The sequence below is a fragment of the Haloarchaeobius pelagicus genome (assembly GCF_051207375.1).
In the GTDB taxonomy this organism is placed as follows: domain Archaea; phylum Halobacteriota; class Halobacteria; order Halobacteriales; family Natrialbaceae; genus Haloarchaeobius.
The window spans coordinates 115,343-173,013 of sequence record NZ_JBPJZD010000004.1; the positions used below are offsets into that span (position 1 = coordinate 115,343).

Genomic DNA, 57,671 nt, shown 5'->3' on the forward strand with positions numbered 1-57,671 from the left:
AGTGGTGGCCCGATGGCCTGCCTGTTGATGCACAGTACGTGCGTCGTCTGGTTGCTCACCATGACGTGCGGGGACCAGCTCGAATAGCAAATCGACAGTGGTGGAGACCCTCGCAGGCCAGTAAATAAATCAGTACTCGGTTTAGTATAGTGAATTTTTACAATTAAACTCTGTTTTCGGACCCATTTGGAGCTATCTATTAGAATTACTTAGCATATAAAATTAGTACTCTATTTATTTTCTCGCAGAAACCGTTCCGCAACGGGGAAGTGATTTATTTACTCGAGAACCAAATAATTTATTACACTCGGTTTTGACTGTGACGACTAGGCAGTCACGTGGTAGCATGACCCATCAGTAGTCACAGCGCAGAGAGCGCAGGTAGCGAGATGACGCGGCGTGACTGGCACCCCCTGTACGGGGTCGGACACAGACACAGCCATGACCGAGCACCACCGGCAATCGGACGACAGTACAGACGGCACACTACCACTGGACCGGCGAGAGTTCGCCAAATCGATCGGCGTTCTCTGCGGGCTTTCGGGCGGCCTCTTCGGCGCAACTGGCACAGCTGCTGCAGCCACTAACGTCAGCGTCGGGAACGGCAGCTACACAACCACCCTCCCGACAGGAGAAGGCTCTCTCCCGGACAGCGCCTACACAACGTCGAGCGTCACCACTCCCATACCGACCAACGAGTGGTGGAGTTCCCTCCTCTGGAAACAGCACTCCCAGCCGATCTTCGCGCACCCGGTGTCGATGCAGTTCACCGACGCCGGGCTCGACGTCTGGCACCCCACGGATTGGACCTTCAGCGACGGGTACCATCCCGACAGCATCGCCATGATGGACCAGACGACCGACTTCACCATCGGACACACCGCCACGTCCTCGTTCGGGGACAGCCGCTGTGACGGCTTCGGTGACTGGCACACCGTCGGGAAGTTCGGCGACGGGACGTCGACGACCCTCAGAACGACGGTCGCCCAGGGGTCACCGTACGTCTTCTGCGAGTACGAAGGCGGGGACGCCAAACTGAGTTTCTCCTCGGCCCCGACGGTCTTCGCTGATAACGGCAACGTTCTCGGCATCGAGATCAACGGCCACGCGTACGGGCTGTACGCGCCGGCGAACGCGACATGGTCCGGCAAGGGGACGACCGAGCTGACGAGCGCGCTCGATGGGCAGGGCTACCTGACCGTCGGCGTTCTTCCGGAGGCAACGTCCACGGCTCTGGCCGACCTCGAAGCCTACGCGTACAACTTCATCGACGACACCACCGTCTCCTGGACGTACGACGAAGCCAGCGGCGACGTCACGACCACCTTCGACTACACGCTCACCCAGCAGTCCGAGAGTGCCACGACCGGCACCTTCTGCGGGCTCTTCCCGCACCAGCACAAGTACAGCAGTGCCACGTTCACGGGCTACACCTACACGAGCGCCCGCGGCACGATGAAGACCATCGAGGGAGCCGCCTCGTTCCAGACCACCTACACCTTCCCCGGCGTCCTGCCGTTCCTCCCCGACGAGGGGACCTACGACAAGGCCGAACTCGCGAGCTACGTCGACGAGGAGGAGGCGAACGACACCCTCATCGAGACCGGGCCGGAACGGCCGGGCGACGGCACGTACTGGACCGGGAAGAACTACGGTCGACTCTCCGAACTCATCCCCATCGCCGAGCAGGTGGGCGATTCGGCGGCAGTCGACTACTTCCTCAACGGAGACAACAACACCGTCGGGATGCGCGACGACATCGAGACCTGGCTCGACGCCAGCCAGTCCGGGTCGACCCGTTCCGAGGACGTGTTCTACTTCGACGACACCTGGGGAACGCTCGTCGGGTACAACGACTCGTTCGGCTCTGGCGAGTCCCTGAACGACCACCACTTCCACTACGGCTACTACGTGCGTGGAGCTGCCGAGGTCGCTCGCCACGATTCGACCTGGGCCAGTGACTCGAACTGGGGCGGGATGGTCCGGCTCCTCATCACCGACTACGCGAACTGGAAACGCCCGGACCGGACGAACTCCGTCGACCCGGTCAACAACCCACACGACTCCTTCCCGTTCCTCCGGAACTTCAGTCCGTTCGAGGGACACTCCTGGGCGTCCGGCAGCGGCGACTACGACCAGGGCAACAACCAGGAGTCCTCCTCGGAGGCCATCAACGCCTACACGTCGATGCTGCTCTGGGCGGAGTACACCGGTGACACCGCGATGCGCGATGCCGCCGTCTACCTCTACACCACGGAGGTCCACGCCATCAAGGAGTACTGGTACGACGAGGACGGCACGAACCTCCCGTCCAACTGGCCGTACGATTACGCGGGGATGGTCTGGAGTAACGGCGTGAAGTACGACACCTGGTGGACCGGCGACGTCGAGGCCATCCACGGCATCAACCAGCTCCCCGTCACCGCAGCGAGATCGTATCTCGGCTGGGACACGGACGCCGCCGCGGCGAACTACAACGAACTGGTGGCGAACGATGCCGACGGTGACGCCTTCCAGTACTGGCCGGACGTCATGTGGATGTACCGCGCCCTCTCGGACGTGTCCGACGCGAAGTCGATGTGGACGGCGAACAAGGACAGCTACCCCGTCGAGTTCGGCGAGAGCCGCGCCCACACCTACCACTGGATCTACAACATCGACGGGATGGGGACCGCCGACCCGTCGATTACAGCCGACCACGCTCTCGCGTCGGTCTACAACGACGGGAGTGCCAAGACCCACGTCGCATACAACCCCACGGGCAGCACCATCACGGTGAACTTCTCGGATGGGGTCTCGCTGGACGTGCCCGCCAACTCCATGGCGACCGACTCGTCCAGTTCGAGCGATTCCGCGCCGACGGTCGACAGCCTCTCCGCAAGCGAGGTCGAGACCAGTTCCTCGGACGCCGCCTTCGACGTGTCGTGGGCCGTGAGCGACACCGACGGCAACCTCACCGCTGTCGACCTCACCCTCGTCGACGACAGCGACGGCGCCACCGAGGACACGGCCTCCATCAGCGTCAGCGGCAGCGACGCAAGCGGCACCACTCGCTTGATCGCAGCTGGCGACGACGGCTCCGGCAACTCCTACACCGTCGAGTGCACCGTCACGGACGGCGGGAGCAACACCGATTCGGCGACCACCAGCGTCAGTGAAAGCGAGAGCTCGAGCGGCGGGAGCGCCCCGACGGTCGACAGCCTGACCCTGGACGAACGCCTCAACAACAGGCCGCACGCCGACTTCGACGTGTCCTGGGCGGTCTCGGACAGTGACGGAGACCTCTCGCAGGTCGACCTCACGCTAACCGACACGGACGACGGGCAGGTCGAGGACACCGCGACCATTTCGGTCAGCGGGGGCTCCGCCTCGAACACGACCTCGATGTCCGCAAAGAAATCAGACGGCGACGGCCACACCTACGAAGTGGCAGCCGTCGTCACCGACGCGAGCGGGAACACGAACTCCGCGACGGCGACCGAAGTCGAAAACGGGAGCTGATTCCGGAGACAGCACCTGTCGCAGCCACTCACTGCCCCGCAGCCGAATTTTTTGGTCGATGCCCCCGTCCTCGGGAGATAAGATTCGAACGCAATCGTGACCTCCTGAGACGTGAGTACGGCAACGTAACCGCGGTCACCGTGAGCCACAGCGCGCTCGCTGCGTGCTCGACGGGCGAAATATTCCGAGTATCACGGCCACTCCGGTGTCAGATGTGAGTCCGTACACGGCCCCATAACCTATCATAAAATGCGATAGTTCACTCGTCACAACATTGTTTTGTACCGCTCCAAAAAGAGTTTCTGGGGTAGATGACTCGATTGCTGTCCTGTGGTTTCCTCGGAATATATTTTCCATCAGCTATTACCGAATACTCGATGGGTCTGTGGTGTTCTCATCGTGGATGTGCGGTACAGAGAGCGGTATTCGTGTGCTCACAAGGAAGGAACGAGACTGTCCGGGGTCGCCGCGGTTCGGCGAAAGACGACGTTCACACGCAGTCGGACTCGACGGCCCAGTTCTGGTGTATTACAGATATATTTTTGTAACAGCGCGACTCTCGCGCTGTCTGACCCACCGTGATGGCGCATCGAGATCGAGACGAATCGTCGAATCGCCGGGAGGGATTACTGCAAAGTCCGCAGTAGCAGGCATTAACCAACATCGAATCAGAGTGTGTAATCTGTTGGTTAAATACGCGTAGATTCCGTGAATAAACAAGTGTACTATTCCAGCACAAATTCGCGTCACGCTCTGCCCACGCAGACGCAACAACCGATTCTACTGGTACATACCGTTCGATACTGCTTCGCAATAGGACTCAGCGTGCTCGATGGAGCCTGTAATCTAATTACGGATATTTGAGAAGAACGGTCGTGATGTTTCGATGACCGAGTCGGCAGAACCGATGGAAGCTCGACCGGTCTCCTCACTCTCTCACTGTCGAATCGAAACGGACAACGACGGCTCGAAACAGAAAACGGAAAACGGCGTGCCTATATCTGGCTGATTCGCGGGTGAGACTCCTCGACTGCGTCGGCGTCCTCGGGGAGGAGTGCGGCGACGAGGAAGTCCGGGTAGTCCTTGAAGTACTCGACGAGCCGGCCGATACGGTCGGAGTCGATCGCTTCGAGGGAGTCCAGGAGCATGAACGGCACCTCTTCGTACACCTCGTGGACGAGGTAGCCCGCGAGGGCGAACACCAGCCCGGTCACCTCGCGTTCGCTCTCGGAGAGGTGGGAGATGGTGTCCTCGTAGGCCGTCCCAGACTCGGATTCGCGGATGATGTGGAGGGTGAAGTCCTTCTTCGTCACCTTCCGGCGACCTTCCCGCTCCTGGTGTTCGCTGCGTTCGATCCAGATGCGCGCGATGTTCTCGTACTCGAGCGCGTCGAGGACGGTCTCCATGTGGTGGTTGAACGACTCGACGGCGTCCTCTTCGATCTGGTCGATGCGAGTCCGCAGGTCCTCGAGTTCGGCGTTGATCTCCTCACGCTCGGCTTCGAGTTCGTCCCGGGAGTCGACCTCCTCGTCGATGTCCTCGATCTTCTGGTCCAGCTGGTTGCGCTGGCGCTTGAGCTGGTTCAGTTCGACTTCGAGCTGGCTCGCCTCCTTGTGGAGGCTGAGGATGGTGTCGTCCTTCTGGGTCTGCAGGGACTCGACCTCGTCCTCGATATCCCCGAGCTCGGACTCGAGTTCCTCTTGCTGGCTCTCGAGACGCTCGATGTTGTCCTCACGGGAGTCGATCTGGTCTTCCGTCCGTTCGAGGCGCTGGTGGACCTGCTTTCGCTGGCGTTCTTTCTCCTGGTAGGTGATTCGCTCGTCCTCGAGTTCGTCGATCTCATCATCGATAGAGCGCGTCGCGCTCATCTTCTCCTTGCGGAGCTCCTTGAGCCGGTCGATGGTCGCCTCGATGTCCTCACGGTCGACCTCGTGGCCGCAGGTCCAGCAGACAACCTGCTCGGAATCGTCGAGCAGTTTGTCGGTGACAGGGCCGTCGCTCCCCTGACTCTCGGTGAGTGCGTTCAGGATGTCCGAGCTGGCCCCATCGAGGTTGTCCTCGTTGAACTGGATGATCTGCTGGAGCGTGCTCACTTCGGACTGGATGTTCTGTTTCTGCTTGCGCAGCTGGTCGATTTCAGAGTCGATTTCGCTTATCTTCCCGGTCGGCTTGTCCGGGAGCTCCTCGACGTCGCCTTCGAGTTCTTCGCGCTCTTCGTAGAGTGCTTCGAGGCTCTGGCGCTGGACGTCGAGCTCCTGGCGACAATCGTTGAGCTCGGAACGAACGTCACTGAGTTCGTCCATCTTCGCTTCCAGCGCTTCTTTCTCCTCTTTGGACTCGTCGACGTCCGCGTCGGCGTCCTCTATCTCTTCGCGCTTCGCTTCCAGCTCTTCGCGCTTCTCCTCGATGTCGTCCTCGAGGTCCGCACGCTGCTGTTCGAGTTCTGGGAGGCGCTGTTTGAGCTGGGAGAGTTCCTCGAGGCGCTGGTCGATCTGGACCTTCTCGTCTTCGAGCGTCGAGATCTCGTTCTGGATCGCGTCCGTGTCGACCGGCCGCATGATGAGGTCGTAGAGGTTCTGCTCGGTCAGGACGGCCTGTCGGGTCTCGTTGGTTGCGAGCAGGAACGCGAAGAGGTCCGCGAGTTCGGCGTCGTCGAGGTACGGGTCACCCTCGCTCCGTACCGTGCCGTTCTCACGGGTGAACTTACGGGTGTACGTTTCGTCACCGATGACGAGTTCGACGAAGCCCTCTTCGGCGTCCGACTTCAGCGAGACGTCATCGCTCCCGAGGACGGCCATTATCGACCGGAGAAGCGAAGTCCGGTTCGTGGCATTTCGCCCGGAGAGGATGTTGACACCGTCGTTGAAGTCGACGCTCGTCTCGGTGATACCACCGATATTCCGTACGTTGAGACGGACTGTCTGCGTGGACTGTGAGACTTGTTCCATATCAGTGTCGTACTTACCACGCACATTTATAACCTTTGGCCGTCTGCCCCTCGTTGTTACGTAGATATGTATGTAACAGGATGGCGCACAGACATTGGGTCATTCGCGATGGCTCGTGGTTCTGGTGGGGAGTGTGGCTATCGAGGAGATATTCCCTGGAGGCACGCTAGGGGCATCGCGAACTCGGTCGGCAGTGATGGCTGTCTCATCTCTCTGTGGCGAACGAGTCCCACCACGCAACGAGATTGAATCGGATGTGGAGCGTTCTGCACGCTCTCGACCGACGTGCCCCGAGCTCTCACCCTCGCCACGGCGGTCTTTCTCTTGGTTCTGCAGGTACGGCCGGCCGTCTCGTCGAGCAGTGTCGACAGCGCTCGGTCAGTATCGACTAGCTCGTCGTGTTCTTGCAAGCCCGCCTTCGACGGCTCTCCCCCGGGGAAAGCGGCTTCTCGAGGCTGTTGTCGCTTCCGTGCGTCCCCGACAGCGTCGGGGTGGCCAAATGTGGTCATGATTATTCGGTTAATCACGACCACCCACTATTTCGACTGTTTCGCCCGAATTCCAGTGTTTCAGCCCCTGAGGACAACATCCTCGATGTTGTAAACCTCATAATGCTATATCAAATTCCGAAGGGCCGGAAGTTGAGACTACGGTCTTGGGAAGCTATAATCCGAGGAAGTGTGGGTACTCGAAAGTGGCTACCGTAGTTCTTCAACGAGAGCAGTAGTCGCGGTATCGACGATCTCATCCGCCAGACGACCCTGCCAGAAATCGATGTCTTCGTAACCGATGGATTGCACACCCCAGGGGACGATCCGACTCTCGTCTGGCGTTCCGCCACGAAGCCAACTCCCTTCGGGGATTTCGATGAGCCCATCCATCCACGATTTCGACGTCAAGGTCAGCGCGATGTACTGCTCGCCGTGAAACGGTCGTCCCTCGTGGTTCGTGAGGATGAGCCAGGGACGAGCGTCCTCCTCACCCTTGAACGGGTCATCGCCGTAGACGACGTCGCCTCGCTCGAAAATTGGAATGGCTTCGTCGTCAGTCACTGTTCGTTCTCCACACTCGGATGGGACTCGCCGGGAGCATGCTCGCGCCAGGATTCCTTATCCTCTGTGCCGAGTTGCTCGTTGAACAGGGCAGTTGCTCGCTCGTAGCCGCTGTATCCTTCGAGCCGGTCGGTCTCGTCGGTTATTGCCCAGTATGTCGCCTTGTGCTCGACGAGGCCGCGGTCCTTCAGTCGCGAGAGCGCGGTGCTGACCGCCCCCTCTTCGATGCCGGTCTGAGAGGCGATTTCGCGCGCCTTGAACGCCCGGTCCTCATTAGCGACGAGAAACCCGAGAACCTGATCAGGGACGGAGAGGTCAGCGAGTTCCTCCTCGCTCGTGTTCTCGAAGGTATCTCGATCGATGGACATCGTTGAATGGGGGTACGTCGCCAATCGTAATGAGTGTTAGGCTTGAAAGCCACGAAAATGTTGAAAACATCGATAGTGAGGGTCGGCAAGTAGTAATCACGTTCTCTCTCAGGGAGATTCGACGAGGGCGAGGATATCCGGTGCTTTGAAAACTCTGTTCCGCTCTTTGCCGGTCAATTCCACGATGATACCTTCCTCGCTGAGTTTCTCGATCGCGTCGTAGACCGCCTGTCGCGAGCGTCCGGTCGCGTCGATGGCACGTGGGGCCTGAAGATACAGCTCTTCGAACAGATGGTCGATAACATCTCGGACTGCTGGACTGTTCGGGAAGCGGCTCCGGTAGTCGGACCGGAGCGAGACGAGTTCGATGCCACACTGGTAGGCATCGATAGCCTGCTCGGCTATCGCGTTCAGGACGAACGTGATCCACGACTCCCACTCACCGTGTTGACTCACGGCGATAATACGGTTCTCGTTCTCGATGTCGGTGTGTGAGCTCCGGTGGGAGGCTGGCAGCCCGATAGCACGGGATTCCCCCGTTGGGTTCGATTCATGCCGCCCCGTCTTCGAGATCGCCAGGGTCCATTTGACTACACAACTGTTTCTCACCGGCCTAAATCTGACAACTGCCGTTTCAGCAGATTAGTGGCCAAGGAACAGGCTCGTTAATCAATCTGGTCCGAATCGGATTGATTCATTCGCACGTCTCGTGGCCAGTGGTCGATATCGATTCGGCGAATCCGATACAGCCATAACTTCGGTCGAAACTGCTGTCGAGAGTTGGTACTTTCGACCACACAGGCTAGATGACCTACGGGAGATTCATCATCGAGATACGTATATCTAGATTCTATAGTTTCGTAGTCAGAGAGCGTCATCGTCGTTTCAACCGGCAGGACAGTGAGCCGGCCCCGTTTCATATTGTGTTGGCTGCCAGATCCTCGGCACATACCGGTTGCGTCGATCGTCTACCCCTCGTCGGTATACCGCCACTCCTCCGAAAACCGCAACTAGGAGCGCCAGAGCCACACTTCATGGGGCTGGATGCCCGCCCATCCGGTCGTCGAATCAGTGATTCCAGCCAACACCAGACCGAGCGGGCGACGACTCAAGGCATCCTCGTGTAGCACGCACAGTATCCTCTGCTGGGCTGGAACGAGCTCGCTGTCGGCGGTTTTGAACACGCGACACGAGCCGTTCAGTGAAGCGGGTGGGGGTGCTAGGCACAGACCCGTCTCCCTCCATCCTAAGATATCTAGTACTATCTATAGTTCTTTACTCGTACTATTTCCTGAACACGTCCAAGAACGCCGTGGCCAGTGAACGCACTGGCACTGTGTCCCACCTCGTTTCGTTCAGCAACACCTCTCGTCTGACGGGGGAAGGCTCACTGGAATTTCACGCCGACGTGCTCGAGGTCTGCATTGTTCTTCGCGATGTTGATGACCAGGGGAGTCACGCTCTCCACTTCTGGTGCGTTCGCGAGTGGCCCGGCATCGAGGGCGCGGAGCCCGTCGATCTCGTTCGCGAGGGCTATCACCGTGGCCTTGGCATCGTCGTCGTCTCCGACGACGAGCGTATCGATGTCGAGCACGATATCCAGGTCTGCAAGGCGGCCGGCCGAGAGATTGTGGAACGCCCCGGTAACGGTGATATCTTCGGAGACGCGCTCAGCGATGAGTTCGGTGACGCTCCCGACGTCGGGTGGGTGGTAGTGTAACCCATCTTCGTCACCACGCATTCCGACTGCAGGACTGACGACGATCTGCTCTTCACCGAGCTGGTCGGCAATAGAATCGACGGTGTCGCCCACGTAGTACGGCGGCACAGCGAGGATGACCACGTCAGCGTCGGTCACCGCGTCGGCGTTCGCACAGCCGGTGAACGATGCGTCGATACCCCGTGCCGCGAGCGACGATTCGTACTCGGTTGCTGCATCGACTCCTTTCTCTGCCTCACGAGAACCGATGACGACAGTGTGGTCGGTGTCCGCTGCAATCCGGAGCGCGAGACCTTCACCGATGTCTCCAGTCCCGCCTAGTATCGCGATTCGCATACTCGGTGTGTCGGGACAAGAGGAGTAAATAGTTCCCGGTTACGGTGATATCCACCACAGGCCCCTCACTCCACCCGAACACGCGACGTGAGCGCTACGAAAGATGTGATTGTCAACTTCGATATCTACATGGTCCCGGATGTCGACTTTGCCACCATGCAGCACGACGAGCTTGACTTCCACAACGTGGGCGAGCTATGCGAATCAGATGACAGGGACGGTCTCCGTATCCAGCGCGTTCCCGAATCGGTGCGTCAGGGGTTGAACGAGGGAGCGCAGAACCGGATGCGTCATCCCGCCGGGGTCGAACTCAGGTTCGTTTCTGAGGGACCCGTCGAGGTGACCCTCTCGACCATCCCTGTCTCGGGCGTCACCGAGGGAACGGTCCGTGTCTTCTGGGGACCCTTCCAGGGCTACGAAACCGTGACCGTCGGTGAGGACCCCACGACGATTCGCGTCTCGTCCCCGGAGAAACTGGAAACCATCGAACCCGATGTACGCGACGACCTCGCGTTCGACCCGCATGTGTGCAGACTCCGTCTCCCCGGCGAGCACCGCGGCGGGCACATGGTCTACCACGGTGTCGAGGGTGACGTTCGTCCACCCACGCCGGACGAACTCCCCGACAGGCAGTATCTCGCCTACGGAACGTCCATCACGGAGGGCGAGGCCCCGGTCGCAGAACACCTCACGTACGCGAGCCAGACGGCTTCTCGACTGGATGCAGAGCTCATCAATCTCGGGTCCTGTGGCACCGCCTACTGTGACCCTGCGATGGCGGAGCACATCGCGAACCGGGACGACTGGGACGTGGCGACTCTGGCGCTCTCGGTGAACATGGTCGGTCGCTTCTCCGTCGACGAGTTCCGCGAGCGGGCTGCAGCGATGATCGAGACCGTCGCGTCGAACAACCCGGAGAAGCCCGTCGGCGTCATCACCATCTACACGAACGGCCGGGACGTGTGCACTGACCACCCGGAAGGCGAGCTCTGTGAGCAGTTCCGGGAGGCGCTTCGCGCAGTGGTCGACGAATCGTCACAGCAGAACGTCCACCTGTTGGAGGGGCCCGACATCCTCGATGGTATCGAGGGCCTGACTCCTGACCTCACCCATCCCGGTGACAACGCGATGATCCGGATGGGTGAGAACCTCGCGGCCGAACTCGAAGCGCTGCTGTCATAACGAAACCGAGCAGGGTTGCCAGTGCAACCCGGGGACTACTCTTCCTGGGCGTCTGCCACGGCAACGCCAGCGAGGTTGACGATGTCTTTCACTTCGTCGCCCCGCTGGAGGACGTGGACCGGTTTGTCCATCCCGACGAGCATCGGCCCGATGGCCTCCGCGCCGCCGAGACGCTGGAGGAGTTTGTAGCCGATGTTCCCCGCTTCGAGGTTCGGAAAGACGAGGATGTTCGCTGGTTCGTCCAGGTCCGAGAACTCGTACGTGTCCGTGAGCATGTCCTCGATGACGGCGGTGTCTGCCTGCATCTCGCCATCGACCGGGAAGTCGACAGTCTCGTCCTCACGGAGCATCTCGGCGGCTCGACGGGGCTTTCGCGTCCCGTGGTTGTCGACGCTCCCGAAGTCCGAATACGAGAGCAACGCGACCCGTGGGTCGACGTTGAACTCCCGGGCGAGGTTCGCGGTCTGTCTCGCGACCCCTGCCAGCACCTCGGCGTCGGGGTCCTGGTTGACGGTCGCATCCGCACAGAACACGACCCGGTTCTTGAACGTCAGCATGTATACGCCGGCGACGTACTCGGCGTCCGGCGCGGTCCCGACGACCTGCAGTGGCGGCCGCAGCGCCGACGGGTAATGGTTCGTGAGGCCGGTGAGCATCGCGTCGGCCTCCCCCAGCTCCACCATCACACTGCCGAGGTATGCCTCGTCACGGACGAGTTCGGTCGCTTCCGTCCGAGTGATCCCCTTCCGTTTCCGGAGTTCGTACAGCCGTTCCGCGTAGGGCTCGAGGTCACAGTCCAGTGGGTCGATTATCTCGGGGGAGAACGAGAGCCCGAGGTCGTCTATCGTCCGCTCGATGCTGGTGCGGTTCCCCAGAAGGACAGGGTCGGCGATCCCCTGGTCGACCAGCTGGTAGGCCGCACGGATCATCTTCTCGTGCTTCCCCTCGGAGAGGATGACCCGTTTGGGGTCCGACTTGGCCTTGTTGAGGACGACGCGCATCATCTCGCGGGATTTCCCGAGTCGCGCCTCGAGCTCCTCTACGTAGGCGGCCCTGTCGAGCGACTCGTCGCTCGCGCCGCTCTCGACCGCCGCTTCCGCGACAGCCGGAGCGACCTCGAACAGGACGCGGGGGTCGAGCGGCTTCGGGATGATGTATTCGGACCCGAACTGGAGGGGCTGGTCACCATAGGCTTTGACGACCGCGTCCGGGACGTCCTCGCGTGCCAGGTCGGCGAGTGCCTCGGCGGCGGCGATCTTCATCTCCTCGTTGATCTCGTTCGCACGAACGTCGAGTGCGCCACGGAAGATGAACGGGAACCCGAGGACGTTGTTGACCTGGTTCGGGTAGTCCGAACGCCCGGTGGCCATGATGACCGTGTCGTCGCGTGCCTGTTTCGCTTCCTCGTAGCCGATCTCCGGGTCGGGGTTCGCCATCGCGAACACGATGGGGTTGTCGGCCATCGAGCGGAGCATATCCGGGGAGACGATGCCGCCGACAGACAGGCCGACGAACACGTCCGCGTCCGCCATCGCGTCGGCGAGGTCGCCTGCGGGAACGTCCTGTGCGAACTCACGGGTGTACGGGTCGAGGCTTCCGTCATCTGCCCGGGATTCGGTGATGATGCCGTCGATGTCGCACATCGTGATGTTCTCGCGTTGCACCCCGAGCGAGACGTAGAACCGGGCGGTCGCGGTCGCTGCTGCACCAGCGCCGGCGAAGGTGACCGAAAGGTCTTCGAGCGCTTTCCCCGCGATATCCGCCGCATTGAGCAGGGCTGCCCCGGAGATGATGGCGGTACCGTGCTGGTCGTCGTGGAACACCGGAATGTCCATCCGGTCCCGCAGGGTCCGTTCGATCTCGAAGCACTCGGGGGCCTTGATGTCCTCCAGGTTGATGCCACCGAACGTCGGTTCCATGGCTTCGACGTGCTCGATGAACGCGTCCGGGTCGGCGTCGAGCTCGATGTCGAAGACGTCGACGTCGGCGAATCGCTTGAACAGCACACCCTTGCCCTCCATGACCGGTTTGGACGCGGCCGGGCCGATGTCGCCCAGGCCGAGGACGGCCGACCCGTCGGAGATGACGCCGACGAGGTTCCCCTTCGTCGTGTACTTGTAGACGTCCTCGACGTGTTCGGCTATCTCCCGGCACGGTGCGGCGACACCCGGCGAATACGCCAGTGAGAGGTCGCGTTGCGTGCTGGTTGGTTTGGTCGTGGAAATCTCTACCTTCCCGGGCGGTTCCCGGCTGTGATAGTCCAGCGCGTCCTGTGATGGGTCCATACAGTGGATAGACAGAGCGTTCGATAAACTTGTTGTGGTGACACCGGTCGTTTCACAGTCAGGAGCGACGAACGTCAGTCGCCCGGCGCGTCCTCGCGGTCCATCACCGGGTTCCCCAGTTCGGCGTTCCTGCTCGCGGCCTCGTGGTCCACGTCGTACAGCGCCACCTGTCCCGCCAGGTCCGCACACTGGCCGAGGTCGTCGATGAGTGTGTGCGCCCAGCCCGCACTGCCGCCGCCGATGTAGCCGATTGTGATGTCTCCGGAGACGAGCGACTCACTATGGGCTCGCAAATCGGGCATACGATGGGAAGCGGGTTCCGGGTGCAAATAATTATGCGCCGTGGCATCCATCTGGGCACAATGCGGAACGATACGTTCGACGCGGGTCGCTGGCGGGACCGCCTGTACCACGACACCGAGCGCAAGCACGGGTTCGACGGACAGACCGGTGCCGCATTCACCGCCTGGCAGGACGCCTTCCGGGAGGACCTCCGACGCGTACTCGGACACCATCTCATCAGGGAGAACGCCCCCTCGGCTGCCGACCCGAAACAATGTGACAAGGAGATGGGCTCGGGGTACGTCCGACAGGAGTGGACCATCCAGACGGAGCGTGGCGTCCGCGTCCCGTTCTATCTGTTCCTGCCGACCGCGGTCGAACCGCCGTATCCCGTGGTGCTCGCCCTGCACGGCCACAACGAGACCGGCAAGGAACTCCCTGCAGGCGAGTGCCAGGACGACGCCCAGCGGAAGGAGGTGCGCGAAGAACGTCGGGATATGGCGGTGCAGGCCGTCCAGCGAGGGTATGCCGCACTCGCGCCCGACATGCGCGGGTTCGGGGCTCTCGCGGACGCTGCCGACAGACTGTCGGGAGACCGGGCGTGTACGGCCCTCCAGAAGCAGGCACAGCTGTACGGGCGCTCGCTCGCCGGGGAACGCGTCTGGGACACGCTGCGACTCCTCGACTTCGTGGAGGAACAGTCGGAGTTCAACACCGACCGCATCGCCGTGACGGGCCACTCCGGGGGTGCGGCTGTGGCGCTGTTCGCGGCCGCACTCGACGAGCGCGTCTCGGTCGTCGCACCGAACGCATACTTCTGTACGTTCAGGGACTCCCTCGTCGCCATCGACCACTGCGAGTGCAACTACGTGCCCGGCATCCTTCGCCTCGGTGAGCTATGGGACGTGGCAGGGTTGATCGCGCCACGCCCGGTGGGTATCACCACCGGGGCTGCGGACACCATCTTCCCGGTCGAGGGAACGCGGCGCGCGTTCGAGAAACTGCAGACGATATACGCCACGATAGGGGCGGAAGACCGGTGCGAGCTCCACGTCGGTGAGGGAGGGCATCGGTACTATCCGGACGGTGTCTGGCCGTTCGTCGCATCCCATCTGTCTAGTGACGCCGATTCAGCGAATGGATGACTCGATAGTCCAGTCCGGCGATTCCGGCTTATCGTACGCCCGTCGCGACCGCCACGCCTCGGTCGCACCGGGGTTCTCGAGGCGACTTCGAGGGTCCCAGTCGGGGAACACGGTCTCGCACGTGAAGTAGCTCGCCTGGTAGTCACCGAGGTCATGGCCCAGGCGATCCGCCCGTTCTGCCAGGGTCCCGGTCCGTCGGGTTGGTCGTGTCGACCAGCGTCGCGTGACCAAACCGTTTTCACCGCCATCAGCCTACAGGTCGAGTACCAATGGCCGACGACGGACGCGACGACGGGAACGCAACGGGAGCACGACCAGCCCGCAGAAGCAAGGTCGGGCGCGTCATCGAGGACCGCGAGCTCACGGGACTGGGCGCGGAGCTGGAGGCGTACTGGACCGGGTCCGGGGACGAACAGTACAGTCTCCGCGAGCTCGCGGACCTGTTCAACAGACGGGTGCTCCGGGAGGCGGTGCAGGACGCGAACGTGAACGTGCTCCAGGGCGAGATAGAGAACTTCTACGAACTGCTCACCGGGGACGACGTTACCGGCGGTTCGAGGGTCCAGACGGAGCGCCGTCTCGAACAGGAGGGCGTCGACATCGACCAGTTGAAGCAGGATTTCGTCTCGCATCAGGCCATCCACACCTACCTCACGAAGTACCGCGGCGTCGACCGCGACGAGGACGATACCGACCAGATCGAAAAGACACGGTCGACGCTCGACCAGCTCCGGAACAAGGTCCGGGCTGTCGGCGAGACGTCGATACAGACGCTGAAGAACACTGGACGACTCTCCATCGGCGAGTTCGACATCTTCGTCGATGTCCAGGTAACGTGTTACGACTGCCAGACGCAGTACTCCATCACCGAACTACTCGACCGCGAGCGCTGTGAGTGCGACTGAGAGGTACGGGCAACTGAGAGGTGAGAGCGACCGAGGATGAGTAGGACGGATGGGGAGTGCGACCGCGAGCGCATCGATGCGGCGACCTATTGCTCGACTTCGACGGCCTTCTGGCGGAGCCACGCGAACCCATCACTGTTACAACGAACCCGGTGACGTTCGCTACCACGGTTCCCCACACACGAACGTTACATCGGTATGTCTGTAATAGACGTCCTTGGTATGGGGTGGGTGTGGGTGGAAGAAAGCCCACGGACTGGAGCGTTGACACTCACGTCGGAAGAATTCCCACTATGGAGGATATGAACGGGCGACAACGCCACCGACACTGCAATACTGGCCGTCGTCGATGAGTCGCTGAGCGTGTCGCTGCCCCGCCTGGCAGCCGAGCCACGCGAACCCACCACTGTAACGATGAACCCGGTGACGTTCGCTACCCCAGTTCCCCACACACGAACGTTACATTACTATGTTTGTAATAGATGGCCTTGGTATGGGGTGGACCTGGGTGGAAGAAACCCCGACGGACCGGAGCGTTGACACTCACGTCGCGGGAACTCCCGCTATGGAGGGTGTGAACGGCCGACAACGCCACCGACACGAGTTCGCTACAGGGGAACGCTTCGTCCTGAGAGATTCGTAACAGGTCGCCGCTTGCACACTCCAAACGGTGCAGACTGGTCCTCTAGATGCCCGACATGGCCAGTTTTCTCCCCCACTCCTGCCGGGGTCGACGTCGAACGGGCCCAGTCTTATTACGACGACATCCATTCCCCGTGCCCTTCTCGGGAACGCATGCACATCGCTGTCGGGAATACACTAGCGTGACGAGGAACCGGTTTCAGACATCGAGTGCTGGTGGGTCCGATTACGGTCCATGCGCGCGTTGCCGGCGTAAGTAGGGTGTGAGACTGTGTCTGTTCAGCGGACGGATCCAGTCGAGTCAAATGCGGCGTGACCAGTGAATCCTCGTCGAGGCCGCCGGACATCTCGCTGGACGATGCTACCCCGACCCGGAGGATCTGTCCAGTTCGATGGGAGTCATGCAGCCCGAGCATCGCCAACTCAGCGAACCCGTCATTCCCTTCGGGACCAGCGAGTGCGACTGGGAGATCGACCACTGGGGTCGCTTTCCCGACCGTAACACGAGTGAAGGGATGGGTTCTGCGTATCAATCAGACCGATCTCGTCGCTTCATGCCGAGAGACTGCAGTCTGTCGCGTTGGCGCGAAATACCGCCAAACGGCCGAAAGATTTAATATCTATACTACGCGCTTTGTTCACGGGAATCATGAAGAAACATCGTCGACAATTCCTGCAAGCGTTGGGTGCAGGTTCGATCGCAATGGTCGCTGGTTGTTCCAGCGGCAACGATAGTACTGACACGGCAACTGATACGGCAACCCAAGAAGAAACGACGTCCGGGGATTCGACGGACACAGAGACGGAGAAGGGTTCCGAGGGTAGCATGGAGATCACGCCAGATTCGGTCATCCACCAGACGGCCGGTGGTGAAGACATCTGGGACAAGATCGACAAGGGCCACTTCTTCTACACCAAGCACAGTGGTGACTTCGACGTGCGCGTGCAGGTCTACAGCGTCGAGCAGGGCGTCAGCGAGTACGCCAAGGCCGGAATCATGTTCCGGAATTCGATGGACCCGGGCGACGTGCACGTCATGTCCCGACGTGGACCGGCTGGCAACTCGAACGTGCAGTGGCGACCGGAGAAAGGCGCAGAAGCTGGTAGTCTGACGTCTGACATCGGCGAAGGGAAGGCCCAACTCGACAATTACTTCTGGTCCTGGCATCGGCTGGTGCGAAAGGGAGATACGATCGAGTTCCACGTCAGCAGTGACGGCGAGGAATGGCAGCTGATGGCCGAGCTGACTGGAGACGACGTTGCGCTGGCAGACGAAGGGTACCTCGGACTCGCCGCGACGAGCCACAACCGCGCGAAGAAGGCCAATTTCTACTACCAGGGATTGGAAGGAGTCACCCCGGCCGAGTCGGGGGACCTGGACGGACCCATCCTGTCGGGTAGCGTCGAAGTGCTCGGCGAAATGCCGAGCGACGTCGAACCGCCCGCAGAGCCCGAACCCGCAGCCGAGAAGGTTGCTCACTTCACCTTCGACGGCGATCAGATCACGGACCAGGTCTCCGGTAACACCGGTTCGATGGGCGGCGGCGTCGAAACGGGCGTTGGCGGCGTGAACGGCAGCGCGTTCAAGTTCAACGGTGAGGACGGCTACGCGACGTTCCCCGGGACGGCCCTCGACGCCGAGCAGGCGACCGTCACCGGTTGGTTCAACGTGAGCGAGCACCAGGAGTGGTCGCGTGTGATTCAGGCCGGCGGCAGTTACGAAGCCAGTCCGGGCGAGGCGAACGGTGGCTGGGACCTCGGCTTCGAGGGGCCGACGAACAACCTGGCCGTCACCACCTACGGGTCGCAGAAGGTTCGTCCCACCAAGCACCAGATCGACTACGGCAAGTGGTACTTCGTCGCACTCGTCTTCAACGGTGCAAACGTCAGGATGCACCTCTTCGACGCGAATGGCGAGGTCGCGACCGTCGAGAACGCGCAGGAAGGTCGTGGGATCAACGGCGAAGCCCCGATCACGTTCTTCGCTGGCGACACCCACTACACCGCCGGCATGATCGACGACGTCCGCGGCTTCAACGGCCCGCTCTCGAAGGACAGGATCACGAGCATCTACGAGGAATCGGCTGGCGGGATCCCGCAATCCGTGCCGTCGGCTGACGTGCACCTCACCTTCGACGGCGACCAGGTCACGGACGAAGTCTCCGGTGACACCGGCTCGATGGGCGGCGGCGTCGAGACGGGTGCCAGCGGCCAGGCCGGCAGCGCGTTCAAGTTCAACGGCGAGGACGGCTACGCGACGTTCCCCGGGACGGCTGTCGGCGGCGAGCAGGCGACCGTTGCCGGCTGGTTCAACGTGAGCGAGCACCAGGAGTGGTCGCGTGTGATGCAGGCTGGTGGCAGCTACGAAGCCAGTCCGGGCGAGACGAACGGTGGGTGGGACCTCGGGTTCGAGGGACCGACGGCCAACCTGGCTGTCACTACCTACGGGTCGGAGAAGATGCGCCCCACCAAACACGAGATCGAGTACGGCACGTGGTACTTCGCCACCGTCGTCTTCGACGGCGCGAGCGTCACCTTGCACCTCTTCGACGAGGATGGCAAGGTCACGACCGTCCAGAACGAGCAGGAGGGTCGGGCGGTGCTCGACTCGGCTCCGATCACGTTCTTCGCTGGCGACACGCACTACACCGCCGGCATGATCGACGAGGTCAAAGGATTCTCGACCGCACTCTCGGCCGGTCAGGCAGAGCAGCTCTACAATAGCTACTAGGCGGTCGACGAGCCGACGTCGACGCTTTCGTCATCTTGTTTCTTTCTCTCGGCGCTGAGTGACCCCGCTCATAACAGTATTTCAACAAAATCTATTTATGTTGTGTTACTGTGCTTTACCGTATGCCTGAGGATGACAAGGCTGGGGAGCACTCAGTTTTCACACGGCGTCGGTGGCTCGCGATGTCCGGCGCTGGGATGGCTGGGATGTTAGCTGGCTGTTCGAGCGGTGGTACGAATACGGAGGAGCCTACGGAGACGACGACCGAGGCACCACCAACAGAGGAACCGACGACAGAGGAACCGACGGCGACGGAAGAACCAACGGAGACCAATAAAGCACAGGTCCCCGAGGGGGAGCCGCCGCAAGACGCCGGGTCCTACTTCAAAGTGGACTCTGGGTTTGCCGATCCTGCGCCGTGGCTGGAGTCCGAAGACGTCTCGGTGTACAAGGTCACGGAACCGACCCGAGAAGCGCTTGCAAACGCCGTCAACAATTCCGGCCCGCGGGTTGTCGTTTTCGAGACGAGTGGCACCATCGACCTGGGTGGCGATTGGATCCGAGTGACGAACGACAAGCTATGGATTGCCGGCCAGACGGCGCCCTCCCCGGGCATCACCCTGACCAAGGGGCTTCTGCAGTTAGCGGCGAACGATTGTGTCGTCCAGCACATCAGGTCCCGCCCGGGCGACGAGGGTGCCGGAGGCAATCCATCGGAACTCGATTCGGTCGACACCGCAGACGGCACCAAGAACAACATCATCGATCACTGTTCGGCCTCGTGGTCGACCGACGAGGTGCTCTCGGTCGGATACAATACCGAGAACACGACGGTGTCGAACTGCATCGTCTCTGAACCCCTGAACAACTCGCTGCATCCGAAAGGGACGCACGCGTACGGTTCACTGACCGGGAACAACGCGAAGAACGTCGCGTATCTCGGCAACGTCCGCGCGCACGCCAAAGCTCGGAACCCCCGACTCAAGACGGGGACGGAGAGCGTCGTCGTCAACGAGACGGTTTTCGACTTCAAACGGGCGGTCAAACTCGACGACGACAGCTACTCGGCGGTTGTCGGCAACACGTACCTTGACCCCGAGTATTCCTTCGAACCGACCATTCGAAACGGTCACGTCTATCTCGAGGACAACGTCTTCCGACCGGAAGGGACGAAGAAAGTCTCCGACGATCTGGAGGAACTCGACGAACCCCCGGTCTGGCCGGAGGGACTCGAAGCGATGGCCGCCGAGAAGGCCCACGAGGAAGCCCTCGCCAATGCCGGTGCTCGACCAGCTGATCGGACCGCGTACGAGGAACGCATCATCAAGGAGGTCACGAACAGAGAACCTACGAAGGGGTACATCGACAGTCAATCCGAGGTCGGTGGCTATCCCGAACTCGAGGAGAACACCCGTTTGCTACAGGCGCCGGATTCGGACCTCCGGAACTGGTTGCAGTGGCACGCCCTGGCCGTGGAAGATTCCGACATCAGTGTCTAAGCGGCGTCGCGTTTCCAGGGGCCGGTCGCTTCCGCGCTAGATAGATGGTGTCGCCAGACGTCTTTCTCGAAGGTTCTCACTCGACTACCGCGAACAGTTGGTGTGGTACGATCACTTGAATGGCGTCCATCGAAAATAGATTACAGCGGCACTCGCGACGGTCGAGACCACGATGGGCACCAATGCCAGTTGTGCGACCACGTAGGACCCACTCCCCGGTTCGACGAACAAGAGCGAGAGGCCAAGGAGAAGGAAGAACGTGATGTTGAGTCCGATGATCATCTTCGACGCGGACTGGATATCAACCATACAATCCGAATATGGCTACGCAGTATTTACTCCATTTGTCCGGTTTCAATAAATAAACTCGATGACAGTCCGCGGGCGATACTGCCGTTTCGGCTGGCGGTGACGAACCCGGCAATATATATCCAGTTGCTATTGTGTGAGAAAAAGCAGTAGATATATGCAGTTCGGCAGCCCTCCCCTAGCCATGCCAGATTCTGAGAACTGGCGGAACGCAATCAGCCGACGGAAGGCGCTTCAGGCGGCAGCCCTCGGTGGAGCCAGTCTGATCGCAGGGTGTAGTGGTGGAAACAACGGCTCGGGTTCGAACAATGACGAAGCCCCGGTAGACGGTACCAGCAGTGGGGACGGTACCACGGTCTACGACGCGGAGTTCGTCGAGCTGGACCGACAAGGGACGCCGCCGATGAAGCGGCACTTCAACCCCTGGAACCCTACCAACAACGGATGTTGGTTCCCGGGACAGGCCGTGTTCAACAGTTTGGCGAAGTACGTCCCGGCGTCCGACGAGAACATCCCGCTTATCGCGAAGTCGTGGGAGATGCCCGAGGAGAAGGTTCTCGAGGTCGAACTCAGTGACGAGTACACGTGGCACAACGGCGATCAGTTCGTCGCTGCCGACTGGGCGACCCAGTACCAGATCCAGAAGAACCTCGCCGAACTGCAATCGGAGGGCGAAGGGAACGCGTCCATCTACGACAGCATCGAGGCGACGGACGACACGCATCTCCGAATCAAGATAAATTCCAATCTGTCGACACGGCGGGCCGTCATGAACACGATCGCGGTGCATAACGGCACGCACAGTTACGGGGTCTTCACGAAGCACGACGCCGAACCGTGGGCGACGTGGCGAGACACCTTGATGAACGGATCTGAAAGTGAAAAGCAAAGCGTTGCGGAGGAGATCTCGACGACGGCAAAGCCGAAGATCCAGAACGCGATCGGTAACGGTCCGTTCCAGGTCGACCAGGTCGGCGACCAGGAGATCATCCTCAAACGGTACGAGGACTATCCCAACGCCGACCAAATCAACTTCAAGAACTACACGTACTGGATCCCCCCCAACACTGGGCAGGTCTTCCAGCCGTTCGCGAACAATGTCGTTACGGCGACGTCCAAAGGGTTCCCTGTTCAGAACGCCCTGAAGAAGCAACTCCCGGAGAACACGGAGCTGTTCCGTGAAGGCCTCTCCGCGAACAAGTTGTTCGCGTTCAACATGGGACATCAGGTGGAGGATTCGATAGTCAGCAACCGGCACGTCCGGCGTGCCCTCCTCCACGTCTTCGACCGTGAAGGGGTCAAGAACCTCCTGACGGGCGTCAACAGTATGTACGAGTGGCCATCCTGTCGGATCCCCGGGAAAGTCATGGAAGACGAAACGCACCCGTCGGCGAAGTTCGTCAAGGAGAACTTCGAGCAATACGGCGATGGCGATACCGAGCGCGCGGCCAAAATCCTTCGAGAGCAAGGATTCGAGAAGAACAGCAACGGCGAGTGGCTGACCGACAGCGGCGAACGATTCGAAGTGGAGATGCTCAACGCTGCCAACCGGTCGGACTTCGGGATCTGGATCCAGCAATTGAAGGATTTCGGCGTGAAGGTCACCCAGGAGAACATCGACTCCGCGACCTTCGACGAGCGCCGGAAGAAAGGCGACTACGACATCATTCCCGACGGCTCGTCGGCGAACGGCGTCTTCGCGATGTGGACGGAGGATCTGGTCGTCAACTGGCTCCTCAAGACGCTCCTCCACGGCCAGGACGAATACGACATTCCGATGCCAATCGGAGACCCGAGCGGATCCGGCGGAACGAAGACGATCAGTATCTCCGAACACATCGCGCAGTGGATGGTGACGGACGACGAGCAGTACCATCACGAACTGATGTGGTGGTGGAACCAGTTCGTTCCGGAACACGAGAACATGTATCGACCCGACGCTGGCGCAATCAACACGACGAATTTCAACTGGAAAGACGTGCCAGACTCGGTCGTCAACGGCAGTGCGAATGCGCTAACGCTGTCGTTCAAGATCGATGGTGGCTCCGTCGCGTACCAGCCCTGAACGTCGGCCCCTACCGATACTTCGAGTTCTGTAGCGAACCCGGTCCACACCCTTCCTTCGACGAACCTTGCGACACTCCCGCGATTACGTAACCTCACGACCAAAACATTGATTAAAGAGGTCGGGGGATTATTAGAGAGACACATGGCAAACATTGACTGGCGTGTGAGACGCATCGGGCAGGCGATATTTACAATCTGGGCCGTAATCACGTTGACATTCACCTTCATCCGCGTGATGCCGGGGAACCCACTCGGAGCGCTGCGTCTGAAACTCATCCGTCAGGGGATGGAACCGACCCAGGTGAACGCCCTCATCGAGAAGCGGCTCACCATCGATCCGACCCAACCGATTCCACTCGCGTACGTCGACTATATGATCAGTTTCATCCAGGGGAATCTCGGTCATTCGATATACTACGACCGGCCAGTCATCGACGTCCTTGCCGAAGCCATCCCGTGGACGGTATTCGTCCTGGGATGGGCCGTGTTAATCAGCTACACCATGGCGATCGTCATCGGCGCGACCATGGGGTACTTCGAAGGTGGGAAGTTCGACGTCTCCATGTCCGGGGTGGCAGTTGTCCTCGGTTCGATCCCGTTCTACGTCTTCGCGATCTTACTGCTCATCTTCCTGTCGTACAGATGGGGCTACTTCCCAACCGGCGGGCGGTATCCGACCGGGACGTCGCCCGGGCTCAACATACCGTTCATAACCGGCGTCATGCTACACGCGGCCCTCCCGATACTGTCGTACGTCGTGATTTCGGGGTTACGTGCACTCGGGATGCGGGGGAACAGTATCCGCGTCCTCGGCTCGGACTACCTCCGCGTGGCGAGGCTTCGCGGCCTCCCGAATCTGACGATTACGACGCAGTACGTCGGCAGAAACGCGATGTTGCCGATGTATACCTCCTTCCTCATCAGCGTCGGACGGATGTTCGGCGGGTCTGCAGTTCTGGAGGAAGTGTTCACGTACCGTGGGCTGGGCTACTACATGTTGCACGCGCTCTATCAACGAGACTACCCGCTCCTGATGGGTGCCTTCTCGATCATGACGATTGCCGTGGTACTCACGCTGGTCATCGCGGACATGACCTATCCGCTGATCGACCCGCGGGCAGGAGGTGGTAGCGATGAAAGTTACTGAAAACATGACTTGGAACGACGACCGATCGCATCGGCAAGAGACAGCGTCCGAAACGAGGGCACGGACAGCGACGTCCTTCGGGGTGAACGCGAATGAGTGAAGATTCCGGCGTCCTGTCGACCGACGACAGTACCGTGAGCTCGCCGTTCGAAATCACGTCGGACATCGAGGAGTCGCGCAGCGAGCGGCTCCGGAAGCTCTACGACACGTACGTCCACGCGCCCTTCGAGATCATCTGGAGCGACTGGCGAGCGCGTATCGGGGCTGGAATTCTCCTGATTTATCTCCTGATGGCCATCGTCGGCCCGTACGTGGTCGACCCGGTACGCACCGGCGCAGGCGGTGCACTCGTCCAGCCATTCCAGACCTCCGAATTCCCGCTCGGAACCGACGACATGGGCCGGGACCTCCTCGCGATGACGGTCTATTCCACCAGACCCATGCTCATCATGATGTTCTCCGGGGCGATCATGACGATCGCGGTCGGTACGGGTGCCGGTGCAGTCGCCGGTTATCGCGGTGGGTGGATCGACACCATCGTGAGTTCGATCACGGACATCTTCATCAATATCCCCGGGTATCCGCTCGTGATGACGCTCTCGCTCCTGCTGCCGATTTCGGGCAACCCCGTCCTGATCGGGATTCTCATCAGTATCATGGCGTGGGGTGGCCTCTCGCGGAAGATGCGCTCACAGGTCCTCACGCTCCGCAACGAGTCCTTCGTCGAGGCGTCACGGTCCATCGGACAGCCCTCCCACCTCATCGTCTGGAAGGACATCCTGCCGCACCTGATGCCATACGCGATGATCAACCTGGCCAGTACCGCACGGCGGATCATCTTCACCGCTGCCGGGCTGTACTTCCTCGGTATCCTGCCCTACGGTGACCCCAACTGGGGCGTGATGCTCAACCGCGCCTACCAATCTGGCGCATTCTACCGCCCGCAGGCGATGCACTGGTTCCTCCTCCCGGCGATCGTGATCATCGTCATCGGGGTTGGCCTGGTGCTGCTGAGTCAGTCGCTCGACCGGGTGTTCAATCCCCGGGTGCGGGCGCGTCACGAGAAACGAACGGACAGCACGTCACCGATGGATGAACTCTGAGGTACTCTCACAATGACTACGACACAACAAAACGCGTTCGTCGACGAAACCGGTAGTACCGACGCGATCATGCAGCTACGGGACATCACCGTGACCTTCGATATGGATAGCGGCGAGTCCCGTGTCGTGGATCGTGCGAATCTCGATCTCCGACGCAACGAGATCCTCGGCATCGTCGGCGAAAGCGGCAGCGGCAAATCGATGCTCGCTTCGTCGATGATGGACGCAATCGAAGACCCCGGCTATCTGGGCGGGGATGTCACCTACAATCCGCAATCGGGTGATCCGGTCGAAGTGCTCGAGATGTCGGACTCGGAACTCAAGGAGTTCCGCTGGGACACGGTCTCGATGGTGTTCCAGGGGGCGATGAGTTCTTTCAACCCGACGCTGACGATCCGTCGGCACTTCGTCGAGACCCTCGACGCTCACGATTACAACGTCTCCGACGGGATCGAATACGCCAAGGAACTCCTCTCAGATCTCTACTTAGATCCAGAGCGAGTACTGGACTCGTACCCGCACGAGCTGAGCGGCGGGATGTCCCAGCGTGCGCTGATCGCACTCAGCATGGTCCTCGATCCGGACGTGCTGATCATGGACGAACCGACCGCAGCACTCGACCTGCTGATGCAGCGGTCGATCATCTCGCTCATCAACGACCTGAAGGACAAGTACGATCTGACGATCGCGCTCATCACGCACGACTTGCCACTCATCGCGGAGCTCGTCGATCGGGTCGCCGTCATGTACGCCTTCGATCTCGTCGAGATCGGACCCGTCGAAGATGTGCTGTCAGGGTCGATTCATCCGTACACGCGGATGCTGCTCAAAGCTACCCCCGACATCGACTCGCCAGTCGAGGAGATGCGTCCGATCGAGGGGGATATGCCCGATCCGTTGAACGTGCCGGACGGCTGTGCGTTCAACCCCCGCTGTCCGATGGCCGACGAGGAGTGTCGTGAGGTCGATCCTGGCCCCTACCAGGCAGGCCCCGAGCACGCCGCGAAGTGTCACCACTGGGAGGCGGTCGACGAGGAGATTCCGATGAGCGAAGAGACGTCCTCGATGGAGTCCTTTGCGGAGTCCGGCATCTCGACCGACCGTCGCACGTGGCAGGACGGCGACGACCCGATCGTCGAGCTCGACGACGTCGAGGTACACTTCGAGAAGGAAGAAAGCGGCTTCCAGTTGTTCTCCTCGCCGTCGACGATCAAGGCTGTCGATGGCGTCTCCCTCGATATCCACGAGCGGGACGTCACGGTGATGCTCGGTGAGAGCGGGTGTGGAAAGACCACGCTCGGGAAGGCGGCCATCGGCTTGCAGCGACCGACCGGTGGCTCAATCGAGTACTACGGTGATTCGGAGTCCGGCGGGCCCGTGGATATCTGGCAGGTCCGCGACTCGGGCTCGGAGGACGGCGTGAAATGGGGAGAGATCAGAAAGTCGCTCCAGATCATCCACCAGGATCCCGGGAGCGCTCTCAATCCACATCGGCGGGTCTCGACGCTGCTCGAGGATCCGCTCAAGCGCTGGCAGCCTGACATGGACGGCCACGACCGCCGGGCGCGGATACTCGGCCTGATCGAGCACTGCGGGATGACCCCGCCCGAGTCGTACATCGATCGGTATCCGCACCAGCTCTCCGGCGGCGAGCAACAGCGGATGGCGATCATCCGGGCCATGCTGATGAACCCGGAGCTGATCCTGGCCGACGAGCCGGTCAGCGCACTCGACGTCTCACTGCGCGTCGAGATGATGGACCTGATGATCCGGCTCCAGGAGGAGTTCGACACCTCGTACTTCTACGTCTCACACGACATGGCGAACGCTCGGTACATCACCGAGAAGACGGGGGGTCGCATCGGGATCCTCTATCTCGGGAAACTCGTCGAAGTCGGCCCACCCGAACAGCTCGTCCACAACCCACAGCATCCCTACACGAAGGCGCTGCGGTGGGCGACGCCGAAGCTCCGGGGCAACGAAGCCGAGATTGAAGGGGATACCCCCCTCCGGAGTATCGACATTCCCGACCCGGAGAATCCCCCCAGCGGCTGCCCGTTCCACACGCGCTGTCCCGCTGCACGAGAGGTCTGCAAGAACGAGCACCCCGATTCCTACGCGGGATCCGAGGCACCAGGCCACGAGGTCTCGTGCTTCCGGGCCGACGACGATCACGACTACTGGGACAGCGAACCGCTCGGCGAAGACGGCGATCTGCCGGAAGCGTTCCTCCAGGACTAACGACCTCGGTCCACTTTCAAGCGACGGTGCGACCGTCGTGATGCGGCTCTTCTGATTGGGTTTGTCGTCGCCGATCAACAGGATTGAATCCTTCAATCAGGCGACGGCGCCGATTGTTTCGAGCGGACCCTCCGGGTTCAGACGAGAATACAGCTGAAAGACGTCGATCGAGTGCGCCGATTACTGTTCGACTTCGAGGGCGTGCTGTCGAAGCCAGGCTCTCAGGTTCGAATCGGGAACGGTCAGTGGGCGAGTGTTCCGTTCGAGCTCGGGATACCCGCCGACTTCTTCTTGACTGTCGATGACGTGGCCCTCCCCGTTTTTGATCATATTGACGATGCGTACGTCGTGCTCGCTCCGGTCGGCCGGTCGAGCCCCAGCATTCGCGAGGTTGTGCGATGGGACGTCAGCGGCGTCCATCGCCGTCAGATCATCCGGCCACAACGGCCGTTCATCGAGTTTCTTGAGCGCACCCCCTGCCGTCGAGACGCCACCTTTGACGATATTGTCTTCGAGATAGACTTCGGCGGGGTTGTCGCCGAACGCCCGGATAGCTGGCAGACCCGTCTGTGGTTGTTGATAGACGTTGCCGACAACACTGGCGCTGGTGATCGGTTGTCCGTCGGGGTCACCCATGACGCACCCGTCGTAGTAGTGGTGGATGAAGTTGTTTGCGACGACGCTCTCGTTCCCTTCCTTGAGCCGTGGATTCCGATCGGTCGAGTTCGCCCAGACGTTCCCGGCGAGCGTGACGTTCTTCGAGTTGTCGCCGATCAGTGAGTTGTACCCGTGCGGGCCTTTCGGATGGAGCGAGTCGTCGAGCGGTTCGGCGACCAGGCAGTTGGTGACCGTGTTATTGTTCGTCTGGAAGCCGACTGAGAGGGCTTCGTCCATCGACCAGGAAGCCGAACAGTGATCGACGACGTTGTTCTCGAAGCCGTCCTGAATGAAGATGGCGTCGGTCGACCCCGGCGTCGCGTCAGCACCGTCTCCCGGGCGGACCCGGATGTGCTGAATCACGCAGTTGTTGGCCTCGATCTTTAGCGTGCCGTGGGTGAGCGTGATACCCGGCGATGGGGCCGTCTGCCCCGCGATCCAGAGGTTGTCGTTCCCGATCGTGAACGCCCGACCCCCGAGATCGACCGTTCCACTGGTCTCGAAGACGACGACCCGTGGTTTCGTCCCGATGACCTTACGGGTGAAGTCTGGGAGATTCAGATCCGATTCGGTGACCCGGCGAATCTCCACGTCCTCGCCGTCGACCCACGGGGCCATCTCTGCGAACCCGTCGTTCGGGTCGATCTGTGACGCGCTCCGCGGTGGTTCGTCCGGTGGCGTGACGACGGGCTCCGTCTCGGTCGTCGTCGACGTGGTGGTCGGTTCTCCTGTCGTCGTTGCAGTGTCGGTGTCCGTCGTCTCGGATCCGTCAGTTTGTCCGCTATTGGAGTTACACCCGGCGACGAACGTGCTTACGCCAGCCATACCGACGGATGCCAAGAACGAGCGCCTGTTTCGTCTCATGAATGAGATGCTCTAACAAACCAAGCTCGAATATTTAGACGTTATGGTAACTATCTCGATGAGAACACCGTCAGTTCGGACACGACGCGAATTCGTCTGTCGTTCACAGGACCGTCGCTGGTCGCTGGCGGGACGTCAGTTTCGGTGGCGCTGGATTCGGACGGTCACATCCCACGGATGCCCGAACTCGCGGGCCAACTCGTCTCGTCGTGCCCGTCCGCGATTGACGCCCCGAGACGGACCGAAATTGTCGACCGCTGTCGATCCGAGCGTGAAGTGCAGCCGATCGCGCCGGGTCAGAGGCACTGTGTGGGGTCCCAGTTCCCGAAGATCGTCGCCGGATCGGTGTAGGGCTCGGCTTCGCTGGCGGACAACTGGTGGGCCCACGACGCGCGCTCGTCGGGCGTATACCCCGGCCCCGAGCCATTGTACTCGGCGTAGAAGGCCGTCTTTCGCTTGTCGGGCGCGTCCGGTTCGGACCACCGGGCCCACCCGACCGGCTTGATGTGATCGCCCAGTTCGGTGTTGAGAAGGACCGTCCTGGCGTACTTCCCCCACGGGCGACCGAGATAAAAGGAATCGTCTGGGGCGTCGCCGGTGATCGTACAGTTGTTGAAGACGAGTCCGTAATCCTTGGTCTGGCCCGTCGAAGCTGCAGTGACGTACCCGCTGTCGTCGACACAGTGGATCTGGCAGTTCTCGTAGTACCCCTGGCCGGGGCCGAAGATGAAGTCGACGTCACCCTCGATGTAACAGTCTTCGAGGTACTGGGAACCACCGTTGTAGAGCGTGTCCTGGAAACTCGTGATTCGGCAGTTCAGGAACATCGCACGTTCACCTTCTGCCTGCGCGGCGATCGCCTGGCCGAGCGGCTCGGCGTCGTTCCTGATGGTGAGATCTTTCGCCGTGAAGTCCCATCCCCAGATCGTGAGCGTCCCGGTCGCGAACGTCCCGAGGGGCTGTCCGTTCTCGTCTTTCTTGTTCGCGTGGTCGTCGTAGGTCAGGATGGTCTTCTCGGGACCGTCACCCAGGAACGTCACGTCCATCGCCTTGACCGGAATCTCGAGTTTCTCCTCGTAGACGCCTTCCGTGATGTACACTTGCGTTCCACTCGGCTCGTTTTTCGGAATCGCATCGATGGCCGCCTCGACCGTCTCGAAGTCACCACTCCCGTCTTTCGCGACGACGATATCCGGGTCCTTCTCCAGGGTTGGACAGCCGACGTCGTCGAGGTTCTCCTGGAAGCTCTCGGTCTCGGTCTCGGCCTCGGTCGAAGTGGGAGTCCGTGTTTCAGCTCGGGCGTCACTCGGGGTCGGTGTCGCTGTCTGCGTTCCCGGTGACGACGTACTGTCGCCACCGTTCCCGGTACAGCCGGCGATCCCGCCGGTCAATCCAGTCCCGGCGAGCGCCAGGAGGCGACGGCGGGACGTCCGGTTCGCTCTCGATTCGGAACAGTGCTCGTCGTCGTCAGTCATCGGATATCATCTCGAATGTGCAATGTATTCACGTGTGTTTCTGGTCGTGGCGTTCACAGACACGCTGTCGGGTCCCATCCGTCGAGGACGGTTTTCGGTGACAGGTACGGTTCCGCGTCCGATTCGCTCAGGGTGTGACTCCACTCGACGCGCTCGTCGGGCGTATACCCCGGTCCCGAGTTGTTGTATTCGGCGTAGTACGCCGTCTTCGTCTTGTCGGGATGGTCGGGTTCGGGCCACGGATGATAGCCTTCCGGGCGTATGTGGTCGCCCATCTCCGTGTTGAGAAACACCGTCTGCGCGAATCGTTTCCATGGACGACCGAGGTAGAAGGAATCGTCCGGTGCGTCCCCCGTGATGGTGCAGTCGTTGAAGACGTAGCCGTACTCCTCGCCCTCCTCTGTGGACGAGGCGGTGGCGTACCCGCTACTGCCTTTACAGAAGATCTCGCAGCCATCGAAGTACGCCGTCGCAGCACCGAAGATGAAGTCGACGTCGCCCTCGATGTAACAGTCCTTGTAGTACTGATTCGTATTCTCGTTGCGCGTATACAGCGTGTCCTGATTGCCAACGAATCGACAGTTCACGAAGAAGGCACGGCTCGCGTCGACGCGAGCGGCGACGGCCTGTGCGACGGGCTCCGCATCGTTCCGGACGGTGAGGTCCTTGAGTGTGATGTCGTAACCGTTGATGACGAAACTGGCAGACCCGGACGTCCCGATCGGATTGCCGAGCGAATTCGTCTTGTCCGCGTGGTCGTCGTACGTGAGGATCGTCTTCTCGGGGCCGGCACCCAGGAGCGTGACGTCGAGTTTCCCGCCCAGCGCCAGTTTCTCCTCGTAGACGCCTTCCTTGATGTACACCTGGTTTTCGTCGAAATCATCGGCGGGCAGCGCATCGATCGCCGCCTGGACGGTTTCGTAGTCACCACTGCCGTCCTTGGCGACGACGATGTCGGGGTCTCGGTCGAGTTTCGGACAGCCGTATTCCTCGAGCTTCTCCCCGACGCTCTTCGTCTCGGTCGGTTCAGCCGTGGACGTCTGGGGTTCAGTTGCCGTCGACGCCGAAGACTGGGCGTCGGTATCTGACGCGGTGCGCTCGGCGTCACCACTGTTACAGCCGGCCAGCCCGGTGAGTGCCCCCACGCCCGTCGCGGCAAGCACCTTGCGTCTGGACAGTCGATGCGCGGCAGAATCACGACATTGCTGGTCGCTCTCTTCCATCTACCAGATGGTCGGGGAACGAACGGATAAATCTATCCCAGCTGATGATTCGCGCGCACATTTCGTCTCGGTCGAGACAACTGCGAGAAACGACTACGCGAATCGGTCCCCGCGTGATGCCAGCTAACGCAACACTTATCCACCTAATCTCTGTAAGAACACGGTATGAACGCCGGCACAGTACCCGGCTCGCGTCTCGCGATTGGAATCGCGGGCCTCGGGAGCGTCGGGATGCGATTAGGCGAGGAGCTTCGAGTGAATCGGGATGCGTCGATCGTCGCCGTCACCGACATCGATCCCGGGAACGTCGAGTCTGCCGCGGAGGTCTTCGAGGTCCCGGAGGACGGTCAGTTCGAGCGCTACGAGGCGATGCTCGACGAGGCCGACCTGGACGCGGTCGTGATCGCCACGCCCAACGGCCTCCACTACGAGCAAGCGATGGCGGCGCTGGATCGAGATCTCAACGTGCTACTGGAGAAACCGATCGCGACGGACGTCGAGGACGCGATGGACCTCACCGAACGCGCCGAGCAGTCGGACAACGTCGTCATGCTGGGCTTCCAGCGCCACCTGAATCCCTCCTTCATCGAGGGCCATCAGCGGTGGCGGCAGGGCGACGCGGAACCGACATTCATCACCGGCGAACTGACTCACGACTGGCGTGACTACTTCGATGAGATGGACGATTGGCGGATGAATCCGGACCTCAGCGGTGGTGGTCACCTCATCAACGTCGGGATCCACGTCATCGAAGCCATCCTCTGGATGACCGGTCTCACGCCGATCAACGTCGACGCCCACGTGTCCTTCCACGACGACGCGGAGATCCTGGACAAGGAGTCGTCCTTCCGGATCGAGTTCGAGAACGGCACGATCGCGACCATCACCGACACCGGGCTAGCGACCCGGGCCCGCGAGCACGTTCACCTGTGGGACGACGACGGCGCACTGTACATCGATGGTCGGGAGTGGAACGAACGCCACGGCTACACGATCGACAACGACGGGACGGAACACGATCCGTACCGCGGGGGTAGCCAGGGCAAGGCCGACGCGTTCGTCGAGACGGTTCAGAACGGCGACACCCCGCCGTCGACGGCTCGAGACGCCCTCTGGGGGCTCGTAGTGACATTGGCAACCTACAAGTCTGGTCGCCGCGACGAACCCGTCGACGTGTTCGACCTGTACCCGGGTCTCACCGCGTTCGAACGATAACGCGCGAGTTGGGGGTGTCTTCTGCGGGTGAGAGGGACTGGTAACGGATCGGGGACTGTTCTCGTCGCCGACAACGTCGGGTAGTAAGCCGACGTGGTGACCGAGAAGAGATTCGAGGGAGTCGTCGTACGCCACCTCTGACTACCCGAACCGGGTTGCTCGAAGAGAACCCAGATTCCTGGCGGTCAGGCCTGCGCGTCGGTCTCCGTCTCGTCTTCGGTGAGTTCGTCTTCGAGGCGTGGGAACATCGCGACGCGGAAGTAGACCGTCCAGGCCACCGCTGCGAGGAGGCTCACGCCGACCAGGAGCGGGTTTGCCTGGATCCCCAGTTGCTTCACGAGTAGTCCGCCCGTCAGCACTGTGCCGAGCGTGTACACGTACACGATGACATCTACGCGTGTCGGTTCCATAGCGACTCGTTGACCGGGAGGCTGTAAATCACTGGCGGTCGGAACTATCCAGTTGAACGCTGGATTCCGAGACCGTCGGATGGCTTACTATCGAGTTTCGATCGACGGTCCGTCGGGGTCCGTCTCCGTGGCGGCGGAGAGGTCGCCGTAATTCCCGGTGAGTGATATCGACGCCGACTTGTCACCGCTCGCACGGAGGAACGTCCCCTCGTCCGGGGCATCACACCCCCGGATTCGCAACCGTTCGACGTCCGATGCGGAGACGACGGGCGACGGGGCGTCCTCGACGTGGAGACCATCGATATCGATTGCGCCGGTCTCTTCGAACTGCATCGCCGGGCTCGCGGCCGTCCGGATCGTCACGTCGTCGAACCGGACGTCGTCGACGGACTTGCAGAACAGCCCGTGTTGCTGGTCGTACTCCTCGGCCATCGCGGGGCTGAGGTCGGTCGCCGAGAGCGATCTCGTGGCGTCGATGTCCACGTTCGAGAAGGTGATCGTCTCGAAGTACTGCTCCGGGAGGCCCGCGAGGAACCCGGCACTCTCGACGTTACGGGCCGTGATGTTCGAGAAGTGAACCCGTCGAATCATCGGGGTCGTCGAGTCCACGTCCGCGGGGTCGCTGTCGATGTCCATGAAGTAGTAGCCGTTGACGACGAACGGACAAGCGACGTTCCGCATGACGATCGTGTCGAATCGGAGGTCCTCGACGACGCCGCCACGTCCCCGCTGGGTCTTGATACGGATGCCGCGATCGGTGTTCGTGAACGTGCAGTTCGAGACCGTCACGTCGCGAACGTCACCGGACATCTCACTGCCGATCACGATGCCGCCGTGGCCGGCCTCGACCGTACAGTTCGTCACCGTGATCTGCGAGGCCGGTCTGGCCCGTTCTCGACCCTCCTCGTTCTTCCCGGACTTGAGACAGATCGCGTCGTCGCCGGCGTTGATGTACGTATCGCTGAGTCGGATCGATTCCGACGAATCGATGTCGATCCCGTCCCCGTTCGGTGCTTCCGCCGGGTTCTGGATCCGAGCGTCGTGGATCGTGACGTCTTTCGAGTAGACGACGTGCGTGTTCCAGAACGGCGAGTTCTGCAGCGTGACCCCGGAGACGGTGACGTTCGAACTCTCGTAGATCTGGAAGAGCGGTGGGCGGAGCGTGAAGCTGCTGACATCGTCGGATTTGTCGTTCCGTTCGTCGAACTCCGCGAGCCGGTCGAGGAGGTCATCTGGAATCTCCTCGTCGGGTTTCTCGTAGAAGTTCCACCAGTACTCGCCCCCGCCGTCGATGACCCCACGGCCGGTAATCGCGACGTTCGCGGCGTCTTTGATCCAGAGACACGGATGGAATCCGTACTGGTCCCAGCCCTCCCATCGGCTCTGGACCGTCGGGAACGCCGAGAAGTCGCCGACGAACTGAAGCGTGGCACCAGCCTGGAGGTGCAGTGTCGTGTCGTCGCCGACGACCAGCGGAGCTGTGAGGTACGTCCCTGGTGGCACGAGGACCGTGCCGCCCGAGTCTCGGCAGTCGTCGAGTGCCGCCTGAATCGCGTCGGTATCCCTCGTCGAACCATCACCCACCGCACCGTACTCTTGGACATCGAACTGCGCAGTAGTAGCGTCTTCCATCAGCTAAGGCCTCACGGAGGGAACGAATAAACGTTGCGTCGGCGTCCCGGGTCGTGGTCAGCGGAGGTGGGTCCGGGCGACGCCGACCGTCTGACTCAGTCGCCGGGTCGGGCCCACGGACACCCAAAAGAATAAATACTGGAGTTGATTACATCTTTGACAATGCCATCCTCGTCCAATTCGGTCGATTTCGCCGGTGACAGCGAAATCGGTAGCCGGATTATGGAACAGTACAGGACGTCGGTCAGTTTGAAGGTCTCGGCGTTCGGTGCCGGCCTCCTCGTCTTCGCGTTCGTTATCAACTTCGCCTTCGGTATGTCGCCCGCCACCGAGGCCGGGACGGGACTCTTCGATCTCTGGGGACTCTGGGCAGCGATCTTCTCCATCTGGGGGAGTGCGATGCTCGTCGTCGGCCTCCTCACGTATAGCATCGTCTGGCTGAAGCGCCAGTAGCGAAACCGGCACTCTGTCGCCGTTCGTCGACGACCCCAGCTCGGGACGCCGACGATTCAGCATCGTTCGCGCTGTTACAACCCAGAGTCCGAACAGCCTCCTGCGAATCGACCAGTCGTCACTGTTCGACTTCGAGGGCTTTCTGTCGGAGCCACGCTCTGAGATTCGAGTCGGGGACGTCCAGTTCGTGCGTGTTCTCCGCGAGTTCGGGATACCCGCCGACTTCTTCCTGACTATCGATGACGTGGCCCACGCCGTTCTGGATCAATCCAAGGATGCGCTCGTCGTGTTCCGTCCTGTCCGCCGGGCGAGCGCCGACGTTCGCCATGTTGTGGTCGAACGTCTCCTCGGATGGGAGCGTTTCCAGGTTCTCTGGCCACAACGGGCGTTCGTCGAGTCTCGAAACCCCTGACTCGACCATTGGGACGTCGCCCTCGTTCAGGTTGTCTTCGATGTACGCCTCGCCGTCCCCGAAGATATTCGCCTCTCCGGACTGGGGGAGTCGATAGTGGTTCCCCTCGATGCTCGCTTGCGTGTTCGGGTCGAGCCAGCAACCGTCCTCGTAGTAGTGGATGACGTTGTTCGCCTGGACGCTTCGAGTCCCCTCCTTGAGGCGCGGGTTCCTGTCGGTCGTGTGCGCGTAGACGTTCCCGGCCATGGTGACGTTCTCGGCGTTGTTGCCGATCAGCGAACTGTATCCGTGCGGGCCCTTCGGATGGAGCGAGTCCTCCAGCGGTTCGGCGATCAGGCAGTTCGACACCGTCGTATTGATCGTGTCGTAGCCGACCGAGAGCACCTCGTCGGTCGACCACGACGCCGAACAGTGATCGACGATGTTGTTCCGACTCCCGTCCCGCGTCTGGATGCTATCCATCGAATCGGCACTGCCGTTCGCGCCTTCGTCACCCGGTCGGACCCGGATGTGCTGGACGATGACGTCGTCGGTATCGATGGTGAACCGGCCCCTGACAAACGTGATGCCTGGTGAGGGCGCCGTCTGGCCGGCGATCCACACCTTCGGGTTCTGGATCGAGATCCACATTCCCTCGAGGTCGATGGTTCCACTCGTTTCGAAGACGACGACGCGCGGACCCGGGTCGCCGGCGAGTGCTTTGAGGAACGATCTCGGCGTCGGTTCCGTCACCCTGAAGACGGGCGTGTCGTCGTCGAGCCACGGTGCCATCTCCGCGAACCCGTCGCTCGGGTCGAATTGGGAGGCGCTTCGAGGTGGTTCGTCCGGGACCGAGCTCGTCGGTTCGGTGGTCGACTCCTCCGTGGTCGACTTCCCGGTGGTCGTCGGCTCCCCGGTCGTCGTCTCGGTATCACTATTGCCGCCGGTACAACCGGCGCAAGCGGTGCCCAGACCTACGATTCCAGCTTTCAGAAACGTTCGTCTATCGTGAGTCATCGAATCCTCGTGCAACGGGTTTGTGTGTTGCTATCAAATGCGTTCCGGTGGGCCTATCGAGACTGGTTCACCGCTCTCGATGGCCGGCACGGGAGAACGAACCCCACTCGGGGGTCTCAGCGTGTTCCGGTATGAGAACGATCGCCGGCGCTCGTACAACTGTTCCAGAACTGGCAGTACCCGCTCGACACCGACAACTTCGGGCGCGACCTGTTCTCCCAGACCGTCTACTCCACGATGGCGATATCGAAGATGGTGTTCGCGGGGCCACTGTATGCAGGCACAGCAGGCGTCGGACGAACTCCCGCACGAGTGGGACGTGCAAGTGTCCATAGAATTAACACCGTCTCGGGCGAACCGGCTAGCACGATGGGGACAACCGACATCGAGACCTGCAGAGTCGCGCTCCGGGTGAGCTCGTGATGGTGCGGGAGCACGCCAAAGCGGCTGACAAGCCCGGACAGTCCGGACAGGCCAAATCCTCGCTCGTGTTCGTCTGCTCGACAGGCGGCGACAGCGACGCGGGAGTGTACAGCTACGAGTTCGACCACGCCCGCGGCACGTTGGCTCCCCTGTCGTCGCTGCCGATGACGCGTCCGATGTACCTCGCGGTTCATCCCGACGGCGACCACCTCTTCGTGGTGGACCGCAACGATACTGGGGAGGTCGTTTCGCTAGAACTCGACCGAAGTGACGGGACGCTCACGCCGCTCTCTCGGCAGTCGAGCGCGGGACCCGGCCCCTGCTACGTCAGCGCCGACGCGAGCGGACAGTTCGTCTTCGCGGCGAACTACGACGCTGGCACCGTCGCGATGCTGCCCGTCGACGAGGAGGGGTACCTCGGCCCGCCGAGCGACGTGGTCGACCACGGGCGACTCGACGCGGGAAGGAACCCACAGCCAGAGCCGCATCCGCACGCCATCGTCCCCGGGCCACGGAACCGGTTCGTGTACGTGCCGGACCTCGGGCTAGACAGGGTCGTGGCGTACCGAATCGACGCCGAGGCGGGACGGCTCGTGCCCGCACCTGACCTGGACGTCGAATTACCGGCTGGTTCGGGACCGCGCCATCTCGAATTCGGGCCCGGGGGCGACGAGGCCTTCCTCGTCAACGAGCTGAACTCGACGCTGACCCGGCTGTCGGTCGACCGTCGAAGCGGCGGACTCACCATCTCGGAGACGGTATCGGTGCTACCTGTGGGGCGCAGTGCTGCGGAGAACCCGCCCGCCGACGTGCACGTCCATCCGACCGGCCGCTGGGTCTTCGTCTCCATCCGGGGCCACGACAGCATCGCGACGTTCGCCGTCGCCGACGACGGGCTCGCGCTCGTCGGCCACGAATCTACTCGCGGCCAGAAACCACGGGACTTCGCGGTGGACCCGACCGGGCGCTGGTTGCTCGCGGAGAACCGGGACAGCCATCGGGTCGTCCCGTTCGCCATCGACGCAGACGCCGGTGGACTCTCCCCGACGGCCGACGAGACGGCCATCGGGAAGCCGACCTGTGCGGTGTTCGTGGTGCGGGAGAGACGGTGACCGTGAGTCAGCAGGCGATGGCGGGTCAGCAGCGACACAACGGTACAGGGGGTCAAGCTTTATTCCGCCCGCCGGTGCAGTGACGAACGAGTCATGGAAACGTTCGAATCCGAGGACGGACACGTCGTCGTCCGTCTCGACCGCGGCGACCTGGCACTGGAATCAATCGAACAGGCGTGTGCAGAGCACGAGGTCGACACGGGCGCTGTCGTCTCCGGCATCGGCACCTTCAGCAACCTCAACATCCACTACGTGAACCGGACCGACCTGCCCGAGAACCAGGCCGACCGGAACGTCACGCTCGAACTCGACGGCTCCTGGGAGGTGACGAACGTCGGCGGGGCGATTGCCGACGGCGAACCCCACCTGCACGTGACCGCGTTCAACGGCGAGCGGACCGTCGGCGGGCACCTCGAACATGGCTGTGCGGTGAACGTCCTCGGCGAGTTCACCATCCGCAAGTTCGACGGACTGTCGCTCACCCGCGAGCCCGGCGAGAACAACGTCTCACAGCTCACGCGGCCCTGAGGGTACTCGGTCGAAGGATGCAGCCCCACGGACTCGGTCGGAGAAGCAGTCGGTCTACTGTCGCTTCCACCAGATGAAGGCGTAGCCGAGCAGGCCGAAGATGACGAGCGCGTCGCCCCAGACGGCGAGCATCGCCGCCCAGACCGGTCGATGCGTCGTCGTCGTCACTCGTAGACGTCACGGATGACATACTCGTGTGGTGCATTATCGCAGTATAAATCGGTTGGGGGTCAACACTGCACTGAGAGGTAGCTTTATGGTTGTCGACGATGAGTATCGAATGTCCCGTGCCACAGTACCGGGACACGCAAGTCGTAGCCAGAACGGCGCTACCGGGAGCTCCCACTGCGTGCCACTGACGTGGGGAGACTGTCCCTGTCATTCTAGCCACACCCTGCGAATCAGCCACTCGGACTGTCATCCCGTGCGTATCTCCCGTGGCGTCCTTCTTCGACTCAATCTGACTCGCGAAAGCGGGTGGTTGTTGACTCCACCAAAACATTCGTAACGGAGCCCCGAGAACAGGTTGAGTACGGAACGCATGACCACAGAGTATACTAACTATATCGACGGAGAGTGGGTCGCATCGGAATCAGGCGAGACCTTCGACGTAACGAACCCGGCGAACAGCGACGAAGTCGTCAGTCGCCACCCGTCTTCGACGGAAGCCGACGTACAGACCGCGATCGACGCGGCGGTCGCTGCACAGGACGAGTGGGGGGACACACCCGGCCCGTCCCGCGGTGCAATCCTTCGCGAGGCTGGTGAACTGCTCGCAGCCCGGAAGGAAGAAGCGACCGAGACACTCGTCCGTGAGGAGGGGAAGACCCGCTCCGAAGCCGGTGGCGAGGTCCAGCGCGCGATAGACATCTTCTACTACTACGCGGAGAAGTGTCGGGACCTCGGTGGCACCGTGAAGTCCCCGAGTGGCACGGACAAGGAACTCTATACGAAGCGCGAACCCCTCGGCACCGTCGCGCTCATCACGCCGTGGAACTATCCCATCGCCATCCCGGCGTGGAAGCTCGCGCCCGCACTCGCTGCGGGGAACAGCGTCGTACTGAAGCCCGCATCGCAAGCGCCCAACTCGGCGCGCATCCTGCTCGAAGTGCTCGACGAGGCCGGCCTGCCCGACGGCGCGGCGAACCTCGTGACCGGCTCGGGCAGCACCATCGGGACGCCGCTCGCTGAGTCCGAGGACATCGACGGTCTCTCGTTCACCGGCAGCACGGCTGTCGGGACCGCGGTCGCCCGCGCTGCTTCCGAGGACCTGACCCGGGTGCAATGTGAGATGGGCGGCAAGAACCCGACGGTCGTCATGCCCAGCGCGGACATCGAGGAGGCTGCCGACATCATCAGTGTTGGTGCCTTCGGTACCACCGGCCAGTCCTGTACCGCGACCTCGCGCGCCATCGTCCACGAGGACGTGTACGACGAGTTCGTCGACGCCATCGTGGAAGCGGCGGAGTCGCTCTCGGTCGGACCGGGCCTCGACGACCCCGGCATGGGCCCGCACGTCTCCGATGGCGAACTCAGCTCGACGCTCGAATACGTCGACATCGCAACAAGCGAGGGCGCGACGCTCGAAACCGGCGGCGGCAAGCCGGCCGGCGATGAGTACGAGGGCGGCTACTACGTCGAACCGACCGTGTTCTCGGACGTGAGCAACGACATGCGCATCGCCCAGGAGGAGGTGTTCGGCCCGGTGCTCGCGGTCATTCCGGCCACCGACTTCGACGACGCACTCGACACGGCCAACGAAACCGACTACGGTCTGTCTGCGAGTATCATCACGCAGGACCTGACCGAGGCGGACCGCTTCGTCAACGAGATAGAGGCGGGTGTCGCCAAGGTGAACGAGAAGACGACCGGCCTGGAACTCCACGTGCCCTTCGGCGGGTACAAGGACTCCTCGACGAACACCTACCGCGAGCAGGGTGACGCCGGACTCGACTTCTTCACGTCGGTCAAGACCGTCTACCGGAACTTCTGAACGGGACGAATCCGAAGAAGAGTCGCGTCGTTGCTATCTCAGCTCGTGTTTTTTGAACTCTCCGCCGCGCCAGCGCCGCCGCCGTTCACTCCGGCGGTGCATCCCACTCCTCGCCGTCGTCCTGCGGGTCGTACCCGATGCGAGCCCGGGCATGTTCGAGGTCGAACCAGCGTCGGTGGTTGTCGCTCACACCGCTGAAGATGCCGTACTCCACATCGTCGTCCGCGAGACAGCAATCGATCTGGTGGGCGAAGTCCCGGCGGGACTGCCACATCGCCTTCATCCGGGCGACCTGCTCCTCGTACTCGTCGCTGCCGCGCTCCCAGAGCCCGTCTTCGACACCCTGCTCGGCGTCGCCGTAGGGGTGGTCGTACTCGGGCATCCGGACGCTGCAGACGCGCAGGGAGTAGAACCGCTTGGGGTACTCGTAGTTCTCCACGTAGTACCGGCCCATGTCCTCGCCGAAGCTCTTGGACGCGCCGTAGAACGAGTCCGGCCGGACCGGGTCGGTGTGGTCCAGGACGAGGTCGTTGTCGGGGTAGTAGATGTCGGGCGCGAACTCCTCCTCGTACATACCCATGACGTGGTTGGTCGAGATGAACACGAACGACTCTATCTCGTTCTCTCGGGCCGCCTCCAGCGCGTAGTACATGCCGATGACGTTCGGCTCGAAGATGTCGCTCCAGTCCCCGTCTGTGTACGGGTACGCCGCCATGTGGACCATAGCGTCCTGTCCAGCGCTCGCCGAGAGGAGTGCGTCGAAGTCCGTGATGTCGGCGACGATGGTGTCGTAGCCGCCGTACGGATGGTCATCGTCCCTGTCGGAGCGATTGTAGTACGTGAAGTCGTACTCGGGTCGGTCGTGGAGGTGGTCGATAACTGCGGTTCCGCACCGGCCATAGACGCCGGTCATCAGTACGTCCATGTTCGTCTATGCGTGAGACGCGATTATAAAACAGGGGGTGGCGGCGATGTTCAGTGTGCAGGTGGGGAGTCGAGCTACTCGGTCGTGATGGTGACCATACCGTCGAAGTTCAGGATGACCTGCTGGGCGGTGTCGCCGAACAGCACCTTGCCGGTCGGCGAGCGCTTCCGCCCGACGACGAAGACGTGCTGGCAGTCGTACTCCGACGCGGCGTCGAGAATCGCGTCCGCGCGGTCGCCCTCCTCAACCACCTGCGCGACTACTTCGTACTCCACGTCCCAGTCGAGGTCGGCGAACACCTCCTCGGCGACCTCGCGGGCGACCTTCCGCGCCCCGTCGAGGGCGCTCGTGTCGCTGTACGTGGTTCCCTCGGCGCGCTCGATGGATTCGATCTTCTCCGTGTCCGAATCGAACTCCTCCGCGGTCATCGTGGTGAACAGGACGACCTCGCCGTCGGAGCCGCGGGCGAGCCGAGCTGCTTCTGCAAGCAGTTCTCTGTGTACGTCGGTATCGTCGACTACAGCTAGTGACCGGTGCATGCGACATTCACTCTTGGGTAGCAGGATAAGTGTAACTGACAGCGTCCTCGGTCAGCGGTCGGCGCGGTACCGTTCGACCGCGGCCTCGTCCACATCGATTCCGAGCCCCGGGGCCTGTGGCACGTCGAGCGAGCCACCCGTCGGGTCGAACGGGTCCGCCAGTATCTCGTGTCTGAGCGGGTTGACGCTCCGGTCGAACTCGACCATCATCGGTTCCGGAACGTTCCGCGTGTTGGGGTAGTCGGAGACGCTCGCGGCGAACTGGATGGCGGCGGCGAGGCCGACGCCACTGTTCCAGATGTGGGGTCTGACCCCGATGTTCTCGGTCGAAGCGAGCGTCGCGATCTTTCGCGCCTCCGAGAGCCCGCCACAGCGAGCGAGGTTCGGCTGCACGATGTCGACCAACCGCTCGTCGACGAGTCGTTTGAACTCGAACCGGCCGAAGTGTGCTTCGCCTGCCGCGATGGGGATATCCACCTGGTGTTTCAGCTCACGGTATCCCGACAGGTTCTCCGGCGGCACCGGCTCCTCCATCCAGGTGATGTCGTACTCCTCGATGGCCTTCGCCGTCCGAATCGCCTGGTCGGCGCGGTAGTTCCCGTTGATGTCGACCATGAGGTGTGCGTCGTCGCCGAGGACTTCGCGGGCGGTGCGAACGCGTTCGACGTCCTCTTCGAGATTGCTCCCGATCTTGATCTTCGCCGCGGTGAACCCCTCCTCGACCGCCTCGCGCATCGGCTCTGCGATGGGACGGTCCGTCTCGGTGAAGTACATCGTGGAGGCGTAGGGGGTAAGCGAGGAACGTTCCGTCCCACCGAGCAGTTTGTAGACGGGTTTCTCGACCGACTTCCCGATGATGTCCCAGCACGCGAGGTCGATGGCGCTCACCGCGCTCTGGACGAACACGCTCCCGCCGAAGTGGTATGGGTCGGTGTACGAGCGGTCGGCCAGCGACTCGACGTCGTAGGGGTCCATGCCGAGGACGTCGTCTCGGAACAGCGTCTCGATGGTCGCGGTGGCGATTGGCCCGGGTGCGAACGCCTCACCCCAGCCGACGAGGCCGGTGTCGGTCTCCAGTCGCAGTAGCGTCGTGGCGCGGTCGTGACCGAACCCGCGGGCGTCTCCCAGTCCCTCACCGTCCGGGAGCGAATGTGCCAGCGGAATCGTCTCGATGTCCGTTATCTCCATACTGCGTGATTCACGGCTCGACCGAAATAGCTTGTGTTGGCTGGGATATTCCCGATCGGCCCCATGCATGTCGAACGAAACGGAGGGGGGAGTGGGAATTTTTTCGCGCGCTTGTGCGCTTCATTCAGACGATGGGTTTATACTACAGCCAATGTATCTTCATAGCATGTCACTGTCAGCCGAGCAGGTCCAGGAACGTCTACGTGGCGTCGCCGTGGGCCTGTTGACGCCGTTCGACGAGGATCACGAGATCCAGCACGGCAAGCTCAGCGAGAACGCCAGGGACCTCTATGACGAGGGAATCCGGACGTTCTTGGCAACCGCAAACATCAGCGAGTATCATTCGCTCTCGCACGAGGAACGGATATCGATCACGGAGACAAGCGTCGACGCGCTCCCTGAGGACGCCTGCGTGCTTGCGGGGGTCGGCGGAAGCACGCCCGAGGCGAAGGAACTGGCGGTCGCCTACGAACGCATCGGGGTTGACGCGCTCATGGTGATGCCACCGGACCACACCTACGTCCACGAACAGGGCCTCCTCGACTATTATCGGAAACTCGACGATGCGAGCGAAACACCGCTCGTCCCGTACGTACGTGGGTTCAACCCGTCGGTCGATTTCCTCGGTGATCTCACCCGCATCGATGGCGTCGTCGGCATCAAGTACGCGCTGAAAGATGGGGTCAAGCTCGGGTCCGCCGTCGCAGTGAGCGCGGACGACGTCGTCTGGGTGAACGGCCTCGCAGAACCGTTTGCGGTGTCGTTCTGGAACGAAGGCATCGAAGGGTTCTCTGCGGGGGTCAGCAACTTCCGGCCGGAGGTCGGTCTCGAACTGTTCGAGGCGCTGTCCGAGGGCGACTGGGAACGCGCCCGTCAGCTCCGAAACATCTGCATGCCGTACCAGAACTTCCGTGACGAGACGGGCCAGGACAACGAGCTCGGTGGCGCAATCAGCGTCTCCGCGGTGAAGAAGGGGCTCGAACTCTCCGGTCGACACGGCGGTGAGGTTCGCGAACCGATCCGTCCGCTCAGTGCCGAGGACGAGGAACGAGCGGCCGAACTCTACAACCAGCTCGACGACGACATCCAGCGACTCATCGGATAATCTCCAGACTCGGACCACGCGAAACGCGTGGCCAGAGAGTCAACACTCGTTCTCTCTACTCATCCACCGTCCTATCACCACGAACTGGACGTTTCGCTGTTACTCGTCGTCCTGGGTTGCAAAAATGGTTCGCGACTAGCCCCGAAGCGCCGCGCTCATTCCTCGTCGTAGTGGAACTCGGTCCACGGCCCCTCGGTGAAGGGGTATTCCTCGAGTACGTCGAGGTCGACGTCGATGCCGAGGCCCGGGTCGTCGGTGACGGTGAGAACACCGTCTTCGACCGCAGGTTCTCCCTGGATGAGGTCGAATGCGAGGTCGAACGGATACATCCCGGGATCACCGTCGACGTGTGGCGTGAGGAGCGGGTCACGTTCGAACACCGGGTACTCCAGCAGTCGGACTTCCGGCGCTGCCGCGACCAGGTGGGCGTTCGCCATGAGCCCGACCCAGGTGCCGAAGTTGTGCGGGACAAACTCGACGTCTCGCCCCTTGCAGTACTCGACCGCGTCCCGACAGCCGGTGAATCCCTCGTGGTGACGGACGTCACCCTGCAGGAAGTCGACCGCACCGGTCTTGCCGAGTTCGACGAGTCCCCCGGGCGATTCCTCGCTTTCGCCGCCGGCGAGTGGTGCGCCCGTTTCGGCGAGCGACACGTACCCGTCGTGGTCGTCCGGGGCGACCGGTTCTTCGACCCAGTACGCGCCCTGCTCGCCCGCGTACTCGACGAGGTCGCGGACCACGTCGTCGCCGTAGGCGTCCCGCAACTTCCACCACGTGTGCACGTCGAGCATGACCTCCATCTCGTCAGTGGATTCCGTGAGCATCTCGACGGTCTGTCGGTCTCCCTCGGGGCCGATGCCCGGCCGGTACTTGTAGCCCATGAAGCCCAATTCTTCGAGCAGTTCGGCCTGTTCGACGTAGCCTTCGGGCTCCATGTACATCCCGGCGCTCGCGTACAGGGGCATCTCGGTGGTCGGGTCGGTGTCGTAGGTGTCTCCGAGGAGTTCGTAGACGGGTGCACCGAGTTCTTTCCCCCGGATGTCGTGCAACGCCACGTCGATGGCCGAGACGGCTTCCTTGCGCAAGTGGGCCGGGAGGCCGGCCTCGTCTATCACGTCGTGTGCGTCTGGAATCTCTTCGATAGTTTCACCCTCGAGCACGTCGGCGATTGGCCCCTCGACCACGTCGGCGAACGTTCCCTGTGAGTCGCCTTCGAAGTACTCACGCATCGCGGAGCTACTCGCGCCAGCGGTGGCGATGCCCCGTTCGCCCGACGCCGTCTCGACCACGACGAGAACGACGTCCCGCTTGAGCAGACGACGGTATCCTCCGTGGAAGGAACGGTCCTGCGGCGGGTCGATCGGCGATGAGAGTGCGTATCCAGCTACCGCTGCGATATCCATATCAACGAGTGGGGGACGGGCCATCATAAATCATGGCGGGGTGGTCGCAGTGCTGGCCTGGCGTCTGGCCTCCAAGCTCGAAGGATATCGGCGTTATTCGGGTGCTGTGTGTTCCTCTCTCGGGAACAGCTCGGTGGCTATCTCAATCCAGTACGGTGACAGTAGGTCCCGCGAGATTCGGTCGAGATGGGATTTTGGTCAGAAACGAACCACCGATAGAGCCCACTCATCCAGTGGTTCTCGGGGGAACCACAGTTTGCACGCCGGGATTCCGACGAGAACTGGGCCATGCGAGCCGTCTTCGGTGGCTGTGGGACCAACCCCCGCATTCGTGGCGGAGAACCAGTTGGAGTTCCCTCCTACCGAACCAGTCGAATACTGCCTTCTGGGGCCTTCACGTCGGTGGTCTCTGGATTTATGGTCGCCATCTCGGTCGCAAGTGATTTTCGACTGATGCGAAACGACGGCTGTAATGCCGTAATCCCGGTTTGGCCATTACAACCCTAGTGCTGTAATGGTTCGGGTGGTGGGAAAATCGGTGGGAGAGGTCGTGACCATCCGCACCCGGTACCTGGCACTCCACCGCAGGCACTCCACCACACAACCTATTTACCTGCGAGCACGTCGTATTCGAACGAACGATGACGAAACCGACCCGCTACCGGACGAAGATCGAAGATGGAGTGTTCTCTGTGGAACAGGACGAGGGTTGGCTGGAGGTCGGACCGATGGACGGTATCGTCGACCTCCTCGGCGGCGAGACGTACACCCTCGAATACACGAACAAGCAGGCCTCAGCGGCGTGGCTCGACACGGATGAGTCGAACACGATAACCATCGACGTGCGGGAGAGCCTCGCGGAGATGTCGTTCACGGACGACATCGTGTCCAATCTGTTGAACACGCCGCTCGAAGACGGTGAATCGGGGTATCCGAAGCGCACCGAGCTGTTCGCAGACCTGTTCGGGAAGATATTGGACTCGAAGGGGAACCTGGACGAGTAGTGTGCCGGGACCGCCGTGAACCGTTCACAGGGAAGAATTTTATAGGAGACAGCCGACTACTCGACGTACATGCTGAAAGAAGAGTTCCGCGACCTGAAGGAACACATCTCCGGCGGTATCATCCCGGCTACAGCCAACCCCTGGACTCCGGGTCCCGAGTACGACCTCGTCACCGAGGACCTCCACGACCTCGTGGAGTACCTCACGGACGTGGACGGTGTGAAGGCGGTCATCGCGAACGCGCACACCGGCGAGACGAAGATGCAGGACGACGAGACGTACGTCGAAGTCATCGAAGAACACGTCGCCGCGGCCGGTGACACCCCGGTGTTCGCCGGCGTCTACGGCGAGAGCTCCATCGAAGCGGCCAAGCTCGCGCAGAAAGCGAAGGACGCGGGTGCAGACGCCGCGATGCTCCTGCCGCTCGACGTCTACTCCCACCAGATTCCGCAGGAGGCTATCAACCACTTCAAGTACGTCGGTGAGACGGTCGACATGCCGCTCATCAACTTCCAGTTCCCGACCTGGGGCAGCGCTGGGCTCCCCATCAGCGCCCACGTCGAGATCTGCAAGCTCCCTCACGTCATCGCGTTCAAGGAGGCCTCGTTCGACCCGGTTCGCTACGACCGGACCGTCCGGGCTGTCGACCACGTGCGCGACGACTTCACGCTGATGACCGGCAACGACACCTTCCTCAAACACGCCTACCACATGGGCGCTGAGACGGGCCTCATCGGCTACGGGAACCTCGTCCCGGACCTGCACGTCGAGAAGATCCGCGCGGTTCACGAGAACGACATGGAACGCGCACAGGAGATTCGTGAACAGATGCTGCCGCTCACGAACCACATCTTCGGCGAGCCGGAGGGGCGCTACCGTGCCCGGACGAAGGCGGCGCTCAAGATGCAGGGCATCTTCCAGTACGACACGATTCTGCCGCCGCAACAGCAGATCAGCCACGAGGAACGCGAGGAACTGCGCCAGATTCTCGACGACCTCGGTCGGCTCGAAGAACCCTGAACCGGCATCCGATTCGACGACTCGACTCGCTGCACCCTCGTGGGTTGTGTCTCACTCGCGGTGAACATCCGGTTTTTTGAGAGACACCCTGGCCGTCAGGCGTGCCCGTTCACCGGGACTGGCTCGTACGGCTCCTCGAGATACGACAGCTGGCTCCGTGACAGCCGGATGTCGAGTGCCTCGACCGCCTGTTCGAGATGTTCGACGCTGGTCGTCCCGACGATGGGCGCATCTACCTCGTCCTGATGGAGGACCCACGCGAGTGCGAGTTGGCCCATCGTCACCCCCTTCTCGTCGGCGAGTTCCTCGACACGCTCGTTGATCTCCAGCCCCCCGTTTGCCCGGTACGTCGCCACTCGCCTGGACATGTGGTCGTCGCTGTCCATGAACGACCCGCGGGCAGTGTCGAGGAACTCCCTGTGTGGGCGGGCGAGGAAGCCCCGGGCGAGCGGCGACCACGGAAGGACGCCGATCCCCTTCCCCGCACAGAACGGTAGCATCTCGCGTTCTTCCTCGCGGTACGTGAGATTGTAGTGGTTCTGCATCGAGACGAACCGGTCGAGACCGAGACGGTCGCTCGTGTGGAGCGCGTCGGCGAACTGGTGTGTCCACATCGACGACGCGCCGAGATACCGGACCTGGTTCCGCCGGACGGCGTCGTCGAGGGCACGCATCGTCTCCTCGATGGGTGTGTCGTCGTCCCAGCGGTGAATCTGGTAGAGGTCGACGGTGTCCATCCCGAGTCGGTCGAGACTGTTCGCGAGCTCCTGTTCGATAGCCTTCCGGGAGAGCCCACTCGCGTTCGGGTTGTCTGGGTCCATGTCGTTGTAGACCTTCGTGGCGACGACCGGCCAGTCGCGGTCGTACTCCGCGAGGACGTCCCCGAGTACCCGTTCGGATTCGCCCAGCGAGTAGATATTCGCGGTGTCGAAGAAGTTGATGCCGAGGTCGATGGCACGTTCGATGAGTTCACGGCCCTCGTCCTCGTCGAGGACCCATTCGCGCCACCCCGAGCTGCCGAAACTCATGCAACCGAGACAGATGCGACTGACTTCTAGCCCAGTGTTACCAAGTGTCGTATACTCCATACCATCTTCCTCAGAGGCCGTGTTCAAAAGGATTTCGTCGGTTGTCCTCGGCGCGGTTCCGAAGTACGTCCACAGACTTATCGTGGTCGGCGAAGCACGTGCGAGTATGACAGTCCAGGTCACCGTCTGGAACGAGAACGTCCACGAACTGCAGGAGCCCGACGTGGCGGAGCGCTATCCCGATGGCATCCACGGCGCTATCGCTGCGGGGCTCGAAGCAGCCGGCCACGAGACGACCACGGCAACGCTGCAGGAACCGGAACACGGACTCACCGAGGCCGTCCTCGACGAGACGGACGTGCTCGTCTGGTGGTCTCACTGCGCCAACGACGAGGTCAGCGACGAGATCGCCGCGCGGGTCGTCGACCGCGTCCACGAGGGGATGGGATTCGTCCCAGTTCACTCCGGGAAGAACTCCAAGCCGTTCAAACGGCTGATGGGGACGACGTGTAACATCAAGTACCGCCACGGCGGCGAAACCGAGCGCGTCTGGGTGGCAGACCCCGGGCACCCCATCGCCGACGGACTGCCCGAACAGTTCGAGGTACCCCAGACAGAGATGTACGGCGAGCCGTACGACATCCCCGAGCCGGACCGGACCGTGTTCATCTCCTGGTTCGAAGGCGGTGAAGTGTTCCGGTCGGGGGTCTGCTACCGGCGTGGCCGTGGTCGTATCTTCGCGTTCCGGCCCGGACACGAGGAGTATCCCATCTTCTACCAGGACGAGATTCGACAGGTCATCGCGAACGCGGTCCAGTGGGCCGCCCCCACCGAGGGGTCGGACGCGGTCTGGGGCGAGGTCGACCCTGTCGAGCCGCTGGAGGAGTGACCTGATTTCGACCACTCGGTCGGGCGAGCCGGATGTAGCGACCCAAATATTAATCCCGCCGAGGCACGCGATAGCAGTATGCACGAGATAGTCGCGAGTACCTCGACTGCTCGCCCGCCCGACTGGGCGGTGAAACAACGAGACCTGTTCGACGCGATGGCGACGGCCGTGGACCGGTTCGTCGCCGACTACCTCGACGCGGACGGCGAACCGCTGTGGCCACCGGACGGGCACGTCGGTGTCGACGGGTTCGACGACGTCGTGGAGGGGTTCTACAACTGGCCGTTGCTGTACGCGATGGGCGGTGACGAACGCGTTCTGTCCCACGCTCGCGACGCCTACGAGGGCGCGCTCAGGCGTGGCAGTCGAACCCCGACGCCGTTCGGTCACGCGATGGTCGTCGACGAGTTCGAGCAGTGTCGCGACTGGTTCCACATGGGCGAGGGGAACCTCTACACGTACAATATGGGTCTCGCCGCACCGGACGATGAGGCTGTCGTCGAGCGAGCCGAGCGGTTCGCGAACCTCTACACGGCCAGCGCCGAGGTGAACAACTTCGACGACGACCGGAAGCTGGTCCGCGGGCCGATGAACGGGAGCATGGGCCCCGACTACTGCGACTTCTCGGCGTACGAGCACCATCCCTACGGTGCCGACTACCGCTGGGCCAGACACGGCCTGCCGTGGCGTGACCTCGAGTTCGAGGAGGCCGCCGACCTGCTCGACTCCGAGAACGAAGAGCGGCTGTTCGAGGTGCTGAACGAGCGCTGTGCGAAGGGCGACATCCCGCTGAACCTCAACGTAACGAGCCTCATGACGAACGCCTATCTCCACACCGGCGACGACCGGTATAGCGAATGGGTGGTCGATTACCTGGAGGCGTGGCGCGAGCGGACCCGCGAGAACGATGGTATCATCCCGGACAACGTCGGTCGCTCCGGTGAGATCGGGGAGTATACTGACGGCTCCTGGTACGGCGGCTACTACGGCTGGTCGTGGGGGGGCTGGCACTACATCGGCATCGGGCCGACCGTCGCCGCCGAGAACGCGGTGCTACTGGAGGGCGACCGTGAGTACCTCGAATTCCCACGCTCGCAACTCGACACGCTCATCGAGCAGGGAATCGAGGTGAGCGAAGACGACGTTCACGACACGCTCTACATCCCGCACAAGTACGGTGGTGAGGGTGACTATCACTACGACGCCTCCGGCGTGCTCACCGAAGACGATGGGGAGGTGCTGTGGCGCGACGGCTGGTACGAGTTCCAGCCCCACAAGGACGACCCGTACGCGGTCCACCTCTGGTACGCCTCCATGGACCAGAAGGACCGGGACCGGGTGCGCGACCTGCGTGACTGGGGCAAACGCGACTGGAAACAGGTCGACATGCGCGCGTCGTCCAAACACGGCGCGGGGAGCGAATATGCGTGGCTCGCCTACCTCGACGGCGAGTTCCCCGACTACCCGGAGCGCATCCTCGATGCGAACCGGGCACACATGCAAGAACGGCTGGACCTCATGCGAGAGGAAGGGAACGAACCGACGACCACGGACGAGGATTACCTCCGGGACCGGAACCCCGTGTTCCACCGCGGCCTGCTCCAGCTCACGATGGGAGCCCCACAGCCGGTGTACTACGGTGGGCTCGTGATGGCACAGGTTCGGTACTTCGACCGGGGTCGGGAACGGCCTGGACTGCCAGCGGGCGTCGCCGCGCTGGTCAGCCGCGTGGACGACGACGGTATCGACCTGACGCTGGTCAATACTGGCGGACAGGACCAGGAACTCGTCGTCCAGGCAGGTGCCTACGGCGAGCACGAGTTCACGAAGATACGGTACGATGGAGAAGAGACGAGACCGGGTGCGAATGGGGTTACCGTGTCGGTGCCGAGCGGGGCACGAATCACGCTTTCCGCGGACCTCGACCGATTCGTGAACGACCCCACCTACGCGCTCCCCTGGACCTGAGGGAGAACGCGGTGCCGGCTCTACGAGAACTTCGTGTTGAGTTCGATGACGTTGGCCGCCCGCTGGACGTGGTCGGACAGCTCGCCGTGGAGTCGCTCCGTGGTGAACCGACTCGACGGGCCAGTGATGCTCACTGCACCAAGGACCGTTTCCCCGTTCTTCACGGGGGCAGACACGCAGCGCAGCCCGCTGATGTTCTCCTCATCGTCGATACCGTAACCGCGGTCACGAACCTCCTCCAACCGGTCGTACAGCTCCTCGGCGCTGGCGATGGTTTTCGGGGTGTAGGTCTCGAACTCGGTTGCTTGCACGATCTCCTCGGTCCGCTCGGGTGGGAGGTACGCGAGGATGGTCTTCCCCAGTGAGGTCGAGTACATCGGGGCCTGCGTCCCGACCCGCGAGCGCGTCTCCACCGACCGGTCGCCGGTCGCCTTGTAGAGGTAGGACACCTGGCCGTGTTCTTCGATACCGAACTGGACGATTTCACCGGTCTCTTCGGCGAGTGCATCCACCTCCTCGCGGATGACGTCGTAGTTCCCGACCTGCTCGCGGACGTGCGTCGCCATGTCGAGGAACCGGAGGCTCAGCCGGTATCCGTCGTCTTCCCGAACGAGAATCTGTCGCTCCTCCAGGGTCCGCAGGTGGCTGTGTATCGTGCTCTTCGAGTGCCCCAGCTCGTTCGCGACATCGGTGACCCCGATTCTACCCCGCTCCTGCAACAGGTCGATGATATTGAACGCTATCTCGACCGACCGAATCGTCCGCCCCGTTCGTTCGTCCCCCGCGTCCGTCTTGTCTGGCATACGCGGGTGAACGGACCGGGAACATAAAACGTTGTTCCCGTGTGGGGAACTCGGCTCCGGAACACTGGAATCCAGCCCAGAGAACACCGTGGGCGCTGCCGACGACCACGGCACCCACGACGCGTCGGGCCGGGAGTCTGGTCACTCCGACAGCGGTGGTCCCCGGTTGGACACACGGCGTCTGGAGGAGAAGAATTAACCCCCGGTCCCGCGATGGAACAGTAACACATGCAATCGGAGCCGGACCGTCGCTCGCACGCCCGCGAGTGCCTCCTCGCTGGTATCGACGCTGCGAACCCTCGCGCCGTGCTGGAGGAACAGCTACAGCTGGACCGGTCAGTCCTCAGTGTCGGCGGGAGCGAGGTGGACCTCTCCACCGTGAGCGACGTCTTCCTCGTCGGCGGGGGGAACGCCGCAGGGACCGCCGCCAGCGCACTGGAATCCATTCTCGGAGACCGACTCATGGGCGGTGCCGTCGTCACGGACGACCCGCGAGAGACGAGCAGGGTGACGACGTTCGACGGGACCCACCCGTTGCCGAGCGAGGCGAACGTCACGGGCACGCGAAAGGTGCTGGAAATCGCCGAGGGCGCCGGCCCCGACGACCTCGTGCTGACGATCATCGCCGGCGGTGGGAGTTCACTGCTCTGTGCGCCGAGCGCTGACGTATCCCTTGATGCGCTCCGGTCGGTCACCGATTCGCTCCTCGCGAGCGGCGCGGACATCGACGAGATAAACGCGGTCAGGAAACACTGTTCGGCCATCAAGGGCGGACAACTGGCTCGCGCTGCTGCCCCCGCGCGGGTGGTCGGGCTCGTGTTCAGCGACGTGGTCGGGAACAAGCTCGACGTCATCGCCAGCGGGCCGACCGCTCCCGACCCGACAACTTACGCCGACGCGCTCGGGGTGCTCGACAGATACGGAATCTCGGCGGAGCCGGCCGTCCGTGACCATCTCTTGCGGGGCGACCGCGGCGAACTGCAGGAGACGCCGAAGCCCGGCGACCCGGCGTTCGATGCGGTCGAGAACCACGTCGTGGCGGATACGGACACCGCGCTCGATGCGGCTGCCGACGCGGTGGCCAGTCTCGGATACGACCCGCTCGTACTCACGTCTCGAATCCGCGGTGAGGCGCGCGAAGCGGCGAAGACGCACGTCGCGTTGGGCGAAGAGGTGCTGGCGACCGGCCGACCCATCGACCCGCCAGCCGCACTTCTCACCGGCGGGGAGACGACCGTGACGGTCCGGGGCGACGGCTCGGGCGGCCCGAACCTGGAGTTCGCGCTGGGCGCGGCACTCGAACTCGACGACGACGGCATCGCGGTCGGGTGCGTCGATACCGACGGCTACGACGGTGGAACCGACGTGGCGGGTGCAGTCGTGGACGCGGCGACCGTCGACCGAGGCACCAGTGCGCAGGCGCAGGCGATGCTTGCGGACAACGACGCGTTCGGGTTCTTCGACGGGCGGGACGAACTCGTGGTGACTGGCGCGACCGGGACCAACGTCAACGACCTGCGTGTCGTCCTGGTCGGGTCCCCGTCGGATGCGACGGACTGACGTTGCACAAGAGGTAAGTAGGTTCACGAGAGTGGTGAAAAGCATAGCGCATGAAGTTCGGGATATTCCCCATAGAAGGCGGTGAGACCTGGGAACGGGTCGTCGAACAGTGTCAGATTGCCGAGAACGTCGGGTTCGAGGCCTGCTGGGTCAACGACCACCAGGCGACGGAGGGCGACAACTACTGGCCCTCCCCGCTCACCCGACTCACCAGTATCGCACAGGGAACCGAGGAACTGGAACTCGTCACGTCTGTCCTCATCCTGCCCCTGTATCACCCCCTGCACGTCGCCCAGCGGGCGGCGATGCTCGACAACATCTCAGGCGGGCGGCTCACATTGGGTGTCGGACTGGGCTACGTCGAAGAGGAGTTCGATGCGTTCAACGTGCCGATGGACGAGCGCGCCGGGCGGATGATCGAAGGCATCCGGTTCATCGAGGAGTTCTTCGAGGCCGACGAACCTCTCACGTTCGAGTGTCCGTTCTTCTCCGTCGAGGACTGGGAGCCGCTGCCCGACACCATCTCCGACCCGCGACCGACGCTGTGGATCGGCGGCTGGGGGCCCAAGCAGATCTCCCGCTCCGTGAAGTTCTCCGACGCCTGGGTTCCGGGTGTCGTTGCGGACCTCGGAATCGTCGAGGACCGCAAGAAGAAACAGAAAGAACACGTCGAAAACACCGACCAGGACTGGGACGAGATGGACCACCCGCTGATGCGCGAGTGCGTCATCGCCGAGACCGAAGAGGAGGTCATGGAGCGCAAACAGTACCTCCACACGACCTACCTCGACGAGTACGGTGGCGAGTTCTCGCACCCGCTGATGACCGCGGACAGCGTGGAGGACTTCCACGAACTCGCGGACGACCGGTTCATCTACGGGACGCCCGAGCAGATCATCGAGCAGATAGAGGACATGCAAGAGCGGTTCGAGCTGAACCAGCTCGCGCTGCGGTTCCACCACTCCGGCATGCCCAAAGACCTCGTCGAGGACCAGATTCGACTGTTCGGCGAAGAGGTCATCCCGGCGTTCAACTGAGGACCAGCGAGCAGTAGCCGTCGACGGCACCCCGTCACGGTCGCATCTGCATCGGACTCTTCCACGCTGGTGTCGGGTTCTTCCACGATTCGAACCCACTGTATCCGCGTATTCTCTACCGCATCGACCACGATGGTCGTGTCCTCGTACTCGAATCGTTCACCCACATCGACCAGCCGGCCAGCCCGGGTGAACACGAAGCCGGCGATGGTCTCGAACTCCTCGCCTTCCGGGAAGTCGATGCCGGTGGCCTCGTTCACGTTCTCGGCGTTCACGTCCCCTCGAACCATGGTCGTCGATGACGACGGCCATCTCGGCGCGGTCGTCCCGCATCTCTCTGAACAGGTCGGGGACCGGCTTGCTCTCGGGGACGTGCAGGACATCTCAGGCAAATATATCATATATTTTAATAGTTGTTGGAAGTATTATTGTCCTATCAGTACTATCTTCCAGCACAGGAGATACGGTATCCGGTGGAGAACCTCGAGAAATCGAAACATATCGTCGGGACAGCTCGAGACCACTGCTCTGCGTAGCGTCCACGATTGCTGGTGGGCAACCACCGAAACGAGCCACGATCGCTGTAGCCCTTTTCCCGTGTTTCGACGCCTCTCAACTGCATCTATGGTAGTCGCGAACGCCGGGAGATCGCGACCAATCGAGCGCATTCGGTGGGCCCGCGGGTCGGAGCAGTGCAGCGTCCGTACCCGCGCCGAGAGACGATGGTGGGCCGGATACGAGTGGGTGCGCGTCGTTCAGAAGGCTTGGAGGGATGCGTGCAACGACGATCTGCGCAAGTAATCTATCGGCGGTTTTTCCCACAGCATCCTCAGACAAACGCCGGGAAAACCGAGTAGCAACGTCTGGAAAAACTTTTCGTATCAAAATTATATGTATGTGTTTTGTATGATATATCGACCCAATCTTAGAAGAGTTATTTTGCTGCGATACTCACCAACTCTCTATCTAATCGAGCAGATCTGGCGGGATGTCACACGCGACCTCTCACCGCTTGACACTCCTGATGGAGGCACATCCCGATTCCTGAATCGAAATATCTTCCAGGACGACGGCAGCCACCCGAGATTCGCAGCGTCTTGGGTCGACCGATACGTATCCATGCAAAAGGTATGACTATGGACGATTCGCCAGCACCGACCCTCTCTATTCGTTTTTCGTTCTAGAGCGATGGGAAGAGGCGTCAACGATGCACTCTACCTGCTACCCAACAAAGTCTCGTTATCTACGGTTCTGTTGGTTAATTCCGGATATTTGACTGGGTAGATTGTTCTAGGAGATACCATCGACAAGGTGGTTGCGTACACGGATACCCACACACCGTGTGCGATACGAAATCAGCAGGAAGGTGGGTTGTCGAGCTTCACGAATTCCGGGTAGAGACGATATTATGCCAGAGGTGAGAGTCAGTCAAGAATTTTGGCGAAGGCGACGTTCTCCTGGACGTTCTCTATCTTGACGGTGGGTTCGTCTCCAGGTCGTGCGTCGGGGACGATTACAACGTAGCCACGCTCAACTTTCGCGATACCGTCGCCTTTGTCTCCAACCGTCTCGATGGTCAAATCTCGGATCTCGCCTTCCTCAACCGGAGGTCCAGATTGTTCGTCAGACTGAATTGGTTGGGCGTCTGGCCGTGTTTTAGTTGTCTCTGCAGTCGTGTTCCTGGTGGTACTGGACTCAAGGAGTGCAACGCGGTACTTATCACCCAATTCGAGTGTACCGGAGTTGATCTCGCTCGACGGGACCTCGAGAACATACGAGTCGCCATGCTGGTGGATGTGTGCGGTGAACAGTGCTCGAAGAGAGCTCGGGATTTCAGTCATCGAGTGTACTCAGTTTCGGCTTATCAGCCTTAATTCCGCTGTTAGGTTTGCGCTCAAGGGTGCCCCCAACAACTTGACGAGCCTATCTAGAAGAGCTACCAGGGAGAAATCCAGATTTGATTTCGGTGTTGGACGACGCGGGTGAACTCGTCCTTCGATATCTCGGAGAACAGGTCGTCGAATAGCGAGTCCTCCAAAATGGTTTCTTTGCCGAAAGTGGCGTCGTCAGTGAGCACACCACCCCGGAAGGTATCCTGGCGATTGCGCATAATCTCGCGGAGTTGGTTCGCGTCGTCCGGTGGGAAGAACAGTTCGGTCCTTACGAGAGGGGAAACGTGGGGTGGGTGTGTTCAGGACCTCCGGAAGCACTTCTGGCGGGTCCGGTGTCAGTATCCGAAATAACAAAGCTACAGCATCCACAGATAGTCCCAGTATGTGACGTGTGCCTGTTGTCCGCTACCGCTGTAGGGATAGGTACTCGAAATATTAACCAACGCTTGTTCAA

General features: G+C 61.7%; 42 protein-coding genes and 2 pseudogenes. 22 read left to right on the forward strand and 22 right to left on the reverse strand.

Annotation, left to right across the window (positions count from 1 at the left end):
• The first annotated feature begins 441 nt into the window (after positions 1 to 441).
• The gene (locus ACSC1S_RS21385) at positions 442 to 3,501 is read left to right on the forward strand and encodes a glycosyl hydrolase (protein WP_435366092.1); all 3,060 of its coding nucleotides are present in this window, start codon (positions 442 to 444) and stop codon (positions 3,499 to 3,501) included.
• A 995-nt stretch (positions 3,502 to 4,496) separates the two neighbouring features.
• Here ACSC1S_RS21385 and ACSC1S_RS21390 read toward each other — a convergent pair.
• The 5 genes from ACSC1S_RS21390 to npdG form a co-directional block, all read right to left on the reverse strand.
• On the reverse strand, positions 4,497 to 6,449 hold the full coding sequence (locus tag ACSC1S_RS21390) for an archaea-specific SMC-related protein (RefSeq protein WP_435366093.1): 1,953 nt from the start codon (positions 6,447 to 6,449) through the stop codon (positions 4,497 to 4,499).
• 698 nt (positions 6,450 to 7,147) lie between these two features.
• Positions 7,148 to 7,501, reverse strand: coding sequence for a type II toxin-antitoxin system PemK/MazF family toxin (locus ACSC1S_RS21395; protein WP_435366094.1), 354 nt, complete (start codon positions 7,499 to 7,501; stop codon positions 7,148 to 7,150).
• Positions 7,498 to 7,869, reverse strand: a complete 372-nt coding sequence (locus ACSC1S_RS21400) for a MarR family transcriptional regulator (protein WP_435366095.1) — start codon at positions 7,867 to 7,869, stop codon at positions 7,498 to 7,500. The genes ACSC1S_RS21395 and ACSC1S_RS21400 overlap by 4 nt, the downstream gene beginning before the upstream one ends.
• Before the next feature lie 108 nt (positions 7,870 to 7,977).
• Positions 7,978 to 8,325 (reverse strand): Fic family protein, encoded by a 348-nt coding sequence (locus tag ACSC1S_RS21405; RefSeq protein ID WP_435366096.1) that lies wholly within the window; start codon positions 8,323 to 8,325, stop codon positions 7,978 to 7,980.
• A 931-nt stretch (positions 8,326 to 9,256) separates the two neighbouring features.
• Positions 9,257 to 9,925, reverse strand: a complete 669-nt coding sequence (gene npdG, locus ACSC1S_RS21410; RefSeq protein ID WP_435366097.1) for an NADPH-dependent F420 reductase — start codon at positions 9,923 to 9,925, stop codon at positions 9,257 to 9,259.
• A 156-nt stretch (positions 9,926 to 10,081) separates the two neighbouring features.
• Between npdG and ACSC1S_RS21415 the strand changes: the two genes are divergently transcribed.
• Positions 10,082 to 11,107, forward strand: a complete 1,026-nt coding sequence (locus ACSC1S_RS21415; protein ID WP_435366098.1) for an SGNH/GDSL hydrolase family protein — start codon at positions 10,082 to 10,084, stop codon at positions 11,105 to 11,107.
• A 35-nt stretch (positions 11,108 to 11,142) separates the two neighbouring features.
• On the opposite strand, the gene ACSC1S_RS21420 is transcribed toward ACSC1S_RS21415, so the two are convergent.
• Together ACSC1S_RS21420 and ACSC1S_RS21425 are read right to left on the reverse strand one after the other, a co-directional pair.
• Positions 11,143 to 13,392, reverse strand: coding sequence for an NADP-dependent malic enzyme (locus ACSC1S_RS21420; RefSeq protein WP_435366099.1), 2,250 nt, complete (start codon positions 13,390 to 13,392; stop codon positions 11,143 to 11,145).
• A gap of 77 nt (positions 13,393 to 13,469) precedes the next feature.
• Positions 13,470 to 13,694 (reverse strand): annotated as a pseudogene (locus ACSC1S_RS21425) (family 4 glycosyl hydrolase); the annotation flags it as partial.
• Between the two features lie 60 nt (positions 13,695 to 13,754).
• On the opposite strand from ACSC1S_RS21425, the gene ACSC1S_RS21430 reads away from it, so the two are divergent.
• The 4 genes from ACSC1S_RS21430 to ACSC1S_RS21445 all read left to right on the forward strand — a co-directional run bounded on the left by ACSC1S_RS21430 (position 13,755) and on the right by ACSC1S_RS21445 (position 20,596).
• Positions 13,755 to 14,819 (forward strand): alpha/beta fold hydrolase, encoded by a 1,065-nt coding sequence (locus ACSC1S_RS21430; protein ID WP_435366100.1) that lies wholly within the window; start codon positions 13,755 to 13,757, stop codon positions 14,817 to 14,819.
• A 269-nt stretch (positions 14,820 to 15,088) separates the two neighbouring features.
• Positions 15,089 to 15,724, forward strand: coding sequence for a rod-determining factor RdfA (gene rdfA / locus ACSC1S_RS21435; RefSeq protein WP_435366101.1), 636 nt, complete (start codon positions 15,089 to 15,091; stop codon positions 15,722 to 15,724).
• A 1,468-nt stretch (positions 15,725 to 17,192) separates the two neighbouring features.
• Positions 17,193 to 19,097, forward strand: a complete 1,905-nt coding sequence (locus ACSC1S_RS21440; RefSeq protein ID WP_435366102.1) for a LamG-like jellyroll fold domain-containing protein — start codon at positions 17,193 to 17,195, stop codon at positions 19,095 to 19,097.
• A 122-nt stretch (positions 19,098 to 19,219) separates the two neighbouring features.
• Positions 19,220 to 20,596, forward strand: coding sequence for a hypothetical protein (locus ACSC1S_RS21445; RefSeq protein WP_435366103.1), 1,377 nt, complete (start codon positions 19,220 to 19,222; stop codon positions 20,594 to 20,596).
• A 111-nt stretch (positions 20,597 to 20,707) separates the two neighbouring features.
• Here the strand turns inward: ACSC1S_RS21445 and ACSC1S_RS21450 are convergent, their stop codons facing one another.
• Positions 20,708 to 20,905 (reverse strand): hypothetical protein, encoded by a 198-nt coding sequence (locus ACSC1S_RS21450; RefSeq protein ID WP_435321025.1) that lies wholly within the window; start codon positions 20,903 to 20,905, stop codon positions 20,708 to 20,710.
• A 157-nt stretch (positions 20,906 to 21,062) separates the two neighbouring features.
• On the opposite strand from ACSC1S_RS21450, the gene ACSC1S_RS21455 reads away from it, so the two are divergent.
• From ACSC1S_RS21455 to ACSC1S_RS21470, 4 genes are all read left to right on the forward strand, one after another.
• Positions 21,063 to 22,970, forward strand: coding sequence for an ABC transporter substrate-binding protein (locus ACSC1S_RS21455; protein WP_435366104.1), 1,908 nt, complete (start codon positions 21,063 to 21,065; stop codon positions 22,968 to 22,970).
• A 144-nt stretch (positions 22,971 to 23,114) separates the two neighbouring features.
• Positions 23,115 to 24,119: an ABC transporter permease gene (locus ACSC1S_RS21460; protein ID WP_435366105.1), complete on the forward strand. Its 1,005-nt coding sequence runs from the start codon at positions 23,115 to 23,117 to the stop codon at positions 24,117 to 24,119.
• Positions 24,120 to 24,211: 92 nt separating this feature from the next.
• Entirely contained in the window at positions 24,212 to 25,222 is a 1,011-nt protein-coding gene (locus ACSC1S_RS21465) for an ABC transporter permease (protein ID WP_435321022.1), read from the forward strand.
• 12 nt (positions 25,223 to 25,234) lie between these two features.
• A complete protein-coding gene (locus ACSC1S_RS21470; RefSeq protein WP_435366106.1) occupies positions 25,235 to 27,463 on the forward strand; it encodes an ABC transporter ATP-binding protein in 2,229 nt (742 codons plus the stop codon).
• Positions 27,464 to 27,643: 180 nt separating this feature from the next.
• Here ACSC1S_RS21470 and ACSC1S_RS21475 read toward each other — a convergent pair whose 3' ends face one another.
• The 3 genes from ACSC1S_RS21475 to ACSC1S_RS21485 form a co-directional block, all read right to left on the reverse strand.
• Entirely contained in the window at positions 27,644 to 28,945 is a 1,302-nt protein-coding gene (locus tag ACSC1S_RS21475) for a hypothetical protein (protein ID WP_435366107.1), read from the reverse strand.
• Between the two features lie 335 nt (positions 28,946 to 29,280).
• Complete coding sequence (locus ACSC1S_RS21480; RefSeq protein ID WP_435366108.1) at positions 29,281 to 30,459, reverse strand: pectinesterase family protein; 1,179 nt, start codon at positions 30,457 to 30,459, stop codon at positions 29,281 to 29,283.
• A gap of 53 nt (positions 30,460 to 30,512) precedes the next feature.
• Positions 30,513 to 31,682: a pectinesterase family protein gene (locus tag ACSC1S_RS21485; protein WP_435366109.1), complete on the reverse strand. Its 1,170-nt coding sequence runs from the start codon at positions 31,680 to 31,682 to the stop codon at positions 30,513 to 30,515.
• 165 nt (positions 31,683 to 31,847) lie between these two features.
• On the opposite strand from ACSC1S_RS21485, the gene ACSC1S_RS21490 reads away from it, so the two are divergent.
• Positions 31,848 to 32,897: a Gfo/Idh/MocA family protein gene (locus ACSC1S_RS21490; RefSeq protein WP_435366110.1), complete on the forward strand. Its 1,050-nt coding sequence runs from the start codon at positions 31,848 to 31,850 to the stop codon at positions 32,895 to 32,897.
• A 185-nt stretch (positions 32,898 to 33,082) separates the two neighbouring features.
• Here the strand turns inward: ACSC1S_RS21490 and ACSC1S_RS21495 are convergent, their stop codons facing one another.
• Together ACSC1S_RS21495 and ACSC1S_RS21500 are read right to left on the reverse strand one after the other, a co-directional pair.
• Positions 33,083 to 33,307, reverse strand: a complete 225-nt coding sequence (locus tag ACSC1S_RS21495; protein WP_435321016.1) for a DUF8074 family membrane protein — start codon at positions 33,305 to 33,307, stop codon at positions 33,083 to 33,085.
• 87 nt (positions 33,308 to 33,394) lie between these two features.
• On the reverse strand, positions 33,395 to 34,939 hold the full coding sequence (locus ACSC1S_RS21500; RefSeq protein WP_435366111.1) for a glycoside hydrolase family 28 protein: 1,545 nt from the start codon (positions 34,937 to 34,939) through the stop codon (positions 33,395 to 33,397).
• A 222-nt stretch (positions 34,940 to 35,161) separates the two neighbouring features.
• Here ACSC1S_RS21500 and ACSC1S_RS21505 point away from each other — a divergent pair, with 222 nt between their 5' ends.
• Positions 35,162 to 35,392 (forward strand): hypothetical protein, encoded by a 231-nt coding sequence (locus ACSC1S_RS21505; protein ID WP_435366112.1) that lies wholly within the window; start codon positions 35,162 to 35,164, stop codon positions 35,390 to 35,392.
• Between the two features lie 118 nt (positions 35,393 to 35,510).
• Here the strand turns inward: ACSC1S_RS21505 and ACSC1S_RS21510 are convergent, their stop codons facing one another.
• Complete coding sequence (locus ACSC1S_RS21510; RefSeq protein WP_435366113.1) at positions 35,511 to 36,800, reverse strand: pectate lyase family protein; 1,290 nt, start codon at positions 36,798 to 36,800, stop codon at positions 35,511 to 35,513.
• A gap of 422 nt (positions 36,801 to 37,222) precedes the next feature.
• Here ACSC1S_RS21510 and ACSC1S_RS21515 point away from each other — a divergent pair, with 422 nt between their 5' ends.
• The 3 genes from ACSC1S_RS21515 to xacF all read left to right on the forward strand — a co-directional run bounded on the left by ACSC1S_RS21515 (position 37,223) and on the right by xacF (position 40,856).
• On the forward strand, positions 37,223 to 38,335 hold the full coding sequence (locus ACSC1S_RS21515; RefSeq protein WP_435366114.1) for a lactonase family protein: 1,113 nt from the start codon (positions 37,223 to 37,225) through the stop codon (positions 38,333 to 38,335).
• 93 nt (positions 38,336 to 38,428) lie between these two features.
• Complete coding sequence (locus tag ACSC1S_RS21520; RefSeq protein ID WP_435366115.1) at positions 38,429 to 38,863, forward strand: PPC domain-containing DNA-binding protein; 435 nt, start codon at positions 38,429 to 38,431, stop codon at positions 38,861 to 38,863.
• A 541-nt stretch (positions 38,864 to 39,404) separates the two neighbouring features.
• Positions 39,405 to 40,856 (forward strand): 2,5-dioxovalerate dehydrogenase, encoded by a 1,452-nt coding sequence (gene xacF, locus ACSC1S_RS21525; protein WP_435366116.1) that lies wholly within the window; start codon positions 39,405 to 39,407, stop codon positions 40,854 to 40,856.
• A gap of 85 nt (positions 40,857 to 40,941) precedes the next feature.
• Here xacF and ACSC1S_RS21530 read toward each other — a convergent pair whose 3' ends face one another.
• From ACSC1S_RS21530 to ACSC1S_RS21540, 3 genes are all read right to left on the reverse strand, one after another.
• Positions 40,942 to 41,781: an NAD-dependent epimerase/dehydratase family protein gene (locus tag ACSC1S_RS21530; protein ID WP_435366117.1), complete on the reverse strand. Its 840-nt coding sequence runs from the start codon at positions 41,779 to 41,781 to the stop codon at positions 40,942 to 40,944.
• 74 nt (positions 41,782 to 41,855) lie between these two features.
• A complete protein-coding gene (locus ACSC1S_RS21535) occupies positions 41,856 to 42,320 on the reverse strand; it encodes a universal stress protein (protein WP_435366118.1) in 465 nt (154 codons plus the stop codon).
• A 51-nt stretch (positions 42,321 to 42,371) separates the two neighbouring features.
• A complete protein-coding gene (locus ACSC1S_RS21540; protein ID WP_435366119.1) occupies positions 42,372 to 43,508 on the reverse strand; it encodes a mandelate racemase/muconate lactonizing enzyme family protein in 1,137 nt (378 codons plus the stop codon).
• Positions 43,509 to 43,674: 166 nt separating this feature from the next.
• Between ACSC1S_RS21540 and ACSC1S_RS21545 the strand changes: the two genes are divergently transcribed.
• A complete protein-coding gene (locus tag ACSC1S_RS21545) occupies positions 43,675 to 44,613 on the forward strand; it encodes a dihydrodipicolinate synthase family protein (RefSeq protein WP_435366120.1) in 939 nt (312 codons plus the stop codon).
• 155 nt (positions 44,614 to 44,768) lie between these two features.
• Here the strand turns inward: ACSC1S_RS21545 and ACSC1S_RS21550 are convergent, their stop codons facing one another.
• Entirely contained in the window at positions 44,769 to 46,016 is a 1,248-nt protein-coding gene (locus ACSC1S_RS21550; RefSeq protein WP_435366121.1) for a mandelate racemase/muconate lactonizing enzyme family protein, read from the reverse strand.
• A gap of 641 nt (positions 46,017 to 46,657) precedes the next feature.
• Here ACSC1S_RS21550 and ACSC1S_RS21555 point away from each other — a divergent pair.
• On the forward strand, positions 46,658 to 47,020 hold the full coding sequence (locus tag ACSC1S_RS21555; RefSeq protein WP_435366122.1) for a hypothetical protein: 363 nt from the start codon (positions 46,658 to 46,660) through the stop codon (positions 47,018 to 47,020).
• 69 nt (positions 47,021 to 47,089) lie between these two features.
• On the forward strand, positions 47,090 to 48,040 hold the full coding sequence (locus tag ACSC1S_RS21560; protein WP_435366123.1) for a dihydrodipicolinate synthase family protein: 951 nt from the start codon (positions 47,090 to 47,092) through the stop codon (positions 48,038 to 48,040).
• Between the two features lie 95 nt (positions 48,041 to 48,135).
• Here the strand turns inward: ACSC1S_RS21560 and ACSC1S_RS21565 are convergent, their stop codons facing one another.
• Entirely contained in the window at positions 48,136 to 49,128 is a 993-nt protein-coding gene (locus ACSC1S_RS21565; RefSeq protein WP_435366124.1) for an aldo/keto reductase, read from the reverse strand.
• 106 nt (positions 49,129 to 49,234) lie between these two features.
• On the opposite strand from ACSC1S_RS21565, the gene ACSC1S_RS21570 reads away from it, so the two are divergent.
• Both ACSC1S_RS21570 and ACSC1S_RS21575 read left to right on the forward strand, forming a co-directional pair.
• Positions 49,235 to 49,957, forward strand: a complete 723-nt coding sequence (locus tag ACSC1S_RS21570; RefSeq protein ID WP_435321001.1) for a ThuA domain-containing protein — start codon at positions 49,235 to 49,237, stop codon at positions 49,955 to 49,957.
• Between the two features lie 78 nt (positions 49,958 to 50,035).
• Positions 50,036 to 51,925, forward strand: a complete 1,890-nt coding sequence (locus ACSC1S_RS21575) for a DUF8034 domain-containing protein (RefSeq protein ID WP_435366125.1) — start codon at positions 50,036 to 50,038, stop codon at positions 51,923 to 51,925.
• A gap of 20 nt (positions 51,926 to 51,945) precedes the next feature.
• On the opposite strand, the gene ACSC1S_RS21580 is transcribed toward ACSC1S_RS21575, so the two are convergent.
• Positions 51,946 to 52,728 (reverse strand): IclR family transcriptional regulator, encoded by a 783-nt coding sequence (locus ACSC1S_RS21580; RefSeq protein WP_435366126.1) that lies wholly within the window; start codon positions 52,726 to 52,728, stop codon positions 51,946 to 51,948.
• Positions 52,729 to 52,956: 228 nt separating this feature from the next.
• On the opposite strand from ACSC1S_RS21580, the gene ACSC1S_RS21585 reads away from it, so the two are divergent.
• Complete coding sequence (locus ACSC1S_RS21585) at positions 52,957 to 54,288, forward strand: glycerate kinase type-2 family protein (RefSeq protein ID WP_435366127.1); 1,332 nt, start codon at positions 52,957 to 52,959, stop codon at positions 54,286 to 54,288.
• A gap of 50 nt (positions 54,289 to 54,338) precedes the next feature.
• Positions 54,339 to 55,325: an LLM class flavin-dependent oxidoreductase gene (locus ACSC1S_RS21590; RefSeq protein ID WP_435366128.1), complete on the forward strand. Its 987-nt coding sequence runs from the start codon at positions 54,339 to 54,341 to the stop codon at positions 55,323 to 55,325.
• A 143-nt stretch (positions 55,326 to 55,468) separates the two neighbouring features.
• Here the strand turns inward: ACSC1S_RS21590 and ACSC1S_RS21595 are convergent.
• Positions 55,469 to 55,726, reverse strand: a pseudogene (locus ACSC1S_RS21595) (transporter associated domain-containing protein); the annotation flags it as partial.
• A gap of 1,023 nt (positions 55,727 to 56,749) precedes the next feature.
• Positions 56,750 to 57,166 (reverse strand): TRAM domain-containing protein, encoded by a 417-nt coding sequence (locus tag ACSC1S_RS21600; RefSeq protein ID WP_435366129.1) that lies wholly within the window; start codon positions 57,164 to 57,166, stop codon positions 56,750 to 56,752.
• Positions 57,167 to 57,671 lie beyond the last annotated feature (505 nt).

Coding starts and splice junctions, on each gene's coding strand:
- ACSC1S_RS21440 (WP_435366102.1), top strand. CDS start 17,193: ATGGAGATCACGCCAGATTCGGTCATCCACCAGACGGCCGGTGGTGAA.
- ACSC1S_RS21430 (WP_435366100.1), top strand. CDS start 13,755: ATGCGGAACGATACGTTCGACGCGGGTCGCTGGCGGGACCGCCTGTAC.
- ACSC1S_RS21470 (WP_435366106.1), top strand. CDS start 25,235: ATGACTACGACACAACAAAACGCGTTCGTCGACGAAACCGGTAGTACC.
- ACSC1S_RS21575 (WP_435366125.1), top strand. CDS start 50,036: ATGCACGAGATAGTCGCGAGTACCTCGACTGCTCGCCCGCCCGACTGG.
- ACSC1S_RS21585 (WP_435366127.1), top strand. CDS start 52,957: ATGCAATCGGAGCCGGACCGTCGCTCGCACGCCCGCGAGTGCCTCCTC.
- ACSC1S_RS21560 (WP_435366123.1), top strand. CDS start 47,090: ATGCTGAAAGAAGAGTTCCGCGACCTGAAGGAACACATCTCCGGCGGT.
- ACSC1S_RS21590 (WP_435366128.1), top strand. CDS start 54,339: ATGAAGTTCGGGATATTCCCCATAGAAGGCGGTGAGACCTGGGAACGG.
- ACSC1S_RS21550 (WP_435366121.1), bottom strand. CDS start 46,016: ATGGATATCGCAGCGGTAGCTGGATACGCACTCTCATCGCCGATCGAC.
- ACSC1S_RS21565 (WP_435366124.1), bottom strand. CDS start 49,128: ATGGAGTATACGACACTTGGTAACACTGGGCTAGAAGTCAGTCGCATC.
- ACSC1S_RS21480 (WP_435366108.1), bottom strand. CDS start 30,459: ATGACTGACGACGACGAGCACTGTTCCGAATCGAGAGCGAACCGGACG.
- ACSC1S_RS21445 (WP_435366103.1), top strand. CDS start 19,220: ATGCCTGAGGATGACAAGGCTGGGGAGCACTCAGTTTTCACACGGCGT.
- ACSC1S_RS21600 (WP_435366129.1), bottom strand. CDS start 57,166: ATGACTGAAATCCCGAGCTCTCTTCGAGCACTGTTCACCGCACACATC.
- ACSC1S_RS21390 (WP_435366093.1), bottom strand. CDS start 6,449: ATGGAACAAGTCTCACAGTCCACGCAGACAGTCCGTCTCAACGTACGG.
- ACSC1S_RS21535 (WP_435366118.1), bottom strand. CDS start 42,320: ATGCACCGGTCACTAGCTGTAGTCGACGATACCGACGTACACAGAGAA.
- ACSC1S_RS21505 (WP_435366112.1), top strand. CDS start 35,162: ATGGAACAGTACAGGACGTCGGTCAGTTTGAAGGTCTCGGCGTTCGGT.
- ACSC1S_RS21420 (WP_435366099.1), bottom strand. CDS start 13,392: ATGGACCCATCACAGGACGCGCTGGACTATCACAGCCGGGAACCGCCC.
- rdfA (WP_435366101.1), top strand. CDS start 15,089: ATGGCCGACGACGGACGCGACGACGGGAACGCAACGGGAGCACGACCA.
- xacF (WP_435366116.1), top strand. CDS start 39,405: ATGACCACAGAGTATACTAACTATATCGACGGAGAGTGGGTCGCATCG.
- npdG (WP_435366097.1), bottom strand. CDS start 9,925: ATGCGAATCGCGATACTAGGCGGGACTGGAGACATCGGTGAAGGTCTC.
- ACSC1S_RS21515 (WP_435366114.1), top strand. CDS start 37,223: ATGGTGCGGGAGCACGCCAAAGCGGCTGACAAGCCCGGACAGTCCGGA.
- ACSC1S_RS21520 (WP_435366115.1), top strand. CDS start 38,429: ATGGAAACGTTCGAATCCGAGGACGGACACGTCGTCGTCCGTCTCGAC.
- ACSC1S_RS21385 (WP_435366092.1), top strand. CDS start 442: ATGACCGAGCACCACCGGCAATCGGACGACAGTACAGACGGCACACTA.
- ACSC1S_RS21555 (WP_435366122.1), top strand. CDS start 46,658: ATGACGAAACCGACCCGCTACCGGACGAAGATCGAAGATGGAGTGTTC.
- ACSC1S_RS21530 (WP_435366117.1), bottom strand. CDS start 41,781: ATGGACGTACTGATGACCGGCGTCTATGGCCGGTGCGGAACCGCAGTT.
- ACSC1S_RS21415 (WP_435366098.1), top strand. CDS start 10,082: ATGCAGCACGACGAGCTTGACTTCCACAACGTGGGCGAGCTATGCGAA.
- ACSC1S_RS21500 (WP_435366111.1), bottom strand. CDS start 34,939: ATGGAAGACGCTACTACTGCGCAGTTCGATGTCCAAGAGTACGGTGCG.
- ACSC1S_RS21465 (WP_435321022.1), top strand. CDS start 24,212: ATGAGTGAAGATTCCGGCGTCCTGTCGACCGACGACAGTACCGTGAGC.
- ACSC1S_RS21455 (WP_435366104.1), top strand. CDS start 21,063: ATGCAGTTCGGCAGCCCTCCCCTAGCCATGCCAGATTCTGAGAACTGG.
- ACSC1S_RS21545 (WP_435366120.1), top strand. CDS start 43,675: ATGTCACTGTCAGCCGAGCAGGTCCAGGAACGTCTACGTGGCGTCGCC.
- ACSC1S_RS21460 (WP_435366105.1), top strand. CDS start 23,115: ATGGCAAACATTGACTGGCGTGTGAGACGCATCGGGCAGGCGATATTT.
- ACSC1S_RS21485 (WP_435366109.1), bottom strand. CDS start 31,682: ATGGAAGAGAGCGACCAGCAATGTCGTGATTCTGCCGCGCATCGACTG.
- ACSC1S_RS21475 (WP_435366107.1), bottom strand. CDS start 28,945: ATGGCTGGCGTAAGCACGTTCGTCGCCGGGTGTAACTCCAATAGCGGA.
- ACSC1S_RS21580 (WP_435366126.1), bottom strand. CDS start 52,728: ATGCCAGACAAGACGGACGCGGGGGACGAACGAACGGGGCGGACGATT.
- ACSC1S_RS21495 (WP_435321016.1), bottom strand. CDS start 33,307: ATGGAACCGACACGCGTAGATGTCATCGTGTACGTGTACACGCTCGGC.
- ACSC1S_RS21490 (WP_435366110.1), top strand. CDS start 31,848: ATGAACGCCGGCACAGTACCCGGCTCGCGTCTCGCGATTGGAATCGCG.
- ACSC1S_RS21510 (WP_435366113.1), bottom strand. CDS start 36,800: ATGACTCACGATAGACGAACGTTTCTGAAAGCTGGAATCGTAGGTCTG.
- ACSC1S_RS21570 (WP_435321001.1), top strand. CDS start 49,235: ATGACAGTCCAGGTCACCGTCTGGAACGAGAACGTCCACGAACTGCAG.
- ACSC1S_RS21450 (WP_435321025.1), bottom strand. CDS start 20,905: ATGGTTGATATCCAGTCCGCGTCGAAGATGATCATCGGACTCAACATC.
- ACSC1S_RS21400 (WP_435366095.1), bottom strand. CDS start 7,869: ATGTCCATCGATCGAGATACCTTCGAGAACACGAGCGAGGAGGAACTC.
- ACSC1S_RS21540 (WP_435366119.1), bottom strand. CDS start 43,508: ATGGAGATAACGGACATCGAGACGATTCCGCTGGCACATTCGCTCCCG.